53 protein-coding genes (2 of these 53 running past the window's edge) are annotated in these 57,083 nt (G+C 62.7%); 29 read left to right on the plus strand and 24 right to left on the minus strand.

Going from position 1 to position 57,083, the window contains the following annotated elements:
• Window positions 1-354 carry the 5' end (the start) of an HAD family hydrolase gene (locus AC1DVN_RS19175; RefSeq protein WP_135000461.1) on the minus strand. 363 nt of this gene lie to the left of the window's left edge, so 354 of the gene's 717 nt are visible here — the first part of the coding sequence; the start codon lies at window positions 352-354; its stop codon lies beyond the left edge, outside the window.
• Between the two features lie 142 nt (window positions 355-496).
• Between AC1DVN_RS19175 and cycA the strand changes: the two genes are divergently transcribed.
• From cycA to AC1DVN_RS19210, 7 genes are all read left to right on the plus strand, one after another.
• A complete protein-coding gene (gene cycA, locus AC1DVN_RS19180) occupies window positions 497-1,960 on the plus strand; it encodes a D-serine/D-alanine/glycine transporter (RefSeq protein ID WP_019744791.1) in 1,464 nt (487 codons plus the stop codon).
• Between the two features lie 122 nt (window positions 1,961-2,082).
• Entirely contained in the window at window positions 2,083-2,853 is a 771-nt protein-coding gene (locus AC1DVN_RS19185) for a M23 family metallopeptidase (protein WP_477994126.1), read from the plus strand.
• Between the two features lie 125 nt (window positions 2,854-2,978).
• Entirely contained in the window at window positions 2,979-4,484 is a 1,506-nt protein-coding gene (locus tag AC1DVN_RS19190; RefSeq protein ID WP_378667592.1) for a glutamate-cysteine ligase family protein, read from the plus strand.
• A gap of 141 nt (window positions 4,485-4,625) precedes the next feature.
• Entirely contained in the window at window positions 4,626-5,519 is an 894-nt protein-coding gene (locus AC1DVN_RS19195; RefSeq protein WP_019744789.1) for a universal stress protein, read from the plus strand.
• A gap of 175 nt (window positions 5,520-5,694) precedes the next feature.
• Window positions 5,695-6,735 carry an LLM class F420-dependent oxidoreductase gene (locus AC1DVN_RS19200; protein WP_007727670.1) on the plus strand — a complete coding sequence of 347 codons (1,041 nt, stop codon included), beginning with the start codon at window positions 5,695-5,697 and terminating at the stop codon, window positions 6,733-6,735.
• 255 nt (window positions 6,736-6,990) lie between these two features.
• On the plus strand, window positions 6,991-7,884 hold the full coding sequence (locus AC1DVN_RS19205; RefSeq protein ID WP_003946389.1) for a universal stress protein: 894 nt from the start codon (window positions 6,991-6,993) through the stop codon (window positions 7,882-7,884).
• Between the two features lie 76 nt (window positions 7,885-7,960).
• Complete coding sequence (locus AC1DVN_RS19210; RefSeq protein WP_019744786.1) at window positions 7,961-8,599, plus strand: response regulator; 639 nt, start codon at window positions 7,961-7,963, stop codon at window positions 8,597-8,599.
• A 2-nt stretch (window positions 8,600-8,601) separates the two neighbouring features.
• Here AC1DVN_RS19210 and AC1DVN_RS19215 read toward each other — a convergent pair whose 3' ends face one another.
• The 5 genes from AC1DVN_RS19215 to AC1DVN_RS19235 all read right to left on the minus strand — a co-directional run bounded on the left by AC1DVN_RS19215 (window position 8,602) and on the right by AC1DVN_RS19235 (window position 12,747).
• Window positions 8,602-10,293, minus strand: a complete 1,692-nt coding sequence (locus AC1DVN_RS19215) for a sensor histidine kinase (protein WP_021332279.1) — start codon at window positions 10,291-10,293, stop codon at window positions 8,602-8,604.
• 27 nt (window positions 10,294-10,320) lie between these two features.
• Complete coding sequence (locus AC1DVN_RS19220; protein WP_070795877.1) at window positions 10,321-11,016, minus strand: hypothetical protein; 696 nt, start codon at window positions 11,014-11,016, stop codon at window positions 10,321-10,323.
• 19 nt (window positions 11,017-11,035) lie between these two features.
• Window positions 11,036-11,368 (minus strand): cupin domain-containing protein, encoded by a 333-nt coding sequence (locus AC1DVN_RS19225; protein ID WP_003946336.1) that lies wholly within the window; start codon window positions 11,366-11,368, stop codon window positions 11,036-11,038.
• Window positions 11,369-11,452: 84 nt separating this feature from the next.
• Window positions 11,453-11,944 (minus strand): dihydrofolate reductase, encoded by a 492-nt coding sequence (locus AC1DVN_RS19230; protein WP_477994127.1) that lies wholly within the window; start codon window positions 11,942-11,944, stop codon window positions 11,453-11,455.
• A gap of 2 nt (window positions 11,945-11,946) precedes the next feature.
• On the minus strand, window positions 11,947-12,747 hold the full coding sequence (locus AC1DVN_RS19235; protein ID WP_003946427.1) for a thymidylate synthase: 801 nt from the start codon (window positions 12,745-12,747) through the stop codon (window positions 11,947-11,949).
• 79 nt (window positions 12,748-12,826) lie between these two features.
• On the opposite strand from AC1DVN_RS19235, the gene cobF reads away from it, so the two are divergent.
• From cobF to AC1DVN_RS19255, 4 genes are all read left to right on the plus strand, one after another.
• Window positions 12,827-13,567 carry a precorrin-6A synthase (deacetylating) gene (gene cobF, locus AC1DVN_RS19240; protein WP_021332282.1) on the plus strand — a complete coding sequence of 247 codons (741 nt, stop codon included), beginning with the start codon at window positions 12,827-12,829 and terminating at the stop codon, window positions 13,565-13,567.
• Between the two features lie 75 nt (window positions 13,568-13,642).
• A complete protein-coding gene (locus AC1DVN_RS19245) occupies window positions 13,643-14,809 on the plus strand; it encodes a GGDEF domain-containing protein (RefSeq protein WP_477994128.1) in 1,167 nt (388 codons plus the stop codon).
• Between the two features lie 43 nt (window positions 14,810-14,852).
• Window positions 14,853-16,028 (plus strand): GGDEF domain-containing protein, encoded by a 1,176-nt coding sequence (locus AC1DVN_RS19250; RefSeq protein WP_020908671.1) that lies wholly within the window; start codon window positions 14,853-14,855, stop codon window positions 16,026-16,028.
• A 40-nt stretch (window positions 16,029-16,068) separates the two neighbouring features.
• On the plus strand, window positions 16,069-16,935 hold the full coding sequence (locus AC1DVN_RS19255; RefSeq protein WP_019744780.1) for an Fpg/Nei family DNA glycosylase: 867 nt from the start codon (window positions 16,069-16,071) through the stop codon (window positions 16,933-16,935).
• Here the strand turns inward: AC1DVN_RS19255 and AC1DVN_RS19260 are convergent.
• On the minus strand, window positions 16,928-17,803 hold the full coding sequence (locus AC1DVN_RS19260; RefSeq protein WP_317558752.1) for a LysR family transcriptional regulator: 876 nt from the start codon (window positions 17,801-17,803) through the stop codon (window positions 16,928-16,930). The two genes, AC1DVN_RS19255 and AC1DVN_RS19260, sit on opposite strands and share 8 nt — an antisense overlap.
• Window positions 17,804-17,875: 72 nt before the next feature.
• On the opposite strand from AC1DVN_RS19260, the gene AC1DVN_RS19265 reads away from it, so the two are divergent.
• Entirely contained in the window at window positions 17,876-19,108 is a 1,233-nt protein-coding gene (locus AC1DVN_RS19265; RefSeq protein ID WP_092763097.1) for an MFS transporter, read from the plus strand.
• A 47-nt stretch (window positions 19,109-19,155) separates the two neighbouring features.
• Here AC1DVN_RS19265 and AC1DVN_RS19270 read toward each other — a convergent pair whose 3' ends face one another.
• From AC1DVN_RS19270 to AC1DVN_RS19295, 6 genes are all read right to left on the minus strand, one after another.
• A complete protein-coding gene (locus AC1DVN_RS19270) occupies window positions 19,156-19,935 on the minus strand; it encodes a DUF427 domain-containing protein (RefSeq protein ID WP_029255945.1) in 780 nt (259 codons plus the stop codon).
• Between the two features lie 57 nt (window positions 19,936-19,992).
• Entirely contained in the window at window positions 19,993-20,469 is a 477-nt protein-coding gene (locus AC1DVN_RS19275) for a nitroreductase/quinone reductase family protein (RefSeq protein ID WP_019744776.1), read from the minus strand.
• 254 nt (window positions 20,470-20,723) lie between these two features.
• Window positions 20,724-22,517, minus strand: a complete 1,794-nt coding sequence (locus tag AC1DVN_RS19280) for a DEAD/DEAH box helicase family protein (protein WP_477994129.1) — start codon at window positions 22,515-22,517, stop codon at window positions 20,724-20,726.
• Entirely contained in the window at window positions 22,517-23,377 is an 861-nt protein-coding gene (locus tag AC1DVN_RS19285; protein WP_019744774.1) for an SDR family oxidoreductase, read from the minus strand. Before AC1DVN_RS19285 ends, AC1DVN_RS19280 begins: the two co-directional genes overlap by 1 nt.
• Before the next feature lie 59 nt (window positions 23,378-23,436).
• A complete protein-coding gene (locus AC1DVN_RS19290) occupies window positions 23,437-24,339 on the minus strand; it encodes a dihydrodipicolinate synthase family protein (protein WP_019744773.1) in 903 nt (300 codons plus the stop codon).
• A 33-nt stretch (window positions 24,340-24,372) separates the two neighbouring features.
• Complete coding sequence (locus tag AC1DVN_RS19295; RefSeq protein ID WP_019744772.1) at window positions 24,373-25,158, minus strand: aldolase; 786 nt, start codon at window positions 25,156-25,158, stop codon at window positions 24,373-24,375.
• Window positions 25,159-25,323: 165 nt separating this feature from the next.
• Between AC1DVN_RS19295 and AC1DVN_RS19300 the strand changes: the two genes are divergently transcribed.
• Together AC1DVN_RS19300 and AC1DVN_RS19305 are read left to right on the plus strand one after the other, a co-directional pair.
• Window positions 25,324-25,914 carry a helix-turn-helix domain-containing protein gene (locus AC1DVN_RS19300; RefSeq protein ID WP_019744771.1) on the plus strand — a complete coding sequence of 197 codons (591 nt, stop codon included), beginning with the start codon at window positions 25,324-25,326 and terminating at the stop codon, window positions 25,912-25,914.
• Window positions 25,911-26,336 (plus strand): hypothetical protein, encoded by a 426-nt coding sequence (locus AC1DVN_RS19305; RefSeq protein WP_003946354.1) that lies wholly within the window; start codon window positions 25,911-25,913, stop codon window positions 26,334-26,336. Before AC1DVN_RS19300 ends, AC1DVN_RS19305 begins: the two co-directional genes overlap by 4 nt.
• Before the next feature lie 7 nt (window positions 26,337-26,343).
• Here the strand turns inward: AC1DVN_RS19305 and AC1DVN_RS19310 are convergent, their stop codons facing one another.
• The 3 genes from AC1DVN_RS19310 to AC1DVN_RS19320 are packed head-to-tail and all read right to left on the minus strand — an operon-like array spanning window position 26,344 to window position 30,781.
• Window positions 26,344-27,816, minus strand: a complete 1,473-nt coding sequence (locus tag AC1DVN_RS19310; protein WP_477994130.1) for a carboxylesterase/lipase family protein — start codon at window positions 27,814-27,816, stop codon at window positions 26,344-26,346.
• A complete protein-coding gene (locus tag AC1DVN_RS19315; RefSeq protein WP_019744769.1) occupies window positions 27,813-29,342 on the minus strand; it encodes a carboxylesterase/lipase family protein in 1,530 nt (509 codons plus the stop codon). Before AC1DVN_RS19315 ends, AC1DVN_RS19310 begins: the two co-directional genes overlap by 4 nt.
• Before the next feature lie 29 nt (window positions 29,343-29,371).
• Window positions 29,372-30,781, minus strand: coding sequence for a dihydrolipoyl dehydrogenase family protein (locus AC1DVN_RS19320; protein ID WP_029536867.1), 1,410 nt, complete (start codon window positions 30,779-30,781; stop codon window positions 29,372-29,374).
• Between the two features lie 82 nt (window positions 30,782-30,863).
• Here AC1DVN_RS19320 and AC1DVN_RS19325 point away from each other — a divergent pair, with 82 nt between their 5' ends.
• Window positions 30,864-31,616, plus strand: coding sequence for an SDR family oxidoreductase (locus AC1DVN_RS19325; protein ID WP_019744767.1), 753 nt, complete (start codon window positions 30,864-30,866; stop codon window positions 31,614-31,616).
• A complete protein-coding gene (locus AC1DVN_RS19330) occupies window positions 31,616-32,938 on the plus strand; it encodes an NAD(P)/FAD-dependent oxidoreductase (RefSeq protein ID WP_019744766.1) in 1,323 nt (440 codons plus the stop codon). Before AC1DVN_RS19325 ends, AC1DVN_RS19330 begins: the two co-directional genes overlap by 1 nt.
• A gap of 3 nt (window positions 32,939-32,941) precedes the next feature.
• On the opposite strand, the gene AC1DVN_RS19335 is transcribed toward AC1DVN_RS19330, so the two are convergent.
• Entirely contained in the window at window positions 32,942-33,445 is a 504-nt protein-coding gene (locus tag AC1DVN_RS19335; RefSeq protein WP_477994131.1) for a COG4315 family predicted lipoprotein, read from the minus strand.
• Window positions 33,446-33,569: 124 nt separating this feature from the next.
• Between AC1DVN_RS19335 and AC1DVN_RS19340 the strand changes: the two genes are divergently transcribed.
• Genes AC1DVN_RS19340 through AC1DVN_RS19350 form a run of 3 tightly spaced genes read left to right on the plus strand, consistent with a single transcriptional unit; the run spans window position 33,570 to window position 35,677 of the window.
• Window positions 33,570-34,046: a MarR family winged helix-turn-helix transcriptional regulator gene (locus AC1DVN_RS19340; protein ID WP_408989328.1), complete on the plus strand. Its 477-nt coding sequence runs from the start codon at window positions 33,570-33,572 to the stop codon at window positions 34,044-34,046.
• A 1-nt stretch (window position 34,047) separates the two neighbouring features.
• Window positions 34,048-34,899, plus strand: a complete 852-nt coding sequence (locus AC1DVN_RS19345) for an ABC transporter ATP-binding protein (RefSeq protein WP_477994132.1) — start codon at window positions 34,048-34,050, stop codon at window positions 34,897-34,899.
• A complete protein-coding gene (locus tag AC1DVN_RS19350) occupies window positions 34,859-35,677 on the plus strand; it encodes an ABC transporter permease (RefSeq protein ID WP_019744762.1) in 819 nt (272 codons plus the stop codon). The genes AC1DVN_RS19345 and AC1DVN_RS19350 overlap by 41 nt, the downstream gene beginning before the upstream one ends.
• 13 nt (window positions 35,678-35,690) lie before the next feature.
• Here the strand turns inward: AC1DVN_RS19350 and AC1DVN_RS19355 are convergent, their stop codons facing one another.
• A complete protein-coding gene (locus AC1DVN_RS19355; protein WP_019744761.1) occupies window positions 35,691-36,134 on the minus strand; it encodes a helix-turn-helix domain-containing protein in 444 nt (147 codons plus the stop codon).
• A gap of 891 nt (window positions 36,135-37,025) precedes the next feature.
• On the opposite strand from AC1DVN_RS19355, the gene AC1DVN_RS19360 reads away from it, so the two are divergent.
• The gene (locus tag AC1DVN_RS19360) at window positions 37,026-37,838 is read left to right on the plus strand and encodes an FAD:protein FMN transferase (RefSeq protein WP_020970361.1); all 813 of its coding nucleotides are present in this window, start codon (window positions 37,026-37,028) and stop codon (window positions 37,836-37,838) included.
• A 1-nt stretch (window position 37,839) separates the two neighbouring features.
• Here the strand turns inward: AC1DVN_RS19360 and pgi are convergent, their stop codons facing one another.
• Window positions 37,840-39,495: a glucose-6-phosphate isomerase gene (gene pgi / locus AC1DVN_RS19365; RefSeq protein ID WP_477994133.1), complete on the minus strand. Its 1,656-nt coding sequence runs from the start codon at window positions 39,493-39,495 to the stop codon at window positions 37,840-37,842.
• A gap of 92 nt (window positions 39,496-39,587) precedes the next feature.
• Here pgi and AC1DVN_RS19370 point away from each other — a divergent pair, with 92 nt between their 5' ends.
• The gene (locus AC1DVN_RS19370; RefSeq protein ID WP_024487185.1) at window positions 39,588-41,042 is read left to right on the plus strand and encodes an NAD-dependent succinate-semialdehyde dehydrogenase; all 1,455 of its coding nucleotides are present in this window, start codon (window positions 39,588-39,590) and stop codon (window positions 41,040-41,042) included.
• A 74-nt stretch (window positions 41,043-41,116) separates the two neighbouring features.
• Here the strand turns inward: AC1DVN_RS19370 and AC1DVN_RS19375 are convergent, their stop codons facing one another.
• The gene (locus AC1DVN_RS19375; protein WP_019744757.1) at window positions 41,117-41,443 is read right to left on the minus strand and encodes a chorismate mutase; all 327 of its coding nucleotides are present in this window, start codon (window positions 41,441-41,443) and stop codon (window positions 41,117-41,119) included.
• A gap of 316 nt (window positions 41,444-41,759) precedes the next feature.
• Here AC1DVN_RS19375 and pcrA point away from each other — a divergent pair, with 316 nt between their 5' ends.
• Window positions 41,760-44,252, plus strand: a complete 2,493-nt coding sequence (gene pcrA, locus AC1DVN_RS19380) for a DNA helicase PcrA (protein ID WP_477994134.1) — start codon at window positions 41,760-41,762, stop codon at window positions 44,250-44,252.
• A 78-nt stretch (window positions 44,253-44,330) separates the two neighbouring features.
• Here pcrA and AC1DVN_RS19385 read toward each other — a convergent pair whose 3' ends face one another.
• Window positions 44,331-45,353 (minus strand): M23 family metallopeptidase, encoded by a 1,023-nt coding sequence (locus AC1DVN_RS19385; protein WP_020970357.1) that lies wholly within the window; start codon window positions 45,351-45,353, stop codon window positions 44,331-44,333.
• Between the two features lie 232 nt (window positions 45,354-45,585).
• Here AC1DVN_RS19385 and AC1DVN_RS19390 point away from each other — a divergent pair, with 232 nt between their 5' ends.
• From AC1DVN_RS19390 to sucD, 3 genes are all read left to right on the plus strand, one after another.
• Entirely contained in the window at window positions 45,586-47,427 is a 1,842-nt protein-coding gene (locus AC1DVN_RS19390) for a hypothetical protein (RefSeq protein WP_257207222.1), read from the plus strand.
• A 179-nt stretch (window positions 47,428-47,606) separates the two neighbouring features.
• Window positions 47,607-48,776: an ADP-forming succinate--CoA ligase subunit beta gene (sucC, locus tag AC1DVN_RS19395; protein WP_019744753.1), complete on the plus strand. Its 1,170-nt coding sequence runs from the start codon at window positions 47,607-47,609 to the stop codon at window positions 48,774-48,776.
• Between the two features lie 15 nt (window positions 48,777-48,791).
• Window positions 48,792-49,694, plus strand: a complete 903-nt coding sequence (sucD, locus tag AC1DVN_RS19400; protein WP_003946432.1) for a succinate--CoA ligase subunit alpha — start codon at window positions 48,792-48,794, stop codon at window positions 49,692-49,694.
• 42 nt (window positions 49,695-49,736) lie between these two features.
• Here the strand turns inward: sucD and AC1DVN_RS19405 are convergent, their stop codons facing one another.
• Window positions 49,737-50,372 carry an IMPACT family protein gene (locus AC1DVN_RS19405; protein ID WP_019744752.1) on the minus strand — a complete coding sequence of 212 codons (636 nt, stop codon included), beginning with the start codon at window positions 50,370-50,372 and terminating at the stop codon, window positions 49,737-49,739.
• A gap of 86 nt (window positions 50,373-50,458) precedes the next feature.
• On the opposite strand from AC1DVN_RS19405, the gene AC1DVN_RS19410 reads away from it, so the two are divergent.
• From AC1DVN_RS19410 to purH, 4 genes are all read left to right on the plus strand, one after another.
• A complete protein-coding gene (locus AC1DVN_RS19410) occupies window positions 50,459-51,511 on the plus strand; it encodes a DUF5336 domain-containing protein (protein ID WP_019744751.1) in 1,053 nt (350 codons plus the stop codon).
• A gap of 121 nt (window positions 51,512-51,632) precedes the next feature.
• Entirely contained in the window at window positions 51,633-53,177 is a 1,545-nt protein-coding gene (locus AC1DVN_RS19415; RefSeq protein WP_019744750.1) for a cell division protein PerM, read from the plus strand.
• A 6-nt stretch (window positions 53,178-53,183) separates the two neighbouring features.
• Window positions 53,184-53,903, plus strand: a complete 720-nt coding sequence (purN, locus tag AC1DVN_RS19420; protein ID WP_019744749.1) for a phosphoribosylglycinamide formyltransferase — start codon at window positions 53,184-53,186, stop codon at window positions 53,901-53,903.
• Window positions 53,896-55,455, plus strand: coding sequence for a bifunctional phosphoribosylaminoimidazolecarboxamide formyltransferase/IMP cyclohydrolase (purH, locus tag AC1DVN_RS19425; RefSeq protein WP_003946407.1), 1,560 nt, complete (start codon window positions 53,896-53,898; stop codon window positions 55,453-55,455). Before purN ends, purH begins: the two co-directional genes overlap by 8 nt.
• Window positions 55,456-55,533: 78 nt before the next feature.
• On the opposite strand, the gene AC1DVN_RS19430 is transcribed toward purH, so the two are convergent.
• Window positions 55,534-55,755, minus strand: a complete 222-nt coding sequence (locus tag AC1DVN_RS19430) for a hypothetical protein (protein WP_003946391.1) — start codon at window positions 55,753-55,755, stop codon at window positions 55,534-55,536.
• 451 nt (window positions 55,756-56,206) lie between these two features.
• Window positions 56,207-57,083 carry the 3' portion of an alpha/beta hydrolase family protein gene (locus AC1DVN_RS19435; protein WP_113683227.1) on the minus strand. Its footprint extends 92 nt past the window's final position, so the window shows 877 of its 969 coding nt (coding positions 93-969); the start codon falls outside the window, past its right edge; its stop codon occupies window positions 56,207-56,209.

Consider the following 57,083-nt stretch of genomic DNA (forward strand, 5'->3'; position numbering starts at 1 on the left):
CGACCACTGGTCCGGATCGACCAGCAGCGCGTAGAAGGCTTCGGCCCGAACCGGATCGGGCACTCCGGACTTGCTCAACACGTCGAGGTACGCCTGACGATGCAACTTCGGATCCCGGTCGCGGTTCTCCCACGCGTAGATCCCGGCTTCGTCCATCTCGACGGTTCTGCCCACCGGCGCGGTCATCCGACGCATCAACTCGGCTTGAGCGTGCACGTCGAGCGGATCGCCTTGGTGATCGACGAGGTGCTCGGTCCAATCGTCGCTCTCCTCCAAACGGAAGAGGGTTCCGGAGAAATCGAACAGCGTCGCGGCGATATGTCCGTCTTGATGGGCCGTGCTGTCAGTGTTCACCTCGACAGGTTATCGGCGTCCGCTTTCCGATGCTTGATGTGAGCCAGTGCACGCGTACTTTGAGAGAGCACATTTTCCGAGGTTCCCCCGACGGGCACGATTTCGATGCCCCGGATGAACCGTATGACGAGGGGGATCCTCCGTGTCCGACCACGCGAATACACCAGACCTGACGAAGCCGTCCGGCGAAGACCCCCACCTCTCACGTCAGCTGTCCAACCGGCATATCCAGCTGATCGCCATTGGTGGTGCCATCGGCACCGGACTGTTCATGGGATCGGGCAAGACGATCTCGCTTGCCGGGCCTTCCGTGATCTTCGTGTACATGATCATCGGCTTCATGCTCTTCTTCGTCATGCGGGCGATGGGGGAGTTGCTGCTCTCGAACATGGCGTACAAGTCGTTCTCCGACTTCGCCGCGGATCTGCTGGGCCCCTGGGCGGGATTCTTCACCGGCTGGACCTACTGGTTCTGCTGGATCGTCACCGGCATCGCGGACGTCATCGCGATTTCCGGGTATTTCAAATACTGGTGGCCAGGTCTTGCAGCATGGATACCTGCTTTGCTGACGATCGCGGCGCTGCTTCTCCTCAATCTCCCGACCGTTCGCGCTTTCGGTGAAACCGAGTTCTGGTTCGCGCTGATCAAGATCGTCGCCATCGTCAGCCTGATCATCGTCGGCATCGTCATGGTCGTCTCCGGGTTCACGGCGCCGAATGGTGCCACCTCGGGTATCGACAACCTCTGGAACGACGGCGGCATGTTCCCGACCGGATTCATGGGCTTCGTGGCCGGCTTCCAGATCGCCGTGTTCGCCTTCGTGGGAATCGAGCTCGTCGGCACGACAGCAGCCGAGGCGAAGGACCCGGAGAAGAACCTGCCGAAGGCCATCAACTCCATCCCCATTCGTGTCCTGCTGTTCTACGTCGTTGCACTGACCGTGATCATCGCGGTGACTCCGTGGCGCGAAATCAGCGCTGACAAGAGTCCGTTCGTCGCCATGTTCACACTCGCCGGCCTCGGCATCGCTGCATCTGTCATCAACTTCGTCGTGCTGACCTCCGCTGCATCTTCGGCCAACTCGGGTATCTACTCCACCTCGCGCATGGTGTTCGGCCTTGCACAGGAGGGCGACGCACCGCGGGCACTCGGCAAGCTGAACTCGCGCAAGGTCCCCGCGAACGCCCTGATGTTCTCCTGCATCTTCTTGCTGGCGTCGTTGATCCTGCTGTTCTCGGGCGATTCCGTGATCGAGGCCTTCACCGTCGTCACGACCATCTCGGCGCTGCTGTTCATGTTCGTGTGGACGATCATCCTGGCGAGTTACATGGTGTACCGGAAGCGTCGTCCGCACCTGCACGAGGCGTCGAAGTTCAAGATGCCCGGCGGCATCGTGATGTGCTGGGTCGTGCTCGCGTTCTTCGTCTTCATCCTCTGGGCGCTGACAACCAAGGACGACACCCTGCAGGCACTTGTCGTCACACCGATCTGGTTCGTGGTTCTGGGTATCGCGTGGGCGATCATTCGTCGCCGACCCGCTCACCGGGCACGATACGACGCATTCAAGTCAGAACTGGACGCCAGCCGACAGAACGGCGAGAAATAGTTTTGGTCAAGATCGGGTAACGGTGGCGGCCGCCTTGATCAAACTGTTACATTCTTCGGCAGACAGAGGAGCGGGCTTCATCAGAAGGACGCTGCACGCCGACGACTGACGGAGTACACACTGTGGGAAACCACCACCGCACGGGCAATGACGATGTTGTCTTCGAGATCGATTCCGAGGCAGCAAGCGGCCGCCACCGCACCCCGTCGGCTGGCCCTGGTGCCGGTGTCAAGGCGGGTGTCGTAGCTGCGGCTACCGGTGCACTCCTCGTCGGTGCAGGCCAGATGGGTGCAGGAACCGCCGCTGCGGCGCCGGCAACACAGACCATCGCCGGCATCGAAATCCCGCAGGGTCTGCTCCCCGAGGGCGTTGTCGTTCCGGCTGAATTGGCGGCACTTCCCGCTCTCGACATTCCCGAGCTTCCCGATTTTGCTGCCGATCTCAACACGCAGGCACAGCAGTTCCTCGCGGGGATCAACCCCGGCACCTCTGCTCGCACCGTGCAGCCGGTGTCCGGAACGCTGACCTCCACCTTCGGTTCGCGCTGGGGAGCACACCACGGCGGTCTCGACATCGCGGCTCCGATCGGTACGCCGATTCTGGCTGCAGCAGACGGCCAGGTCATCGACGCCGGCCCGGCGTCAGGTTTCGGCCTCTGGGTTCGCGTCCAGCACGACGACGGCACGGTCACCACCTACGGCCACGTCAACGACTACCAGGTCAACGTCGGCCAGCGCGTCAATGCGGGCCAGCAGATCGCCACAGTGGGTAACCGTGGACAGTCCACCGGCCCGCACCTGCACTTCGAAGTTGCCGAGAACGGCGCAAAGGTCGATCCCGCAGCGTGGCTGCAGGCTCGCGGCGTGGCTGTCACCTGGGTAGACAACTCGTAAGAGAAACTTTCGGAGAACTGCGGTGGCGTCGGGAAATTCTTCCCGGTGCCACCGCAGTTCTCGTTTGTCGGTGACACCGGCCGGATAGCCTTCAGTGACGTTGATCGTCGAAGGGGGAATGCGCGATGGGTGCAGAAGTCACGGCGCGAGAATTCACGCGGGCGGACCGTAGGCTCTTTCGCAAGAAAGTGCGGTCATGCGTCGACGCCATGAAGCAGATGCTCGATGGTGGTGACTTCCGAGACGCCGTCGACAAGCCGGCGCCGCTGCTGGGCATGGAGATCGAATTCAACCTGGTGAACGGGGACATGGCTCCTGCGATGTCCAACCGTGAAGTGCTCGAATCCATCGACGACGCTGCGGTTTTCCAAACCGAGCTCGGACAGTTCAACGTCGAGATGAACGTTGAACCCGGCCCACTCACCGGTGATGCAACTTTCGAATTGGAAAAGAAACTGCGCGCCTCCCTCGACGTCGCAGACGCGCGAATTCATGCGCACGACGCCGAGATGGTGATGATCGGGATGCTGCCGACTCTGCAACTCGAGCATCTCGATCGAGAGTGGATCACCGCGAACCCGCGCTACGAATTGCTCAACGAGCAAATTTTCACCGCTCGCGGCGAGGACATCGAACTCGACGTCGAAGGTGTCGCGCTACCTGGCAGCGACGTGGAAATTCTTCGGGCCGATACCAATTCGGTAGTCCCGGAGGCGGCATGTACGTCCATGCAGTTGCATCTCCGCGTTGCGCCGGAAGAGTTTGCCGCGCATTGGAATGCAGCGCAGTGTCTGGCCGGCGTACAGGTGGCGTTGGCGGCCAATTCTCCTTTCCTGGCAGGCAAGGCGCTCTGGCACGAATCGCGCATCCCGATCTTCGAGCAGGCCACGGACACAAGAACTTTCGAGCTGAAGAACCAAGGTGTGCGGCCGCGGGTGTGGTTCGGTGAGCGGTGGATCCACTCAGTGCTCGACTTGTTCGAAGAGAATTCACGGTACTTCCCGGCCCTGCTGCCTGACGTGTCGGACACCGATCCACTGGAAGTGCTCGCGGCGGGCGGGGTTCCGGAGTTGAGCGAGCTTCAGATGCACAACGGCACGGTCTATCGCTGGAATCGTCCGGTGTACGACTGCTCGGATGGCAAGCCGCACTTGCGTATCGAGAATCGAGTGCTGCCGGCCGGACCGACTGTCGTCGACATCATGGCCAATGCGGCCTTCTACTACGGCACAGTTCGGGCGCTGGTGAACGCGGAGCGGCCACTGTGGTCGCACATGTCGTTCCATGCGGCAGAAGAGAACCTGCACATCGGCGCCAAGTACGGACTCGACGCAACTTTGTACTGGCCGGAGATCGGTTGGGTCGGTGCCGACGAGTTGGTCCTGCGAAGGCTGCTGCCGTTGGCGGACGAGGGTTTGGCGGATTTCGGATTGTCCGCCGCGGCCCGCGATCGGTATCTCGGCGTCATCGAGGGGCGGTGCCTGAATCGGCAAACCGGTGCCGCCTGGCAACGAGAGCAAGTGGCGCGCGCGGAGGCCTCGGGCGCGGACCGCTCGACTGCGCTCACCGGAATGCTCCGCGGTTACGTCGAGAACATGCGGGCGGGAGATCCCGTTCACACCTGGTCCTGATTGCTCTGCTAATTCTCCTATCCGTCAACAGTTTCGGGGACCTAAGTCCCCGAAATGAAGAGGGGGCGACCCCAAAAAAGCCGGACAAGTGGGATGGTTAGAGTGAAAGTGGCTCGGTTACTTCTTCAGGAAGGTGGGCACATGAGTTCACGCGAACATAACAGTGTTGTTGTCGGAGTCGAGGGTTCGGACACTGCGTCCACTGCGCTCCGCGAGGCCGCGAAAATCGCCGCCCAGCGCGAATTACGACTCGACATCATCCACGCTCTCGACTTCGCGCCTTACGGTTTCGGCGGACCGTACGTCGACGCGGGTGGGGTGTACGAATGGGTCGAAGAGGCGGGAAAAGCGATCTTGGCAGAGGCGGAACAATTCGCCCATGAGATCGATCCGAAACTCGAAGTTCACACCGAAATCGCCATCGGCAGCGCAACTCAGTGGTTGATCGAGAGTTCGGCGCAGGCCAGGCGGGTCGTTGTCGGAGCGTCCGCTTCAGGCAAGGCGGCGACGGCAGTTCTCGGCAATACAGCGGTCGGTGTTGCCAGTCACGGCAAGTGCCCGGTCATCGTCGTGCGGGACCGCGACGGCGCAGTGCCTTCGGAGGGACCCGTCGTGGTCGGCGTCGACGGCAGTGCGCTCAGCGCGCAAGCAGTGGGCGCGGCATTCGAGGAAGCAGCGTTCCGCGGCGCCGAGTTGGTGGCGCTGCACGTGTGGAGTGACCTCGGCAGCGCGGCATTCGAAGACCCGAGGGCAGCTGCGCTTGCCCCGCAGTCTCTCGAAGAGGAAGAGCACGCAGTACTCAGCGAGAGCTTGGCCGGTTGGTCCGAGCAGTACCCGGACGTGAAGGTCCGGCGCGAGGTATACCTCGACAACCCGCGAGGACGGCTGCTGGACTGGTCGGCAAAGGCGCAGCTTGTTGTAGTCGGCAGCCGTGGCCGTGGTGGATTCCGTGGCATGCTCCTCGGCTCGACCAGCAATACCCTGATCGCTTCGGCCAAGTGCCCCGTCATGGTGGTTCGCCCCGAAGAATCCTGACCTCTCCAGGTTCTCCCGCTACCCCGTTCGTTTCGGTCATCGAATACGAACGGGGTAGTCACATGAATGCGGACTCATGTTCCGTAGTGTTCGATGTGAGTTAAGTGTTCGATGGGAGTACCAAGGCTGTGTGCGCGTCGCACACAGCGGCAATCGTCTGGATTGGGGTTACAACGTGCGTATCGGTATGGGTTTGAACTACAGCGGCGGGTTCGCCGAAACCGTCGAAGAGGTCGGTGACCTGGAGAAGGCGGGCCTGGACATCGCCTTCGTTCCGGAAGCGTATTCCTTCGACGCGGTCAGCCAGCTCGGTTACCTGGCGGCCAAGACGTCGACCATCGAACTCGCTTCGGGAATCTTCCAGATCTACACCCGTACGCCCTCGTTGACCGCCATGACGGCAGCGGGCCTGGACTTCGTCTCCAACGGTCGCTTCGTTATGGGCCTGGGTGCTTCCGGACCGCAGGTGATCGAGGGATTCCACGGCGTCAAGTACGACGCTCCGTTGGGACGCACGCGTGAGGTCGTCGAGATCTGCCGTCAGGTGTGGCGCCGCGAGAAGGTCGAATACCAGGGCAAGTACTACCAGGTTCCGCTCCCTGCCGAGAAGGGCACCGGACTGGGCAAGCCGCTCAAGCTGATCAATCATCCTGTGCGTGAGCGCATCCCGATCCTGATCGCTTCGCTCGGACCCAAGAACGTCGAACTGACGGCTGAGATCGCCGAAGGCTGGGAACCCATCTTCTTCCATCCGGAGAAGGCAGCAAGCGTATGGGGCGAGCCGATTGCGAAGGGCAAGGCCAAGCGCGATCCGAGCCTCGGCGAGCTTCAGGTGTACGCGTCGCCGGCCCTGGCCATCGGTGACGACGTCGACCACATGCTCGACTGGGTACGCCCGAGCCTTGCGCTCTACATCGGCGGCATGGGCGCCAAGGGCAAGAACTTCTACAACGACCTCGCGGTGCGATACGGCTACGAAGAGGCCGCCGAGAAGATTCAGGATCTCTACCTCGCGGGCAAGAAGGACGAGGCCGCAGCAGCCGTCCCGGACGAGCTGGTTCGCGCCGTGTCGTTGATCGGTCCCGAGAGCTACGTCAAGGAACGCGTCGCAGCCTTCGCCGAAGCCGGCGTCACGACGCTCAACGTCACGCCGTTGGCGGCCGATCGCAACGGCCGTGTTCAGCTGATCGAGAAGTTCCGCAAGATTTGTGACTGACCCTGCCGTGCGACCCTGCCGTGGGGGGGGGGGGGGGGGGGGGGGGGGGGGGGGGGGGGGGGGGGGGGGGGGGCGAATCCGGCACCGGTGGCCTCGTTGACGCCCGAAAGGGATGTTGGCGGGGCCGTTGCCGCAGTCCACCCGAACTCGGAATGTCCGATTCGGGACTCGCGTCGGCTGATGAATCCTTTTTGCCGTCATTGGGCAATAGTGTGAGGGCGAAGAGATTCTTTGGTCGATCGTGGAGGGACGAACATGAGTGCAACCAAACCCGTAGTCGTGGCAGTGGACGGCTCGGAATCGGCGTCGTCGGCTGTCGTCTGGGCCGCTCGAACGGCGGTGGCGCTCGGTCGTCCGCTGCACATCGCGACGGTGGTGCACATCCCCGCTTTCTACTACTCCGAGCCGTACCTCGCCGAGAGCTTCAAGGACGAACTTCGCCGCACTGCCACCGCTCGTCTGGACAGCGCGCAGATCCTCGCGCGACAAAGCATCGACGACGACCTCGAGATCGTCACCGAACTACTCGACGGCAGCGTCTCCGATCGCCTGATCGAATTGTCCAAGGGCGCGTACATCATTGCGCTCGGGCCCCGCGGGCATGGTGAATTCACCGGATTGGTCGTCGGTTCCGCGACGGTGTCGGTCGTCTCGCACGGCGAATCTCCGGTGGCGGTAGTCCGGGGCCGGACGCTTGATGGTCGACCGCCGACCGAAGGTCCTGTCGTCGTCGGCGTCGATGGATCCGAAAGCAGCATCGAGGCAGTCGAGCATGCTTTCGAACAGGCATCCGCTCGGGGTGCAACATTGATCGCCGTCAACGTGTGGAGCGATGTGAGCGTGCAGCCCTCCCTGGGCGCCACTCCTGACGATCCACTGTGGAGCAGCATCCAGACAGGTGAGGAAGTTGTCCTTGCCGAGCAATTGGCTGGTTTCACCGAGCGCTACCCGGACGTCGTCGTCGAGAGAGTCGTCGCGCGTGACCGTCCGGTCCGAGTGCTGAGCGAATACGCGGAGACGGCGCAATTGATCGTCGTCGGCAGCCGTGGGCGCGGCGGATTCGCGGGAATGCTCCTCGGATCGACCAGTCGGGCACTGCTCCATACTGCGGATTGCCCGGTTCTCATCGTCCGGCACGTCAACAAGTGAAGAGAATGCATTCAATGACTTTTGAGTCCACCGTCTCCGGTACCGTTCGACGTGAGATGTCTTTTGGAGGGGTTCGATGACAACGCGGATATTCCTGGTCGACGATCACGAGATCGTCAGACGCGGATTGTTCGACCTACTCGGTGGGGTCGAAGACTTCGTGGTGGTGGGTGAGGCCGCATCCGTGGGAGAAGCATTGGCTGCGGTACCGCAGAGCAATGCCGACGTCGCGGTTCTGGACGTACGGCTGCCGGACGGCAACGGCGTCGAACTGTGCCGCGAACTGCGCTCGATGCTGCCCAACCTGCGCTGCCTGATGCTCACGTCGTACGCGGACGACGAGGCACTACTCGACGCGATCATGGCGGGCGCCTCGGGATTTGTCCTCAAACAGATTCTCGGAACCGATCTGGTCGCTGCGGTCCGCACAGTCGGGCGCGGCGGTTCACTGCTCGACAGTCGGGCGACGGAGGCGCTGATGCAGCGGATCCGTAGCGACCGCACCGCTGATCCGTTGGCCGAACTTTCCGATCAGGAGCGAGCAGTCTTCGACCTCATCGGAGAGGGACTCACCAACCGGGAGATCGGCGCGCGATTGTTCCTCGCGGAGAAGACAGTCAAGAACTACGTGACGCGTCTGCTCTCGAAGCTGGGCATGCAGCGTCGTACTCAGGCTGCGGTGCTGGCCACCGAAATCCGCAGCGGCAGTCGATAGGTCTACCGACCGGACTTCGGTCGATTCGAGTTGGTGCGCCCGAGCGGTACTCGCCAGAGCAGGCGTGCACCGCTCGGATCGTGGTTGACGATCGTGCACGTACCGCCGCAATGTTCGGCACGGCGCTCGAGATTGTGAAGTCCACTCTTGTGGAAGTCGGAGGGGAGTCCGACGCCGTCGTCCTCGATCGTGATCGCAAATTCGACGTCCGCGGTGACTGCGATGGTGATGTGGTGTGCGTGTGCATGCCGAAGGACGTTGCTCAGCCCCTCACGCAGCACAGCTTCGGCGTGCTGGTGGATCCCGGGATTCACCAGAGTGTCGATGGCGCCGGAGAATTGGACGCTGGGGGTCACGGCGGACTGTGCGGTGGCGTCGCCGATGACATCGAGGAGGCGTCGGCGCAGGCTCGACGAATCGGTGGCTGTGGGAGTCTGCAGATCGAAGATGGTTGTCCGAATCTCGCGGACTGTCTTGTCGAGCTGTTCGAGGGATCGTTTGACAATCGCGCGCGCCGACTCCGGGAGGGTCTCGTCTGGAAGCGTGCTCTGCAGGCTCATTCCGCTCGCGAACAGTCGCTGGATGACGTTGTCGTGCAGATCTCGTGCGATGCGGTCGCGGTCCGCGAGAACCGATAACAGGCGTTGCGCCTTTTGTTTCTCGTCGAACTCGATTGCAACGGAGCCGAGTTCGGCCATCGACTCGATTCGGGTCAGTTCGTCGTGATCCCAGTGCGTGTTGGTCGAGTTCGACGCCACGATGACCGCGCCGACTACACCCGAGGCGACGCACATCGGTGCCACGACCGCACTTCCGGCCGACGGCACCAGTTCGGTGAGTGCACCTAAAGTGGTGAGTACCTGTAGCTTTCGAGTGCTCCGCACCACGTCGAACGGATAGGTCGTCGCTGGAATTCTGACTCCACGTGACGTGGTTCGGGCGCTGGCTGCAGCGTGAACCTGTGCGTATCCGTTCTCGCAGATCACCACGATCACGTCGTCGACGCCGGTCAGGTCCCGAACGCGACTGGCAAGAAGTTGCAGGCCGTCCTCGAGCGAGTCACCGGCCAGCAATCGCGAGCGAATGGCAGATGTTGCGGTGAGCCATCTTTCACGAGTTCGTGACTGCTCGAACAGTCGAGCATTTTCCACAGCGATGCCGGCTGCGATGGCGAGGGCCTCGAGAATGACCTCGTCTTCTTGGGTGAACTCGGCTTTTCCGCGCTTCTCAGTCAGGTAGATGCTTCCGAACACCTTTCCTCGCATCATGATCGGCGCCCCGAGGAAACTCTCCATCGGCGGATGATTTGCGGGGAATCCCACCGATTCGGGATGGTCGCCGAGATGCGCCACACGCAAAGTCTGCGGGTGATTCATCAGAACACCCAGAACGCCATGACCTTCGGGGAAATGTCCCATGGTCGCGCGTTGGGACCCGGAGATTCCCTCGTACACGAATTCCGAGAGTCCGCCCCCCGGCGCCGCAACCCCCAGGGCGCCGTAGCGGCAATCCAGAACCGTTGTCGCAGAGGTGATGATCCGTTGGAGAGTCAGGTCGAGATCCAGACCGGAACCGACCACCAGGACCGCCTCGAGCAGACGGTGGAGTGTCGGTATGTCTGCATTGGAATCGCCCAGGCGGTCGAGCAACTCGCCGAACGTGCGTGCCGGACTGTGACCCGATGCTTCGACCATGGTCGAAGCATATCGCCTCGCGGAACGTCAGCCCTCCTGACGGCGACCTTCCCACCACGACGACCAGTGATGCTTGATTTCGTCGAACTCGTCATCGCTCAGGTCGTAGGTGGTCAGCAGGATGGACATGCCTCCGTCTGGCCGCTGCGGAGTCACCGACTGGGTCGCGACAGAGAGTAGACCAGGACCGAGATCTTCGACTGTCAACCCGAATTGGTGATCGGTGACGTAGTCGACGACGCCTTCGAAATAGTCGCCGGGAGCGATTGTCGCCGCGTATCGACTTCCCGCTTCCAAACCGATTTCGGTGAGCCCGAGGACGGTTGCCGCATTCTCGCCAGGGAGCAGCAGGCCGTCGAGATAGATGGTTCTTCGCTCAGCGAGTCCGTGGTGCTCCACTGCGAATCTGAGCAACTGGAGGAACGTCGTCCATCCCTCGGTGATGTCGTCGTACCAGTCGTCGTCGGCAGATTTGGCCGGCCGATCGATGCGGACGACCGTCTTGCCGTCTTGTTCGAGAAGTGAGAAGCGGTCACCGTTTCCGAGTTTCAGCGTCAGTGCTTCGGGATCGGCCTCAGCGGTGGAGTAGATCTGGGTGATTTCGTCGTCGAGACCGTCGTACTCCCAGCCGAACCAACGACGAATCAGCGACGGGTCGCGCAGGGCGGGCCACAGAACGGACGGGGCTGCGACGATGGACACTTCGATCACGGTTTCGCTCACCCGGAAGACGGTACCGACTTCAACCCTTCATGGCGACGGTGAGCAGAAATGCAACGTCTTCGAGCGCTTCGACGCTGTGGCGGTCGGCCGGCACGGTGAGGAAATCACCGGTGGATCCTTTCCACTGGTCGCTCCCACACACAAGATTCAGCTTCCCGCTCAGGACCAACAGTGTGGCTTCGCCCGGACTGTCGTGTTCGGCGAGGCTCTTGCCGGCGCTCAGCGCGATCACCGTCTGTCGCAGGCTGCGCTGGTGGCCGCCGTAGACGGTTTGTGAACTGCGACCGCTGGTCGCCGAGCCCGCCAGTTTCAACTGTTGGCGAGCGAGAGCGGTCAGTGACTTCTTGTCCATCGAAGACCTCTCGGAAGCGGTGAATGTCGTTCTTGGAGTATGACCGACTCACTCGCGAGGTGCCTCGTTATCGGCGGAAGTCGGTCAGCGCGTGTATTCCAGCCAGCGGAAGCGCAGCCCGCTCTTCTCCGAGGTCTGCCAGGGCTCGTCGGACTTCAGGTTCCATTCGGGGCCGATCTCGGGAGCAAAGGCATCACCGGCGATGTCGAGGTCGACCTCGGTCACCAGGAGATGCGTCGCGAATGGCATTGCAGCCGAATAAATTTGCCCGCCTCCGACGACAAATACGTCACCGTCCGGCAACGCCAAGGCGTCGTCCAGCCTGTGGACTACCTCGGCGCCTTCGGCTTGCCATTGCGGATCGCGCGTGACGACGATGTTCCGACGCCCGCTGAACGGCCGGAACTTCAGCGGAATGGAGTCCCAGGTGCGCCGTCCCATGATCACCGGATGTCCCATGGTGACGCGTTTGAAGTAAGCCATGTCCTCGGACACGCGCCACGGGATCGTGTTGTCGACGCCGATGACGCCGTCGTGGGCCTGCGCCCAGATGAGGGTGACTGTGCGATCGGTCATCGTCAGACCGCTACCGGCGCTTTGATCGCGGGGTGGTGCTGATAATCGACGATCTCGACGTCCTCGAAGGTGTAGTCGAAAATGGAGTCGCGTTTGTTCAGCTTCAAGGTCGGCAACGGAAGGGGCTCGCGACCGAGCTGCTCGGTGACCTGGTCGACGTGGTTGTCGTAGATGTGGCAGTCACCGCCGGTCCAGACGAACTCGCCGACGTCGAGTCCGGCCTGCTGGGCCATCATGTGGGTGAGCAGCGCGTAGCTGGCGATGTTGAACGGAACGCCGAGGAACATGTCGGCGCTGCGCTGGTACAGCTGGCAGGAGAGCTTGCCGTCGGCGACGTAGAACTGGAAGAACGCGTGGCATGGAGCCAGCGCCATCTGCGGAATGTCGGCGACGTTCCACGCCGAGACGATGATTCGCCGCGAATCGGGGTTGGAGCGCAGGGTCTCGACGGTCTGCGTGATCTGGTCGATGTGCTCGCCCGAAGGGGTGGGCCAGCTACGCCACTGGACGCCGTAGACGGGGCCGAGTTCGCCGTTCTCGTCGGCCCACTCGTCCCAGATGGAGACGCCGTGCTCGTGCAGCCACGCCACATTGGAGTCGCCGCGCAGGAACCACAGGAGCTCGTTGACGATCGACTTGAGGTGGACCTTCTTGGTGGTGACGAGCGGAAAGCCGTCGGCAAGATCGAAACGCATCTGGTGACCGAAGATGCTGCGGGTGCCGGTTCCGGTTCGATCGGATTTGGCGGTACCCGTCTCCATGACGAGCCGGAGGAGGTCTTCGTAAGCAGTGGAGACAGTCACGGGAATCAGTCTAGGGCCTGCCTTGCCGTGCGCCTTTATTAACCTCCCGCGGTTAATAAAGGCAATATAGCCTCGGCACATGCGCGAACTCTTGGTGATCGGTATCGGTGCGGGTGATCCCGACCAGGTGACGGTTCAGGCGATCAAGGCTATGAACAGGGCCGATACGTTCTTCATCATCGGAAAGGGTGACGAGAAGCAGGCTCTGGTCGACTTGCGAACCGGCATCCTCGACGAGCACGTTCACCTCGACTACAAGGTGGTCGAGATCACGGACCCGCCGCGGGACCGAACCCCGACCGATTACGAGGGGGTTGTCGAGGACTGGCACGAGCGTCGGGCCGCGAAATTCGAAGCGGAATTCGCGGCCGAACCTGGCGTCGGAGCGATTCTCGTCTGGGGTGATCCCTCCCTCTACGACAGCACTCTGCGGATCGTCGAGCGCGTGCTCGCTCGCGGGAGAGTGACGTTCGACTACTCCGTCATCCCGGGAATCACCAGCGTGCAGTCGTTGGCTGCACAACACCGAATCGTCCTCAACCGAATCGGCGAACCCATCCACATCACGACCGGCCGCAAACTGGCCGAGGGATTGCCCGACGGTGTGGACAACGCCGTCGTCATGCTCGACGCGCATTGCACCTTCACTCAGGTGGCCGAAGACCATGCCGAAATCTGGTGGGGGGCATACCTCGGAACCGCGGACGAGGAGTTGATTTCCGGCAACCTGCGCGACGTCGAAGACCGGATCGTCGCGCGCCGGGCGGAGCTGCGCGAGAAGCACGGTTGGATCATGGACACGTACCTCGTTCGGCGCTGACACCGACCGCGGATTTGCGGCCTCGATCCTGCGCTCTTGATCCCGAACGACGGTCTGCGCACCTATGATCTGCGCATGACATCGTTCGGGCAGGACCGACTGCAGTCGATTCTGCCCGCTCCGCGTGGCCGTGAAAAATCAGCTGTGAAGTCGGCTTTCGACCTTCTCGTTCAGTGGTATCGGCGTCCTGATCAGTTCGACAGTTTCAATCGATACCTCGCCACGAAGGGCCTGGAGCTAGCCGTCCGATTGCTGGTCATCGGTTCACTGACGACGGTCATCGTTGCGATGACTCTGCTGCGCTTCAGCGACGCGGGCGTGCACAACCACGTCACCAGCGTCGTCAACGCCGTCATCATCGGAGTCACGGTCGCGGTGATCGTGCTCTTCTGCCTTCTGCCCGAAATCACGCGTCGGTGGTCGTACTTTTTTGTCGCCTACTGCGAGGTCGGCGTATTTGTCGGTGTGTTCTTGAACAGCGACCCCTTCATCGGGTTGATCCAGTGCGTGCTCTTGATACTGATCGGTGGTTACATCGCGTATTTTCACAACGCGAGACTCCAGGCGATTCACATCGCCCTGTCCATCGTGGTTCTGGCAGTGGTCGGCCGAAAGGTCGCGGTCTACGCGGATCCTGCGTTGGCCACCGCACTGTGTCTGATCATCGCCACCGGGATCGTGGTCATCCCGTTCGCCTGCCAGTTCGTCCTCTCACTTCTCGGCTCCGACGCGGACAGTTCGGATGTGGATCCGTTGACCGGCCTTCTGAATCGGCGCGGGCTGCAGCGAGCTGTTGTCGAAATGGGGGCAACGGGGCATGCGTCGAGCAAGTCGTCGTATGTCGTCGCGATCGTCGATGTCGATTCGTTCAAGAGCGTCAACGACTCGCGGGGGCACGAAGAAGGCGATCTCGTACTTCGTCAGATTGCTGATCGACTGCGGTGGTGCGGCGGGGAGAAGGCGCTCTTCGCCAGATTCGGTGGGGACGAGTTCGTCTTGGTGGACACGATCGACGTCGGTGCAGCGCCCGCATTCGAGGACAATCTGCGAAGGCACCTGCGAATCGACGATCGTGATCCGGCGGTGACGACCAGCGTCGGAGTCGCGATCACCTCTGCCGAATGGTCTTCGATCATTTCCGACGAGGAGTTGAAGGAACTGTTTCGAGTAGCAGACGCCTCGATGTACCGCGCGAAGGCCGCCGGCGGCGATCGGGTTGTGATGTGGGACGGCAAAGAGTGAGAATTGTCTGATTGCGGGGAGTTGACTGGATTACCCTGACCTTATGGAATCTGCCGAGAGTGTGGAGCGTTCGGACGCCGTCGCGTCTCAACGGCCGCTCTCGGGTCCCGCATTCCGGCTGATCTCTTCTCAACTTGTCGATTGGTATCGGCGTCCGGACCAATTCGACACCTTCAATCGCTATCTCGCGGACAAAGGGTTGACCGTCGCCTCGCGGTTTCTTGTCGTCTGCTCGTTGGTGCTGGTCACCGTGATCATGTTCTTGACTCGCTTCAGTCCACAGGGGCCGACCACTCCGCACGCGCGCACCGCGAACGCAGTCATCATCGTCATAACCGTGATGATGGCTGTCGCCCTCTCGACGAGGCGCAACCTCTCCCGTTCCTGGTCATACGCCTTTGTGCTCTATTCGGAAGTGGGAATAGCGGCCGCAATGCTGTTGTATTCCAATCCACTTGCGGCACTGGCACATGCCGTGATGTTCTCGGTGATCGGCGGATACATCGCGTTCTTCCACAATGCTCGAATACAGAGCCTGCACATGTTGTGGGTATTCGTCGTAGTCATCGGCATTGTGACGCGCATTTCCGTTGTCGAGAACTATTCGGATGTTCCGGTTCTGGTCGCTTTGACAGTTCTCGTCGGCGCGGCGATCTACGTGATCCCCTTTGCCTGTCAGTTCATCTTCTCCATTCTCGGCACCGATGCGTTGAATTCGCAGTTGGACCCACTGACCGGACTTCTCAACAGGAGGGGACTGGCCGACGAGGTGCGACTGTTACTGGAGCGGTCGTACGCCAATTCGGCGCTTGTCGTTGTCGCCGCTGTCGACATCGATCGATTCAAGACCATCAACGACGAGTACGGGCACACAGTCGGGGACGCTGTGATCGAGAAGGTCGGATCGAGACTGGTCGAATGCGCCGGCCCGGCGGCCTTGATCGCACGGATCGGCGGTGACGAGTTCATCATCGTCGATTCGGGCGATCAACGCTCGGTCGATCGACTCGAACAAGAACTTCAGCGATCAACGGTCACTGCTCCCGGCCATTCCGAGGTGGCCCTGAGCGTCGGAATCGCGAAGGTCGCAGGTCCTTTCGAATCGCCGGACGATGCACTCATCGCCTATCCCACTTTGCTGCGACGTGCAGATCGCGCGATGTACGCAGCGAAGGCGCGCGGTGGACACTCGGTGGTTCTGCTGACCGAAACGGACTGAGCACACGGTGAGTGTCCGTGGTCGGCGTTAGTCTGATGCCATGCCTGAACTACCCGAGGTGGAAGCGCTGGCAGGGTTCCTTCGTCAGCACGCGGTCGGCGCAGTGGTGGGACGCGTCGATATCGCTGCATTGAGTGTGCTCAAGACCTTCGATCCGCCGATCACGGCTTTGCAAGGGCGTGACGTCACGGGCGCCGCCCGCTTCGGGAAACATCTGGCTCTGGATTGCGACGGGTTGTGGTTGGTCACGCATCTCTCCCGCGCCGGTTGGATGCGGTGGCTCGATAATCCGTCGCCAACGCCGCCRAAGCCGGGGAAGGGGCCGTTGGCGCTGCGCGTTCATTTCTTCACACCTGAAGGGTTGACGCCGGCATTCGATCTCACCGAAGCCGGCACCAAGAAACGTCTCGCCGTGTGGGTGGTGAACGATCCGCAGGAGGTTCCGGGCATCGCCCGGTTGGGGCCGGACGCGATGGCTGTGACAGAAGCTGAGTTCGCAGAGATTCTGGGCGGGACGTCGGCGCGGATCAAGAACTCGATAGTCGATCAGTCGCTGATCGCCGGCATCGGGAACGCCTACTCGGACGAGATCCTCCATACCGCGAAACTATCGCCCTTCGCGACCTCGTCGAGGCTGACGCCGGAGCAGATTTCGACGCTGTATGCCGTGATGCGGTCCACGCTGGCCGACGCGATCGAGCGTTCGGAAGGTCAAGACGCGGCGCGGCTCAAAGGTGAGAAACGCTCGGGGATGCGAGTACATGCTCGCACCGGACTTCCCTGTCCGGTGTGCGGTGACGTCGTACGCGAGGTGTCGTTCGCGGAGCGTTCTTTTCAATACTGTGCGACGTGCCAGACAGGCGGTAAGCCGTTGGCGGACAGGCGAATGTCGAAACTGCTCAAGTAGCGAACTGCGCCGCGAGTAGTTCGACGAATTCGCGGGCCAGCGCCGACGAATGGGTGGGTTCGGTAATTGCGTGGACGATCCGATGCGGGGCATCGGTGATCGGAATACAGACCAGTTCGGGATGTTGGGCGCTCATGGACTGGGGGAGCAAACCGACACCCAGGCCGTTGGCGGTCAGTGAACAGATCAGGTCCACCGAGTTGGCTTCGAGCGTTTTTCCGCGTGGGACCTGTGATTCGGCGAAGGCTTGGTCGGTTTGGACACGGGCCTCGCTGCCGGAGGCGAAGTCCACGAGAGTGTGATCCCGTAGGTCTTCGAGTCTGATCGACGAGGCCTGGGCAAAGGGATGGTCGGGAGCAACAAACGCTGCGGTGGGTTCACTCCACAACGGTGCGGCGGCAAAGCTCTTGGGTAAGCGGCCTGCGGCCAATCCGACGATGCCGACGTCGATTGCGCCGGACCGGACTCCTTCGATAACTACTTCACTGCCGTACGGTCGCGCGGTGATGTTGATTGCAGGGTGGCGGCGTGTCAGATCTGCCAGCGCACGGCCGACGTCGACGCGCCCCGCCGAGGTGATGGTGCCGACCGTCAGCCGCACTTGCTCGTTGCTCCGTGCCGAGACATCACTGACCAGTCTCGACACGGCGCCGAGCACCTCACGGGAGCGGGCGACAAAAACCTCCCCGGCAGCAGTCAGGCCGACGTTTCGACTGTTGCGGTTGAACAATTCGACTCCCAGTTCCTTTTCGAGGTCTCTGATCTGGGCACTCAACGCGGACTGTGAAACGTGCAACCGCGCGGCTGCACGGCTGAAGTGTCTGTCTTCCGCGACTGCCAGGGCGTAGCGGATGTGACGTAGTTCCATTGCACAAATCTATCGCTTCTGGAGATAGATCATGCATATCTATCTATTGGACGCGCGTCGGTGTGGGCGGTCATGCTTGACGACATGATTTCAAGCGACGCGCGTCCGAGGCTCGGACTACCGATAGTGCTGCTGATGGCTGCAGCGACGGGTCTGTGCGCGGGCGGTAACTACTTCAATCAGCCACTCCTCGATTCCATCTCGGACCACTTGAACGTCTCGGCCTCCGCAGCGGCCGCGACGGTGACCATCGCACAGGTCGCGTATGCACTCGGATTGATACTTCTGGTTCCGGTAGGCGACATGGTCGACCGACGCAAGCTGACGGTAGGGCTCATGCTGCTGGCGGCGACCGGTCAAGCGGTCAGCGGATTTGCGCCCAACTTTGCCACCCTGGCAGTGGGAATCGCAGTGGCAGGGGTCTTTTCGGTTGCTGCCCAGGTGCTGATTCCGTTTGCCGCCTCACTGGCCGAACCTGAGAGGTCCGGTCAGGTAGTCGGAACGATCATGAGCGGACTGCTGATCGGAATCCTGTTGGCGCGCAGTGTTGCCGGCGTGCTCTCCGGACTGGGAGGGTGGTCGACGGTCTACAAGGTTGCGGCGGTTCTGATGGTGGTGATGGCCGTGGCACTGTGGCGATCTCTGCCTTCCGATTCCGCCGATCGACCGAAGGCAAGCTACGGCGCAACGCTCGTGTCGGTAGGGAAGTTGGCTGCGACCTTGCCTCGCCTGAGAACTCGATCGGCCATGGGCGGGCTGGCTTTTGCTGCCGTCAGCACAGTCTTCACGACAATGGCCTTTCTTCTCTCCGGCGAATTCGGCTACAGCGATACTCAAATCGGCCTGGTCGGACTACTCGGCGTGGCGGGAGCGTTGATGGCGACCGTGGCGGGCAGACTGGCCGATCGGGGATTGGGTCAGGTGGCGACGGGCGGAGCTATCGCGATTCTGTTGGTGTCGTGGCTTCCCTTTGCCTCCGGTGCCACGCATATAGTGTGGTTTCTTGTTGCCATCGTTCTTGCCGACCTCGCGCTGCAGGGAGTGCACGTCAGCAACCAGAACGTGATCTACGCCCTTGTCCCCGAAGCGCGTTCGCGTGTGAACTCGGTGTACATGACCACCTACTTCGTGGGTGCCGCCGTGGGCTCGGCTGTGGGGTCGATGGTGTGGAAGTCGTACGGCTGGAACGGAGTATGTATCGCCGGGTTGGTCTTCTCCGTTGCAACGGCGTTGGTGTGGATGCACGATCGCCGGCTGGAAAAGGCTGAACTGCGAATCCCGGAATCCCTTGTCTCGGTGGGATAGGCACCCGCACCTTCTCGGATCCCGCACCTGTCAGATTTCGGCGCCTGTCAGATTTCGGTACCGTCCACCAAGATCTTGCCGACGCGTTCGGGATAGAACGACACGTGGTTGTCGATCCCGGACGCTTCGGCGGTGGTGAACGGATAGAACCACGCCAGATCCTCGATCGGTGCGAGTTCGGTTGTGCCGGTGAAGGACAGATACGACGCAGTGCCCTTGTACGGGCAGGCCGTGGTGGTCGGGGACGGCACAAAGTACTCGCTGCGAACGTCGATTCTCGGAATGTAGTACCGCGTGGGCAGTCCGGTTTCGAACAGCAGTCTGGGTCGTGTCGTCTCGGCGACCAGTACGTCGCCGACAAAAACCTGGACGTGTCGGGACGAGGGGAGTGCGTCGATACGTACGTATGGATCGCGGGCGTGGACAAAGACCTGTTGATCCTCCTCGTACCAGGCGTCCATGCGATCCCAATAGAACGCGACGTACTCACTCAGGTCCAGGGAACCGTCGAACTGTTCGGGGTAGGACCAGACGGCGTCCTCGGCCCGGCGATCCCCGATCTCGATCGTCCAATAGGTGGCGTCACCTTTCCATGGGCAATGGGTGGTCGTCGACGTCGGGACGAGAAATTCGGTGCGAACGTCCGCACGAGGGATGTAGTACATCGGCAGGCGGCCGCGTTCGAAAAGGTACACCGAACGAGTGGTGTCCGCGACGGCGTGACCAGCGAAGAATGCTCGAATGCGGCGGGGGTTCGGCTCCAGTGCGATCCGCCCGTTGGAAGCTGTGATCTGTGTGTCTTCTGCGTGAGTCAGTGCTGTGGACATTCGCGAATGCTCCTGAGATCGGCAGGGTGGTCCTTCCCATCCTGCGCCCGGCAGCAGCTATTTGACAGGTTGGAGTCGAAATACGCGGATCTGGCGCCCGAATGCTCGATCGGCGTAGGTTTCGTACGGTGGCCACGTGGTGGTCGCGAGCTTCCACAGCTTCTTACGCGTGGCGCCCTCCGCCAGACTCGCACCGACCGGTATTTCGACGCCCTTCACTGTCACGATTGCGGTGGGGTTTGCCATCAAATTGAGTGTCCACGCTGGATGCGTATCCTGCCCCCAGTTGGATCCGACGACGACAAACGCATCGCCGTCGGGTGCATACAGAAGTGGCGTGGTGCGAGAACGGCCGGTCTTGCGGCCAGTGGTGGTGAGCAGTAGCTGGGTCACGGTGTTTTCGCCGACGAGTGAGAGCTTGCCGCCCGACACTCTCTGCACTGCTCGATCGAGCGGAACCAGATCCTTGCCGAGATCCGAGAACCATTGTGTATGGCCGACATTGCGCATCAATGACCGGTAGATATTGCGCATAGGACCCCTCGGTTTCTCGGCACTGTTTCGAGGCTGGTGCACCTCGACTCGAAAGAGTCTGCCACGTCAGGTCACAGATACCTGAGTCCCAAGGTCCCGAAAGGAATGAAGCGGTCAGCCGAATTCGGTTTTGGTGGAGTGGAATTGGGGCATACCTCCGAAACCGTTCGTGTGCGCGCGTTGGACGGCCATTGGAAGGTCAAGCCCCGTGGTCAAGCCCCCGTGGTCAAGCCTCCGAGGTCAAGACTCCGAGGTCAAGACTCCGTGGTCAAGACATCGGGCTCTAGCCACTCGACGCCGAGCAGTTCGGACAGCGACCGCAGACCGGATCGATCACCACCTTTCAGACCTGTGACCGAATTGAGATTGCGCAACATGACCGTGGCGACGTCCTCTTCCTTGGTGCCCACGCCGAAGGGTATGACCCATGGACACGTCTGGTAGTCGCGGTGTGACCGACCGAATGTCTGTTCTGCCGCGATCCCTGAGTATCGCGGTTGATGAAAGATTCCCGTCCGTGGCAACGAGGACGCGTGAGTGCCGTCGGGGAGTGCTTCGTTGGCGTGGAGCGAGATCGAGGTCGTGACATTGAAGACGATGACCGGTGCATCCCCGCGTTGAAACCGCAGACGTTGACCCTCCTTGTCCGGCACCGCGCCGAACAGTTTTGCCACCGAGATCCCGGCGTCTTCGATCATCTCGACCAGTGGATCGCCTGCCGTGGAGACGAATTCGACGGCCACCAACACCTGTTTGCCTGCCTTGACCTGCGCCTGCGCCCACTGGGCCGTCGATTCGGCGCGGATCATGCCCGCCTTCTGTCGATAGCGCAGAACAAGCGCACGGCCCCGCGCGATGTTGCGGCTCTTGCGGGCCAATCCCATTTCGTAGGCGTACTCGGCCCACTCGGTCTCGTACTCGGCGCGCTGGGCATGCGTGAGGTCGATCGGCATACCGTCGAGCGGAACGGGTCCCCACGGAGTCGGTCGATGAATCATCAAGGGCGGTTTGCTGTTCGACATCCATCCACGCACGGTCTCGAGCGCCTGGGATTGCAGGGTCGCTGATTCCTTCGCCTCTGCGCTCCACGTCCACTTCCCGTAGGACTTGTCCAGCGGAAGGCCGGACTCGACAAGCCTGGCACCCAGGTCGGACCAGTACTCCGAAGGTTCTGAATGCAGCTGCGCAAAAAGCGGCGCCAGGTAACGCTGATCTGCCGGCGTATGTCCCGGTGTTGCTGTCACGGACAGGACGAACGGCGCTTGCTCGTGTGAATTGGAAAAGCGCGCAACCTTCTCGAAGGCAGCTGTGCGCTGTGTGTCGTTGCTGTACAGCTGGGCCTCGTCCGCGATCACAACACCGAAGGTGTACTTGGGACGGCCGTTTCGCGCGATCAGCTTCTTCAATTGGTCAGGCGACATGATCAGCCAGCGGAATCCGCCGTCGCCCACCGAGGCGATGGAATAGCGCCAATGCGGAATGGTGATCTGTGCGGGTCGATCGACGAGGACGAGGATGTTGGTTTCGCCGCGTTCCTCGGCAATCGTCTTGGCCGACATCACTGCGATCAGCGTCTTACCCAGGCCGGCATTGTCTGCCAACAGAAATCCGCGTTTGCCGGCCCGAGCAGCGTCGACGACGGCCGCAGCCCCCGAAACCTGCTCGGGCCGAGGAATTTTGGGTGCAGCAACCGGGCGTTCGCCGGTGCTGTCATTGATGTCGTCCTCGACCCACTGCTGATACGAGAAGGGGAGTGCCTTGAACGGAGCGAGTTCTACGGGCAACTCCGTGCCCACCCACGCGTAGCTCTTCCATTTCTTGACGAACTGCGCACCAGGCGCCGGCGTCCGAAAGGGTACGTCGAGAAGCCAGACTCGTTCGCCCGGAGCAGCTGTCGGAACGTCGGGCATCACAGCGCGTGATCGTTTCTTTGCGACAGTCTTCTTTGCGGCGGTCTTTTTGGTTGCACTCTTCTTGGGAGCAGCCTTCTTCGGTGCAGCTTTCTTTGCGGCAGCCTTGCGTGCCGTGGTTGCTTTGCGTGGTGGCATCAGGCGGTTTCTGCTGTGAGGAATTCACGCAGCGTGAGCGCAGGCCGGCCGACAAGGTCCTCCACGGTGCTCGTGATCATCGCCAATTCACCCTGCGCGATTGCGGTGTACGTCGACACCCAAGCATCGAGCTCCCAATCGGGTGCGTTGTACGACGCCCGCGACTTGTAGGCTTCCTCGAGCGTTTCCTCGACGTACGTGGTCCGCTTGCCGGTGACCTCGGTGATGATGCTCGCGGCCTCGGAGAGCGTCAGTGCCTCGCGTCCGGTCAGGTTGTACGTCTGTCCGACATGAGAATCCAGATCCTGCAGAACCGACACGGCGACGGCAGCAATGTCGGACCGCGCTACCGCGCCGACAAGACCGTCACCTGCGGGTCCGCGGATCACACCGTCTTCACCGGCGAGAGCGGGTAGGAAATCGAGGTAGAAGCTGTCGCGCAGGAAGGTGAATGCGAGTCCGGAAGCGCGGATATGTTCCTCGGTGACCCAGTGATCGCGAGCGAGCGTGAACGTCGCGTCCGGAGCGGCACCGAGGAAAGACGTGTAGACGATGTGCCTGACCCCGGCCTCCGCTGCGGCGTCGATGAAGGTGCGGTGCTGATCCAGACGATCTGCGCTTTCGGCCGCCGAGACCATGAAGAGGGTGTCGATTCCGGCCAGAGCCGCGAGAGCGCTCTCCTGATCCCCGTACGTAGTCTCGGCCGAATCGGCACCGGGGAGCTGCGGCAATCGGTTGACCGAACGCGCGATCAGCCGCTGTGGGACACCGGCGTCGGCCAACGACCGGGCCACCAGTCCGCCGATATGGCCGGTAGCGCCGGTGACGGCGATCCTCGCAGACCGTGAATCTACGGACATGGTGCCCCTCCTTCGGTCGGTGTGCATCCCATCTTGCCGGAACCCACTCCCACGTCAGGTCACGACGCGACGATTACACCGCGAGCCACCGACAGAGCGTCGGACAAAGCTGTCCTGGTGTTGTCGTCGAGGGGCAGCAGGGGCCGGCGGGGGAGGCCGGCGTCGACGCCGAGAAATTCCAACCCGGCTTTGACCGTCGACGGCAGTCCGCGACTGACGAGGACCTTCAGTAGTGGCTCGATCTGTTCGAACACAGCGGCGGCACCCGACCGATCACCGGATTCGAGTAGACGCCAGAAGTGCACCACCTGTTCGGGGGCCAGACACGGTGCTGCCGTGCACCATCCGCTTGCGCCTGCAGAGAAAGATTGCAGTGCAAGAGGATTGCTGCCGTTGAAGAAGGGAATCGTGCCACCACTCAGTTCGTTGATGCGGTTCATGCGGGTGATGTCGCCGGTGGATTCCTTGATCATCGTGATGCCGTCGACGGTGGAGACGAGGTCGACGAGAAACTCCGGCGACATGTCGATCCCTGTGGTCGCGGGATTGTTGTAGATCATCGTGGGAATGTCGACGGAATCGGCGACCGCACTGACGTGTTCACGAATCTCCTGCTCACCCAGATGCCAGTACGACGTGGGGAGGATCATCATTGCGTCGGCACCGGCGTCTGCCGCGATCGATGCTCGGCGGAGTGCTCCCGCCGTCGTCAGATCCGACACTCCGACGACGGTGGGGACTCGTCGGTCGACGTAGTCGACAGTTTCCCGGGCGACCGACTCCCATTCGGCGTCGTCGAGATAGGCGCTCTCGCCGGTGCTGCCGAGTGGGGCTATCGCGTCGACACCACTGCTGATCATGCTGTCGAGGAGCGTGTGTAGCGGCTTGGGATCGAATGCTCCGGTGTCCCTGTCGAACGGGGTGATGGGGTAGGCGACGATTCCCTTGATTGTGCTGCTCATGGGGTTCTCTGTTCTGTTGGTGGGAAACGAAATTCAGTTGGTCAGTGCGTCGGGATGATTGCGGAGAGCCCGACGGGCGTAGTACGCGAAGTTCGCCTCGCTGCGCCGAGGGGTCAGTGTCCAATCGTGAGCCTCCTTCGCCAGGCGAGGCGGTAGCGGCTTGATGTCGCCGGCAGCCATTGCCAGCAACTGCAGCCGCGCGGCCCGCTCGATCAGATGCCCGAGGGAGCATGCTTCTTCGACCGTGTTGCCGACGACGAGTTGGCCGTGGTGGGCGAGCAGAATTGCCCGCTTGTCGCCGAGCGCAGCCGAAATGATCTCGCCCTCTTCGTTTCCCACGGGAACTCCGGGCCAGTCGGCGAGAAATGCGCAGTCGTCGTAGAGGGGCGCGATGTCCATTTGGGAGACGACGAGGGGAATCTCCAGCATCGACAACGCCGTCGCGTGCAGTGGGTGTGTGTGGACGATGCAGTTGACGTCGGGTCGGGCGCGGTAGATCCAACTGTGGAACCTGTTGGCGGGGTTCGGCATGCCCTCCCCGTCGAGGACTTCGAGGTCCTCGTTGACGAGCAGGAGGTTGTCCTCGGTGATCTCGTCGAACCCGAGGCCGAGTCGCTGGGTGACAAACGTGCCAGGCTGCTCACCGCGGGCGGAGATCTGGCCGGCGAGACCGGAATCGTGGCCGGCGTCCGACAGTGCGCGGCAGGTCAGTGCGATCTTCTGGCGAAGTGTCCAACTGCCTGTGGTTACTTCGGTGAGCATCTTCGTCTCGGCGGTGGCCATGAGTTCTTGCTTGCTCGCATGCATCGTGTCGGTCATGGGGTGTGCCTTTCTCGGGGCCCGGAATCAATGACATTCAGTCACCTATAGGACACAAAGTGTCATATAGGACGGAAATGTGCAACCCTCAGTGCGAGCGTCGCTGATCGTCGCAGGTCAATGTGTTGGTAGGGTGATGACACAAAGTCTCGTGAGGGGAACCGAATGGCAGCGTTTTTGCGAACACATCGGCGTCGCGCCGGTCTGACGCTCGAGGGCCTGGCCGAGCAGACCGGTCTGACGAAGAGCTATCTCTCGAAGGTCGAGCGGGGTATCAGTACCCCGTCGATCGCGGTGGCGCTCAAAATTGCACGGGTGCTCGATGCCGATGTGGGACAACTGTTCTCGGACAGTATGGAGGGCAATGCCATGACGATCGTGCGCGCCAAGGACCGCGTGATCGACCCGGCTTCCTCCGTGCAGTCTTCCGTCTACGATCCGATCGCGCCCTCCATGGTCGGAAAGGCCATGCAGCCGTTCGTGGTTCATCCGGCGTCGGTGATGGGTCCCAAGTTCATGGACCACACGGGAGAGGAGTTCGTGTTCGTGCACTCCGGATCCGTAGAATTCGAAATCCCCGGACAGACGATGCACCTCGACGCCGGCGACAGCCTGTATTTCGACGCGAATACGCCACACCGGATGCGATCGGTGTCGGCAGATCGTGCGGTGGTGCTGGTTGTCGTCTACGACAAGCCTTCGACTGGATCACCCAGCGGTGACTCACTGGAAGCGCACTGCGGGGTGAGCAGATGACCCTGGGGATCGACACGACACTGACGCTGCTCGCGGCCGGTCTGATCTTCCTTCTCTCCCTGTGCCTGGGAATCTGGAAGTACCGACAGATGGCCACCTCGGATAATCACCTCGCCCATCCGTATGTCGACATCGCCCACCGCGCAGCCCTGATGTACTCGTTTGCGACGCTGCTGATCGCGGTGTTCGTCGAACTCAGTGCGTGGCCGACGTGGATCAACCTGACCAGTGCCGCAGTGGTCGTGTTCTTCTTTCTCGCAGCGATTTTCAGCTACATCGCTCACGGTGCGATGAAGGACACCGACAATCAGTTCGAGTCCGCCGGTCCGCCCCTGCACCTCGGAATGTTCCTGCTGATTCTCGGTGAGGTTGGCGGATTCGCGGTCCTGCTCGCAGGTTTCGTGAAAGGTCAGTTCTTCTGACCGGGCTTCAGCGTCGGTGCTCGTAGCCGATCCAGGCGCGTCGACGCTCACCCATCGGGTCGTTCTCCACTCTGGACGTCTCGTCGAAGATCATCGTTTGCCGCTCCGGGACGGAGTAGGCGGGCCAATCCTGGTCCGGCACTCCGTGTCGGGCGAAATGGATCCAGTGGCGCTGCACGGTGGAGGTCACCGCGGCCAGTCCGCGACGTCCACCGACCGCGGTCAAGGCCGCGGTGAGTGCATCCGAACGGCCGAAGACCGCAAGCAATTCGGTGGCATGGGTAGCGCCCATGCCGATGAGTCTGAGCAGGCGAGGCGCAAAATCGTAGCGGTAACTGTAGGTAGGAGCTACCTGGCAATGGCCCTGTGCGCACAGTATTGCCGGTTCCCAGAAGGTGATGTCGCCGCCGAGATCGGCGGCAGCGAAACGATGCGGATACGTGGGATACGCCGCGAGCGCACGTGCTTTCACTTCAGGGGTGGTGTGGGAGAACATCTTCTCGATCCGAACCGGGTTGGTAGGCAAGATGTCGAGAACGCGCGGAAAGATCCGCCCCTCATGGAGATTCGAACCGACGAGCAGCGGAACGGGGTGGGCCCGTCCGGCGGCGAACACGTCGAGCGGGTGTTCGGGAAGAATGTCGTCACCCACTACAGGGGCGAATGCCCGTGTTCCGGGTTCTTCGTCCGCGCCGCGTCGCGCAAGTTCTTCGCCGGCGTCGACCAGTTCCTTCACCGAAGCGGAGCGCAGCCACGAGGCAGGATCGGTTTCCGGTGCGTCTGCGATCTCGAGGAACTCGCGCGCCCATCGCTGCGCTCGATCCTTTCCGTATGCCGAAGCAGCCGACGGACTTTGAGCAAGGGCCCGAGCAAACAACCCTCGGGCCGCGGGCGTTGCCATCAGAGTGGTGACAGCGTTGGCGCCGGACGATTCACCGAAGACGGTGACGGCGTTCGGGTCGCCACCGAAAGAGGCGATGTTGCGCTGGACCCACGTCAGTGCGGCGATCTGATCGCGCAATCCGAGGTTCGTGTCGAATGATTGTTCAGCAGTGGAATACTCACTGAAATCGAGGTAGCCCAACGCGCCGAGACGATATTGGATCGAGACGTAGACGATGTCGCCACGTTCGACCAGGCTCGTTCCGCGGTACATGGGCGTCGACGGATTCCCGCCGTTGTACGCGCCGCCGTGAATGAAGACCATGACCGGTCGCAACGAATCCGACGGTACCTGCGGGGCCACGACATTGACGAAGAGTGAGTTCTCGTCGAAGTTGCTCTTGCGCTGCGGAGACGGAGAGCCGAATGCTTCCGCCGGGCGGACACCATTCCAAGCCTCGACCGGCTGTGGTGTGCGAAATCTCGAGCGGCCGGTCGGGGCCGCTGCGTAGGGGATTGCTCGCCAGGTGCGCAGTCCTCGATCGAGGCGCCCGCGTACGACCCCGGAATCGAGAGTGATCTCGAGGGGGCTCGTCACGGTAGGGAGATGTCGGTGCCGTGGCTACGGTAACCGCTGTATCCCGACCAGGCCAAGCGTTGTTCACGTCTGGGATCGTTCTCGACGCGGACGATCTCGTCGAAGATCATGGTCCTACGCTCCTGCGCGTCGTAACGCGGCCACGACCCACGCGGCGAGCCGTGCTTGGCGAAGTGAAGCCAGTGTCCCTGAACGGATTCGGTGACTGCGCGCAGTCCGCGCCGACCGCCGGGAAGGGTGAGGCCGCGCCCGACAAGGGTGTCGCCGATACCGAAGACCGCGAACATCTCGAAACCGTGAGTGGCGTCGAGGCCGAGCCAACGCATCATGGTCGGCGCAAAGTCGAATCGGTAGGCGTACGTCGGCGCCGATTGTGCGTGAGCCTGCATCAACTCCACTGAAGGGTGCCAGAACGTGACGTCTCCACCGACATCGATCGCGGACTGCTCGTCGGGATAGCCGGGATAGGTTGCGAGGATGCGCTTTCCGGCCTCGGGATCGGTGAGAGCGAACATGGTGTCGATGCGCGACGGGTTGGTCGGGAGTGCGTCGAGCACCTTCGGGAACAGCGTTCCCTCCCGTCTGTTGGTGCCGATGATCATCGGAACCTGGTGTGCCGATCCTTCATTGACTGCGTCCAAGGGGGAGCGCGGCAGGAAGTCGCCGTCGACGACCGGACCGAAGGGATGTAGTCCAGGCGTGTTCGCCAGTACCTCGGCACCGAGTCTGCTGCCTGCTCGGCCCAATTCGACGGCAGTCGCCGAGGTCAAAGCCTTCGCGGGCGGTAGACCGGAATTGAGGATCTCGACGAAACGCGCGCCCCAGGCGTGCGATCGCTGCGTGCTCGAGACCAGATCAGGAGCCGAACTCTCGGCGATCGCACCAGCGAACAGTCCTTTGGCAGCCGGAGTAGCCATCAAGGTGGTGACGGCAGTGGCTCCGGCGGATTCACCGAAGATCGTGACTTTTTCAGGATCCCCACCGAAGGCAGCGATATTGCGCTGCACCCATTGCAGGGCCGCGACCTGATCGCGCAGTCCGAGGTTGGAATCGAATGCCCGCTCGGCCGTGGAGAAGGGTGTGAAATCGAGGTACCCCAGAGCACCGAGGCGGTAGTTGATCGAGACGTAGACGATGTCGCCGCGTTCGACGAGGGACACACCGGAGTACAAGCCGGTAGCCGAGGTCCCGATGGTGTTTGCCCCACCGTGGATGAAGACCATGACCGGAAGCGGGGTGTTACCGGCGTTCGCTGGAGCGAGCACGTTGAGTGTCAGACAGTCCTCGCTGCTCGGCTGGTACTTCCCGGGCGAAAGCAGCAGCCCCTTCTTGTGCTGGACCGAGGCGTCGCCGAACCTGGTCGCGTCGCGTTCTCCGGTCCATGGTGTGACCGGCTGTGGCCGCGTCAGACGCAGTGTTCCGACCGGCGGCCGGGCGTAGGGAATTCCGCGCCAGGCTCGAAGTTTTCCCACCCGGCGGCCGCGTAGGGTGCCGTCGGCTGTGGTCACAAGTATGTCGGACGCCATGTCGCGACTATACGTACTTCGGGATCGCGTCAGCGGCGAGCCTCCAGCAATCGAAGCCAGACCTCACTGACCGTCGGATACGAGGGCACCGCATGCCAGAGAGTTTCGAGTGGGACGGCGCCGACGACCGCGATTGTCGCCGCGTGCACCAGTTCGGATACTTCGGGCCCGGCAAAAGTAGCGCCGAGGATCACGTCGGTGGCCTTGTCGATGACCAACTTCGCGCGCCCGGAGTAGTCGTCGCGCAACAGCGAGGATCCTGCGACGGCCAGTTCGATCTCCACGACTTCGACGTCGTAGCCGTCGTCGCGAGCTTTCTTCTCGGTGCGTCCCACCCAGGCGATTTCGGGTGAGGTGAACACCACCTGGGGGACCTGTCCGTTGTCCGCCGACGCCGTGTAGCGAGGTCCCCTGAGTCCGCGGCTCTCGGCCCGCGCGGCGATGACGTCTCCGCAGACTCTCGCCTGATACTTGCCCATGTGGGTGAGGGGAGAGCGGCCGTTGATGTCGCCGACGGCGTAGAGCCACTCACCTTGGGCACAGAGGTGATCGTCAGTGGTGACGTACTTGCCGTCCTCGAGGCCGATGACGGACAAGCCGAGATCGGCCGATGTCGGCCCGCGGCCCGCCGCGACGATGACCTCGTCGACCTCGATCACACCGGAAGAGGTCTCGATGCTGACGGGTCCACCGTGGATGTGGCCCTCACCGGTGTCCTTGGCGTCGGGTCGCGACACCGAGTTGACGGCGGTGCTCAGTCGAACGTCGACGCCGCGGGCGCCGAGTGCTTCGGCAACCATCGTTCCGGCAAACGGTTCTGCCGATTTCAACAGAGCATCGCCTCTCACGAGCAGTGTCACGTGAGCGCCGAACGACGACAACCACGTTGCGCACTCCGTTGCGACGACTCCGCCGCCGATGACCGCCACCCGCGACGGAACCTCGTGGAGATTGGTCGCATCGCGGGACGTCCACGGGAGTGCTTCACGCAACCCCGGCGTCTTCGGGACAGTGGCAGTTGTGCCCGTGGCGAGTACAACGGCTTGGCGGGCGCGGAGCTTACGGGTCCCGTCGACGGTCACAGCGCGCTCGCCGTCGATCACCCCGTGGCCTTTGATCACGGTGATTCCCACGGAGGTGGCCCAGTCGACCTGCGACGAATCGTCGTGGTTGTGGGTGAACGAGTCGCGCCGTTTCAGGACGGCCTCGACGTCCAGCGGTCCGGCCGGGATCCCGGGCAAAGCGTCGGCCGCCTCGAGGACCTGCCCCGGGCGCAGTAGCGCCTTGCTGGGCATACAGGCCCAATACGAGCATTCACCGCCGACCAGTTCGTGTTCCACGATTGCGGCGGTGCGATTACTTCCGGCGATGGCGTACGCGGCGGCGTTCTCGCCGGCGGGCCCACCGCCGATCACGATGACATCGAATTCGTCGGTCATGGCTCCACGGTATGTCGGATCGGTCCGAGTTCGCTCGGTTACCGCCGGGTACGAGAACTCGAAGATGGTTACAGTTGCACCCATGACGCGGCAGAAGATTTTGATCACCGGTGCCAGTTCGGGTCTGGGTGAGGAGATGGCCAGGAGATTCGCCGCGGCCGGTCGCGACCTCGCGTTGTGTGCCCGGCGGACGGATCGTCTCGACACGCTGCGTGGGGAGCTGGTGGCGCAGTACCCGTCGATCAGCGTCGCAGTGCGCGAACTCGATGTGACCGAACACGATTCCGTCGTCCGGGTTTTCGGTGAGCTGCGCGACGAGTTGGGTGGCCTGGACCGGGTGATCGTGAACGCCGGGCTTGGCAAGGGCGCCAAGATCGGAACCGGAAAAGCGCACGCGAATCTTGCAACAGCGCAGACGAATTTTGTCGGCGCGCTGTCGCAGTGTGAAGCTGCGCTCGAGATATTCCGCGCGCAGGACGCCGGACACCTCGTTCTCGTGTCCTCGATCAGCGCGGATCGGGGGCTACCCGGGCCAAAAGCGGCCTATTCGGCAAGCAAGGCCGGGGTAGCGGCTCTGGGTGAGGCGCTCAGTATCGAGTTGGCGCGCACACCTATTCGCGTCACCACCCTGCTGCCGGGCTTCATCAAGACCGACATGTCCGCCGGCGCCGGCGACGACGCAGCGCTCATGGCCAGTTTGGACGAAGGCGTCAGTGCCATGGTCGACGCCATCGAGAAGGAAACCACCCGAGCGGCGCTACCCGGCCTCAAGTGGCAAGGGATAGATGCGGCCCTACGATTCCTGCCCAACTCCGTGACAGCGAGGTTTGTCTGATGAGCATCCACATCTCGAACGGTAAGCCCCGCGTAGTGATCGTCGGTGGCGGCTTCGGTGGACTGTACGCAGCGAGACGACTCAAGAAGGCCGACGTCGAGGTGGTTCTGATCGACCGAGGGACCAGCCACGTCTTCCAGCCCCTGCTCTACCAGTGCGCCACGGGTCTGCTCTCCGAAGGGCAGATCGCAAGTCCGCTGCGACATCTGCTCGAGGACAACAAGAACACGAACGTCGTTCTGGGCGAGGCCAAGTCGGTGGACGCGGACGCCGGAACACTGACTGCCAGTCGCTTCGACGGGTCGACCTTCGAATTGCCGTACGACTACCTGATCGTGGCGGCTGGAATGCGCCAGTCGTACCACGGTCAGGACGAGTTCATCAAATGGGCGCCCGGCATGAAAACCCTCGACGACGCTTTGGCGATCAGACGCAGTCTCATTGCTGCGTTCGAGATGGCCGAATCGCTCCCGACAGCGGAAGAACGTCGACCGTGGCTGACATTCGCCGTGGCGGGCGGCGGACCCACCGGCGTCGAATTAGCCGGACAGATCCGCGAATTGGCAATGCACGCGCTCACAAACGAGTTCAGGTCCATCGACCCGGACGAGGCAAGGGTACTGCTCTTCCACGGCGACGATCGGGTGCTCCCTTCGTTCAGTCGCAAGCTCTCGGCCGCCGCCAAACGTACTCTCGACGGGATCGGCGTCGAGACTCACCTCGGCGTGCACGTCACCGACGTGTGCGAGACCAGCATCGAGACGACGGACAAGAAGACAAAAGAGAAGCGGCAGTACGAGACTCGCACGATTCTATGGACCGCGGGCGTCGAAGCAGTGCCGTTCGCCGAGGCACTGGCCACGGCGCTGGGTGTGAAGCAGGTCGGCGGAGGCCGCATCGAGGTGGAAGCCGATCTGACCGTTCCCGGCCACCCGAACGTCTACGTGGTGGGCGACCTCATGTCGCGGGACAAACTTGCCGGGGTGGCCGAGGTCGCGATGCAGGGTGGTCGGCACGTCGGTGCCCGGATCGCTGCAACGGTGGAAAACGGCGTGCCCAGCCGAAAACCGTTCAAGTACCGCGATCTTGGAACCGCGGCCTACATTTCGCGACGCCACGCGTTGCTTCAGGCAGGGCCGGTCCAGTTGTCCGGGTTCATCGGATGGGTGTCATGGGGAATCATCCACATCGCGTTCCTCGCGGGGTTCCGCAATCGCGCCAGCACGGTGCTGAACTGGGGCGCAACCCTGGCGTCGAAAACGCGTCGGGAACGGGCAATCACGTACGGCGACCCCGAAACCGCGCGGCAGCCGTACAACTGAGGGTTACTCAGTCTTGAACACGGGGTTTCCGGCGGCGTCGATCATCCACCACAGGCTGCCGACGCTCTGTCCGAGCATGTCTCCGGGAACCTTGTCGTCGAGGTACCGATAGACGGGCTTGCCGTTGACGGTGATCTGGAAAGATCCTTCAGGCCCGTCGACAGTGTCGATGACGGCGTCGATTCCTTCGACGATCGGCGAATCCGTGACCGAGGTGACCGCCGGCCAGTAACGCAGGCACGCTTCGTCGCACGACCCGGCTTGTGAGTTCTCCTCGTCCGGGTTGTAGACGTAGACGGTCATGTTTTCGCCGTCGACGGCGATCGTCCCGAGTGGGGAGTCGGCGGTCTTCAGCAGGGGTGCATCAGCGGCGGCGGGTGGCGACAGCGACGTCGCAATGGCAGTGACGTTGTCTGCGCTGTCCCCGGAATCGAGGGCGTCGGGCGAGCAACCGGTGAGGATCAGGGCGCTACTCGCAACCGTCGCGAACAACCACTGTCTGCGCATGACGTCTCCGTTCTGGGCGGGAGTGCTCGGGACAAGCAATCGGGGATACCCGTTGCGGACGAGCTGAAAACGCCGGGCGTCCGGATTCCTCGACAATAGCTCTGTTACAGAGCTATTGTGAGGTGTGGATGAAATCGGAGCAGATCACAGGCTTTCGGATGATGTCCTGGAGACGCTCGGGCAATTGCGCCGGGGTACGAGGAAGGCATCGGGGCGACCGTTTGCGGAACGACCGCTCGCCGGCGCCCAAATCGAACTCGTCAGGCTGCTACGGCGCAACCCGGGTCTGTCGGTGGCTGAGGCTGCCGGGCGATTGGGTGTCGCGGCAAACACGGTGTCCACCCTGGTTCGGCAGCTCGTCGACGATGGAGTGATCGAACGGGTTGCCGACGAGGCTGATCGACGCGTCGCGCGATTGGTCCTCTCGGACGAGGCGCGCGCCCGCGTCGAAGTGTGGCGTGATCGCCGGAGTGTGATTGTCGGTCAGGCATTGTCGAGTCTGACCGGAGAAGACAGGGCGAGGATCGAGGCTGCGCTACCAGCCCTGTCGCGATTGGCGAGCGCTCTGGCAGCAGCCGGATCAGAAGGTGAGGGGCAGTGAGATGCTGACACAGTGGTGGAAGAGCCGAGCGGCAGGTTCACCCGACCCCGGCGCACACGCGGTCGAGATCGACTCGGTTACATACAAGTTCGGCGACCACCGCGCGGTGGACAACCTGAGTCTGGTCATCAATGCGGGGGAGTGTTTCGGCCTGCTCGGTCCCAACGGCGCAGGAAAGACTACGACGATCAGGTTGCTCAACACGTTACTTCCTCTGCAAGACGGTGACATTCGGATTCTCGGTCGCTCAGTTCGTACCGAGGCGATGACCATTCGGCGCTACCTCGGATACGTGCCACAACAGCTCTCGATCGAAAGCGCATTGACCGCGCGCGAGAACGTGACCTGGTTCGCGCGACTGTACGACGTTCCGCGGTCCGAACTACGCGAGCGCGTCGACCAGGCGCTCGAGATGGTGGACCTGCTCGATTCAGGCGATCGCCTGGCGTCGAGTTTCTCCGGCGGTATGGTGCGACGGCTCGAACTTGCACAGGCGCTGGTGAACCGACCGTCGCTGCTGGTACTCGACGAACCGACGGTGGGGCTGGATCCCATTGCCCGCGAATCCGTCTGGCAGCGAGTGGCGGAGATGCAGAAGCAGTACGGCATGACTGTGCTGCTGACGACGCACTACATGGAAGAAGCCGAGGAGCTGTGTGATCGTGTTGCGTTGATGCATCACGGTGAACTTCGGGTGGTGGGCGAGCCGAGCGAGTTGGCCGCCGAACTGGGGCCGGAGGCCACTCTCGAAGACGTGTTCCGTCACTACACCGGCGACGATCTCACCGGCGACAAGTCAGGAGGTCTCCGCGATGTCCGCAGTGCCCGTCGCACAGCGCGCCGCTTGGGCTGATCCCACTACCAACGGTTTCGCTCGATTGCTCTCGAGAATTTACACATTCTGCCTCGTGGAAGTTCAGAAGTTGCGGCACGACCGATCTGAATTGGTCACGCGCGCAATCCAGCCGATCCTCTGGTTGGTGATCTTCGGCCAGACGTTCAGTCATATCCGAGCGATCCCGACTGGCGACGTACCGTATCTCGACTTTCTCGCGCCGGGCATCATCGCGCAGTCCGCTCTTTTTGTTGCGATCTTCTACGGAATCCAGATCATCTGGGAGCGTGACGCGGGAGTCCTCACCAAATTGATGGTCACGCCGACGCCGCGCGCAGCATTGGTGACAGGTAAGGCATTCGCCGCCGGGATCCGCGCAGTCGCCCAGGCAATGGTGGTCGTCATCGTGGCGGCGCTGTTGGGCGTGAGTATGACGTGGAACCCGCTCAAACTGCTCGGGGTCGTATTGGTCGTTGTCCTGGGTTCCGCGTTCTTTGCCTGCTTGTCGGTTGCGATCGCGGGAATCGTGCTCAAACGAGATCGATTGATGGGCATCGGGCAGGCAATCACCATGCCATTGTTCTTTGCGTCCAACGCGCTGTACCCGGTCGAACTCATGCCGACGTGGGTTCAGTGGCTCAGCCGCATCAACCCGCTGAGCTACGAGGTGTCAGCACTGCGCGGTCTACTCATCGGAATGCCGACCAACTATGTCGTCGACTTCGGCGTGCTGATCGGGGCAGCGCTGCTCGGAATCGTCACCGCCTCGGCACTATTGGGCCGCTTGACTCGCTGATCTTCGCGCTGGATCAGTCACGAGTGAACGGTGGGGCGTACGTGCTGCAATCCGGAGGTACGGCCGGGAGTCCTTCGGACGAGCGAAGTTTCTCCGCAATCGACGAGAGTAGGTCCTGCGATTCAGGGGAGAGATCGACCGCTTTCATAGCCAGAGAACGCAATTCGCTGTCGTGGAACTCTTCGACAACCGAACGGTCTTCTTCCGGAATCAGTTCGGGATCTTGGCGAGGCGTCGGGCCGAAGAAGTACTCTGCTGCTACGCCGAAGTAATCGGCCAATGCCAAAACGACTTGCTCTGACGGATTTGTGCGCACACCGCTCCGGAGCTGAGAGAGGTACGGTGTCGAAATCTTGCATCCGCGTTGTGAAAGGGCTTCCACAACTTGTGCGTTGGTGAGTCTCGGGGCTGTGGCCGGGTACAAGGCGTTCAAGCGGTCCTTGAATGAATCGGTCACAATTCCTCCCTCGAGCGTGACCCAGCGTCACAGCTACTTCGCAGTTTTCACATAGTAGACGACACGGTTATTCTGGACTCCGGTCGAAAGTCCTTTCACCTGCGGATATTTGGCGCGGAGAGATTCCAAAGACTTTGTAAAGTATGTGATTTACGCCGCGTACTGACCGTTCGTTTTGCCAACGGGCGTGCGGGTGGCGTATAAGCAAAATGTCGGTGGTTACGCCGTTGTGCTGCAGGTTCTTTCGGCCGGTCCTATGTAGCTGCGTCGATGCATTGTGGCCCTGTCTGTAACGTGCGAGCGCTGTCGCCGGGCGCCGGGCGTCACTCTCTCCGGCGGTTGGCGCGCCGCGTGTTCGGAACTCTTTCTCGGTGCTCTGCTCGACGCTCGCACGTAGTGATGGGCGCGTATTTTCTCGGCAGTCGAGAGTGAGCGGGCAGGTGTGTCGACCTGTCGAAAGTGGCGCGCGTCGAAAGCGGCCGATTGGTATGTCATCGACGTTGGAACACAGTGCTTCTCGTCAGTCGCCGCTATCTCCTGCGGTGATATCAGCGTCGCCCGGACGTGTTTTGCGGCAGACCGAGCTCGAGGCGCAGCGTCCCGGCACGACATGTCGAGCGTCGCCTCTGCGTCTTTCGGATCGGAATAGCCCGCTGCGCCGGTAGTAGTCGACGTCCGTCGACATCGGGTGCGTGTCAGGACCCTTCGAAGGACTTCGCGGCTTGCACAGGGAGGGCGGCAATTCTGTCGCACAGATCTACCATCAGCCCCTGCCGTGCGCTGCTCCTCCTGCAGGATGCGTGCCTCGGCCTCGGAAGCGGCTTATGGCACGGGGCTTGCTGACCGGCGCATACTGGTTACAACGCGGTGTGTTCGAAGGGCAGGACTGACATGGTCAGTGTCGAGAAGTGGGCGATGTGGGATTCCGCCGTGGAGGTGGATGTCACCGAAGGCGCTGCGCTGCCCACTGCGCACGCGTTGATCGCAGCTGCCATCGACGAGACCGAGGCGGTGTGCGACCTTCGCCGGGGTGACGCCGAGATTCACGCCGTCAACCTCGCTCAGGGAACTCCGGTCAAAGTGACTCGGCGTATGTCTGCTCTCTTGCGGTCGGCGCTGTGGGCGGCCCGTATGACCGGCGGGGCAGTCAATCCGCTTGCCGACAACTACTCCGAGGACGAGTCCATCCCTCCGGTCCACCCGACCCCGACGTTCGAGGACGTACAGCTCGACGGCGACGTGGTGTACGCGCCCTGGGGTGCGTCGTTCGACATCACCGGAGTTGCCAAGGCAGACACCGTCGATCGCGCCGCGCAGATCGTGGCTGCCGAACTGCAATGTGGTGTTGCCGTACGGATCGGCGACGTGATCGCCACGGCCGGCCATGCACCGGCCGGTGGCTGGCAGATTCCGGTGCCGGGCAGCGAGGAAGTCGAACTGATCAACGGAACCGCGATGGCGACGGCGCGGGCGGTAGAGCTGCCCTCCTGGGAGCCGAACCAGGAGCGTCCCTCCACGGAATGGGCGCAAGTCTCGGTGATAGCGGACGACGCGGTGTGGGCGTACGCCGCGAGCGAAGCAGCGTTGATCCGGGGTATCAGCGCCATCAAATGGGTTGAACAGCAAGAGCTTCGCGCTCGGCTCGTCGACCGATCCGGACGTGTGTACGCGACGGAGAGTTGGTTCGGCCCTGCTGCCGCGTGAATCAGGCCCGTCCGCGCTCCTTGCGGTACCAGTGCACGAGTGCGTCGGTGGACGTGTCGCCGAGGTCGCGGGGTGCCTCTTCGGAGGAGAGTGCAGGTCCCAGTTCCAGTGCCTGCGTCTTGCCGAGTTCGACGCCCCACTGATCGAACGGATTGACACCCCACACAGCACCTTCGACAAATACCTGGTGCTCGTAGAGTGCGATCAACTGACCGACGACCGAGGGCGTCAATTCCTTGGCCAGGATGGTGCTCGAAGGCCGGTTGCCTGGCATCACCTTGTGCGGCACCAACTCCGGGGCCGTGCCCTCTGAAGCGATTTCTTCGGCAGTCTTGCCGAAGGCGAGAACCTTTGTCTGAGCGAAGAAGTTACTCATGAGCAGATCGTGCATGGATCCGGTGCCGTCCGCCGTCGGCAGATCGTCGGTGGATTCCGCGAAGCCGATGAAATCGGCGGGCACGAGCCACGTGCCCTGATGCAGGAGCTGATAGAACGCGTGTTGGCCGTTGGTTCCCGGCTCGCCCCAGAAGATTTCACCGGTGGACGTGGTCACCGGTGAGCCGTCGGCGCGCACCGACTTGCCGTTGGACTCCATGGTCAGCTGCTGCAGGTACGCGGGAAAGCGCAACAGGTCGTTCGAGTAGGGCAGCACTGCGCGGGACTGAGCGCCGAAGAAGTTGGAGTACCAGAGCCCGATGAGCCCGAGGAGAACCGGCGCGTTCTGCTCGAGCGGTTGGTTTCGGAAGTGCGTGTCGATCTGGTGGAAACCGTCGAGGAATTCGGCAAAACGAACGGGTCCGACGGCGCACATGACCGACAGTCCGATCGCCGAGTCGACGGAGTAGCGCCCGCCGACCCAATCCCAGAATCCGAACATGTTCGCGGTGTCGATGCCGAACTCCGCCACGCGATCACCATGGGTGGAGACTGCGACGAAATGCTTGGCTACGGCCGAGACGTCTTCGCTGCCCAGACCGGCGAACAGCCAACGCTTTGCCGCCGTCGCGTTGGTGAGCGTCTCGAGGGTGGAAAACGTCTTGGACGCGACGATGAAGAGCGTCGTCTCCGGATCGAGGTCGTCGAGCTGCCCGACCAGGTCGGCCGGGTCGATGTTGGAGACGAACCGAACGCTGATCCCGGCGTCCGCGTAGTGCCGTAGCGCGCGATAGACCATCACGGGCCCGAGGTCGGAACCGCCGATGCCGATGTTGACGATGGTGCGGATGCGCTTGCCGGTGGCGCCCGTCCACTCGCCACTGCGCACCCGATCCGCGAAAGCGCCCATCGCGTCCAGAACTTCGTGAACGTCCGCGACGACGTCCTGACCGTCGACGGTCAGAGCAGAATCCTTCGGCAGACGCAGTGCTGTGTGCAGCACGGCTCGGTCTTCCGAGCTGTTGATGTGATCGCCCGCGAACATCGCGTCGCGTCGTGCCTCGACGCCGGCCTCGCGGGCCAGCTCGACGAGTAGCGCGAGAGTCTCGCGGCTGACGCGATGCTTGCTGTAGTCGATGTGAAGATCACCGGCGTCGATCGTCAGCTCTCGCCCGCGGGCTGGATCGTCCTGGAAGAGTTCTCGCAGGTGAACGCCTTCGATGTCGGCGTAATGAGCGCGCAGTTTCTGCCAGGCTGAGGTTCCGGTGATGTCAGTGCTCACGATCATCGACTTTAGTGGCACAAGCTGGAAACTTCCGCGTGAGTCTCGCTGGCGGGCAGACGGACGCGGCTCCGACGAGCATCATGGAACCCATGGACACATTCGAATTCATTCGATCAGTTCCCACCCAGTTGTTCGTCGGCGGCCGGTTCGTGCCCGCGGAGAACAACGCGACCTTCCCGGTGGCGGATCCGGCGACCGGAAAATCGTTGACCGACGTCGCCGATGCGAGCCCCGCGGACGCGCTGCGCGCTCTCGACGAAGCCGTGGCCGTCTCGTCGAAGTGGGCGAGCACACCTGCGCGCGAGCGTGGTGAAATTCTGCGAGCCGTCTTCGAGAAGATCACCGAGCGCGCCGAGGACGTGGCGCTGCTGATGACCCTCGAAATGGGCAAGGCACTCGCCGAGAGCCGTGCCGAGGTCAAATACGGCGCCGAGTTCTTCCGGTGGTTCAGCGAGGAGGCCGTTCGCATCGGCGGGCGCTACACGCCGGCGCCGGCGGGCAACGGCCGGATCCTTGTCACCAAGGCGCCGGTCGGACCGTGTCTGGCCATCACTCCCTGGAATTTTCCGTTGGCGATGGGCACCCGCAAGATCGGACCGGCGTTGGCCGCCGGCTGCACGATCATCGTCAAGCCCGCCTCGGAGACCCCGTTGACGATGCTGCTGCTCGCTCAGCTCATGGCCGAAGCAGGGCTGCCCGACGGAGTCCTCTCGGTGTTGCCGACATCGAAATCCGGTGAAGTGACCGGCCCTCTCATCGACGACCCTCGACTGCGCAAGCTCACCTTCACCGGGTCCACCGGCGTCGGCAAGATGCTGGTGGAGAAGTCCGCGAAGCGATTGCTCCGCACGTCGATGGAATTGGGTGGCAATGCGCCCTTCGTCGTGTTCGACGACGCGGACGTAGACAAGGCAGTCGAGGGTGCGGTACTGGCCAAGCTTCGCAACGGAGGCGAAGCCTGCACCGCCGCCAACCGGTTCCATGTCGCCAACGCCGTGCGTGAGGAGTTCACGACCAAGCTGACCGAGAAGATGGCGGCGTTCACGATGGGACCGGGTACCGACCCGGAGACGAAGCTCGGCCCGCTGATCAACCAGAACCAGCTCGACACGGTCGCAGAGTTGGTTGCAGATGCGGTGGATGCCGGGGCGAAGGTTCGACTGGGCGGTAAAGCGCCAGGTGGTGAGGGTTACTTCTATCCGGCCACGGTGTTGGCCGACGTTCCGGCGAGCGCGCGGATACTGAAGGAAGAGGTGTTCGGACCCGTTGCCGCGATCACCGGCTTCGACACCGAAGCCGAAGGCATCGCGGCCGCCAACGACACCGAGTTCGGATTGGCTGCGTACATCTTCACGAGGGATCTCGACCGTGCGCTTCGGGTCTCCGACGCACTGGAATCAGGAATGATCGGCGTCAACCGAGGAGTGATCTCGGACGCGGCAGCGCCGTTCGGCGGTGTGAAGGAATCCGGATTCGGCCGCGAGGGCGGGACCGAGGGGATCGAGGAATACCTGAACACGAAGTACATCGCGCTCGAGAACTGATACACACACGAACGGCTACATCGGGACTGCCAGAGGCATCCGATGTAGCCGTTCGCAAGTGATCTGGGTGTGCGCTAGTGGCCCAGGCGTCCGCGGCCCAGGCGCAGGAGCAGCATCGCGAGGGTGTGGCCTTCCTGGCCCAGCTCGTTGAACCGTTCGAGGACCTTCATCTCTCGGCTGTGCACCAGACGCGGACCACCCGATGCCATCCGGGTACGGCCGATGATCTGGGAGACCTCGGAGCGGCGTTTGATGGCCGCGAGGATCTCGGCGTCGAGACGGTCGATTTCTTTCCGTAGTTCGTCGATCTCCGCCTCACTCTGGGGGATCTCGACGTCTGTCGGAGCAGTGTTTACAGTATTTACAGTATTTCCATTGGGGGCTGCAGCCTGGGTGCTCATTGCTATTCGTCTCCTCTTCCTACTGCGTGGATCGTGGTCTCGGCTCGGGTCGTTACCGATCCAGGCACACTGACGAAAATGCCCCGGATCCGATTCGGACCAGGGGCGGGTGAGCTGTTCAGATCACGTGCACCGAGGTCCGGGGCACGTAAAGTAACGCCACAGCGGGCCGACGGGGTCGGCCGTGTTGTCGCGAACGGAAATGCTGAACATAGCGTCCAGTTTGCCATGCTCGACACAGGTAATCCAAGTGCCTCTACCAGCAGGTGGACGCACTGACGACCGTGTCGGTGGACGCCGGTAGCGTGGACAGGCGATGAACACGTACCCAGCACTCGGTGAGCACGACGGACATTCCCAGCACGACGGGGGCGGCGCGCGAGGACATGGCGCGGGTTCGGACGCCCTCCTCGAGGGTCTCAACCCGCAACAGCGCGAGGCCGTGGTCCATGCCGGTTCGCCGTTGCTGATCGTCGCGGGCGCCGGCTCGGGCAAGACGGCAGTACTGACGCGTCGCATCGCCTATCTGCTGGCCGAACGGGGTGTCACCCCCGGTCAGATCCTGGCCATCACGTTCACCAACAAGGCTGCGGCCGAGATGCGCGAGCGTGTGGCAGCCCTTGTCGGACCGCGTGCCAACGCCATGTGGGTATCGACGTTCCACTCCAGTTGCGTGCGCATCCTGCGAGCACAGGCGGCGCTCCTGCCCGGTTTGAGCTCGAATTTCTCGATCTACGATTCCGACGATTCGCGTCGACTGCTGACGATGATCTCGAAGGACCTCGAGCTCGACACCAAACGATTCTCCGCGCGGCTTCTCGCCACTCACATCTCCAACCTGAAGAACGAACTCGTCGGACCGGAAGAGGCGGTTGTCGCAGCCGATCAGGATCCGGCCGAACTGCCGCGACTGATCGCCAAGGTCTACGGCCATTACCAACAGCGGTTGCGTGCGGCGAACGCACTCGACTTCGACGATCTCATCGGTGAGACCGTTGCGCTTCTCCAGGCGTTTCCCCAGATTGCCGAGTACTACCGCCGCCGCTTCCGTCACGTGCTCGTCGACGAGTACCAGGACACCAACCACGCGCAGTACATGCTGGTGCGTGAACTGGTCGGCGGTGCCGGAGAGTCCGACCATGCCGTTGCCCCGGCCGAATTGTGCGTCGTCGGTGACGCCGATCAGTCGATCTATGCATTCCGCGGAGCCACTATCCGCAACATCGAAGAGTTCGAACGCGACTACCCGGACGCTCGGACCATCCTTCTCGAACAGAACTACCGTTCGACGCAGAACATTCTGTCTGCGGCCAATTCCGTGATTTCCAAGAACACCGGCCGACGTGAAAAGCGTCTGTGGACCGATTCGGGTGAAGGTGAACTGATCGTCGGCTACGTTGCAGACAACGAGCACGACGAAGCATCTTTTGTCGCCTCGGAGATCGATCGGCTGGTGGACCAGGGCGAGACCAAGTTCGCCGACATCGCGGTGTTCTACCGGACCAACAACTCCTCACGCGCGCTCGAGGAGATCTTCATTCGACTCGGAGTGCCGTACAAGGTGGTCGGCGGCGTTCGCTTCTACGAGCGCAAGGAAGTTCGGGACATCGTCGCGTATCTGCGCGTCCTCGCCAACGAAGACGACACCGTGAGCCTGCGACGCATTCTCAACACGCCACGACGCGCTATCGGTGATCGAGCCGAAGCCTGCGTCGCTGTGCACTCCGAGCATCGCAACATCAGCTTCGCCGCCGCACTGCGCGACGGCGCGGAAGGCAAAGTGGCGCTGCTCAATACGCGGTCACAGAAGGCCATCGCGTCGTTCCTCGAGATGATGGACGGGCTGCGGGCCCTGCTGCCGACACCGGCCGCCGACGAGGACGAACCCTTCGAACTCGGTGACATCGGTGAGGTCGCCGAGGCAGTGCTCGAGCGAACCGGCTACCGCGCCGAGCTTGCGGCCAGCAGCGATCCACAGGACGGCGCGCGACTCGACAACTTGAACGAACTCGTCAGCGTGGCAAGAGAATTCAGCTCCGACGCACGAAACGCGGCCGGACTGATCGATCCGGACGACGAGGAAACCGCAGCAATGCGTGAAGGCGAACCCGATCCGGGTTCGCTTGCCGCCTTCCTCGAACGGGTATCGCTTGTCGCCGACGCCGATCAACTGCCGGACTCCGACGACGGCGTCGTCACGATGATGACGCTTCACACCGCCAAGGGCCTCGAGTTCCCGGTCGTCTTCGTCACCGGTTGGGAGGACGGGCAGTTCCCGCACATGCGCGCCCTCGGTGATCCGGCAGAGCTGTCCGAAGAGCGTCGACTCGCTTACGTCGGCATCACCCGTGCCAGGCAGCGCCTGTACCTGACGCGCGCGATCATGCGTTCGGCTTGGGGACAACCGATCCAGAACCCGGCGTCGCGGTTCATCCAGGAGATCCCGGAGGACCTGATCAATTGGCGCCGTGAGGATCCGGGCACCGGTGGTGGATTCGGAAGCGGCAGGCCGGGTTACGGCAGCGGAAGCCGATACGGCAGCCAGGGCGGCCAGGGATACGGTGGCGGGCAGAACTACGGGGGAGGGTCCGGCAAGGCTGCGTCGACTCCCAGTTTCGGTGCCGCGCGTGGCCGCAACAACGTTCTGGTCCTTGCCACGGGTGACCGCGTCAGTCACGACAAGTACGGTCTGGGCACCGTGTTGGAAACCAAGGGCACCGGACCCACCGCGACGGTCACCATCGACTTCGGTAGCGCGGGCAAGGTGCGGTTGATGCTCATCGGCGGTGTGCCGATGGTCAAGCTGTAGAAGACAGACAAAAAATTTCCGGCCCGTACCTGGAAAGGTGCGGGCCGGAAATTTTTGTCAGAAGCGTTGGGCTTGCGGTCAGTCCTGCTCGATACCGAGGCTGATGCCGCGTGATGCGAGCCAAGGGAGGGGGTCGATCTTGTTCTCGCCGGCGAGGTGAACCTCGAAGTGAAGGTGGGGGCCGGTGGAGAAGCCGCGGTTGCCGACAGTGGCGATCTGGTCGCCGGCCATGACCTGCTGACCGACGGTGACGGTGGACGTGTCGATGTGGCCGTAGACGGTGATCGTTCCGTCTGCGTGCTGTAGGCGTACCCACATGCCGAATCCGGAAGCCGGACCTGAATCGATGACCTTGCCGTCGGCGACTGCGACGATGGGCGTCCCGATCGGGGCGGCGATGTCGACGCCGGCGTGCAGGGTGCCCCAGCGGGTGCCGAAGTTGGACGTGAACGTGCCGACTGCCGGCAGGACGAACAGCGGGCGACGGGCAGCTGCTTCGCGTGCTGCGCGCTCGTCACTGAAACGCTGGCCCTTGGCAAGCAGGTTGCTGAACTGGGAGAGGTCGGTCGGTGCTGCGACGTTGAGGACCTGGGGAGCGTCGGCCTCGGTGGTGGCTGCCGTGGAGGTGGCCGGAGCGAACTGAGCGGCCTGCGGTTCTGCGGTGGTGCCGATCGCGGAGGACTCGTTGGCGAGTGCAACTTCCGAGTGGTCGGCGGCGGAAGAGGAACCGTCGTTGACAACTGCCTGGCCCGCGGCGACAACTGCGCCGGCTGCAACTGCCAGAACGGCGGCGCGGCCCTTGAGAGCAGAGGGAGGGGTGGGGAGTCGGTGAGCACCGCTGCGGCGAACCGGAGATTCGACATCGACTGTCGGTGCGGAGGAGGCGTAAGTGGGGGTGCTGATCACGTCGGACTCGACGAACTCGTGAGAGTCGGAATCTGACGACGTGGAGGATGAATTTCGAGTGAACATATCGGTAGAGATCTCAGAACTTTTGGTCTCGGTGTAACGCCTGGCCGAGTGCGTTGGATAAGTGGTCGTGACCTCGTCTGGAGCTGAGTTCGAGAACCTACTAGCGGTGAACTGGCTGCGGTGATGCATATGCCGGTTCTCTCCTCGAGTTCGTGATCAGCCCGTGACTTAGACCGACTGACGGTAACGAAATGATTGCGATGGGCGCAAGCCGTAGCGGAAACCTGTCCGATTATGTGACGTGCCTCACAGCTTGACCTGGGAATATGTCGATACGGGCAAAACGGACGAATCATCTCGTTTCGTGATCACGCGTGTCACAACCGGATCACCGGTCCATTCAGGCACTACCGTCGATCGAGTGTCCACAACACCTGGAACTACGTCGCAGGCGCGTTTCGACGACCCCGGAGTGAAGTCCGGGGCGCCACTCGCGGCGGTAATCGGACTGCTCGGTGCCGTCGGAGTGGCGGCCAGTCCCGTCGTCGGAGTCGGGAGTGGCCGCGGGGTCGACACGACGGGGGCTCTTGCTTCTGCCGCTCTCTTCGCGGCCGTCTGCACGATCATCGTGCCGTTGGTTGCAGTGCTCACCTCGGGCCGCAGGCCTGCCTTGGCCGGTGGACTCCTGGCCGGTATCGGAGCGGTGTCGCTCGGAGCGGCAATTCTCGACGTCCAGTTGTTCGTCGACGCAATCGATGCAAACCGCTTGGACCTTTTCCGTCCGATTTCGGCGGGTTCGATCGATGCGGGTCCGGGCGCTTATCTCGCGCTCGCGGGACACTGCCTTCTTGTCCTGTCCGGGGTGCTCGGACTTGTCGCTGTCCATCGTGAATCGGAACGGGACGGATACGGCAGCGCTCGCGCCGCAGAATTCGACGGGCGATCGGTTGGCGGACGGATCGGCGCGTGGCCGACAGCGCTGCTGATTCTGGCCGCAGTGGTGTTCGTGCTCTCCCTGTTCGGTCCTTCCTTCAGTTCGCAGGATCCGATCTTTCTGGTCAAACCGCTCGTCGACTCGGTGTCGGCCACCGCCGTCGGTACAGGATTGGTGGGCGTCGCGGTGCTCGTTGCGGTCGCGGCGGCGTTGACGTCCATCTCGCTGCCGGTGGGCTGCGGCGCCCTGATCGGTGTCGGCCTCGGCGCACTCGCAGTCAGTGGAACCAGGGTGGTGGCTGGGTTCGCGGCCGGCGATCGGATCGGCGTCGGTTCGGGATCCGTGGTCGGGGCACTGGCCGCCGTGGTCATCGTCGTGATCGGAGTTTCAGCGCCTTACCTCGCATCCAGGCGTGAAGCAGATGCGATTCCCGCTGAAAGTGTGGTCCGCGCACCTGCGAAGACAACAAAGGGTGCGCTCAAAGCAGCGATGGTGGCTCAGTCCCGGGCGGCGCAAGCGCGGGTCGACAGACTTCACCGCGTCGCCGGTACCGCCGCAATCATCACTGCGGCTGTTGCGGGCGTCGGCTCGGCTTTGCCTGTCCTGTCGTTGCCGGACGGAATCCCGGAGCCGTCGATGCTGTCGTCTCGAGTTGTCCTGCTCGCCGCTGCCGTATTGCTCCTCGCCGCGCTGGGCCTGTTTGCCCCGGGCCGCGCCGCCGTGGTGCGTCCGGCCGTCGGAGTGCTGTGGACCACCGTCGTGATGGGCGTCGCGGCTGTGATGCAGTCGGCGGTCATCGCGACGGACGTACCAGGCGTCGGGTTAGGTGCCGGCGCCTTCGTGCTTTGTGGCGCGGCTCTCCTCGCTGCGGCGACGGGACTGCTCGTCTGGCTGGCGGGAAGCGCAGAACGTGAAGACGTCGACACGTCGGTAGACGGCGGTTCGAGAGGGCTGGTGCTTCTCGTCGGTGGGATCGGCGCAGTCGCAGTCCTGATCGGGACCGCGCTTCCCCTCTATCGGGGTGACGCCTACACAGCGGCGTCAGTTCTGGAGTGGCCGTGGGGAATTGACGTCTGGGGGCAACTGCTCGTCGGCGTCACCGTCGTGATCGCCGCTGTGATCGCAGCGTCTGCGCGGCCGGCTCGAGGCGCGGCATTGCTGATCGGATCTGCCGTGGCAGCTCTGGTGTACGTCAGTGAGTGGCCGCTCACGTCATCGCGCATATCGGACGCAACCGTGGGGGTGGGTGCGATCACAGCGGCCACGGGCATAGTGTTGCTTCTCGTTGCAGCGTTCTCGAGCGCAAGAATCAGTGAGACTGATGCTTGACAAATTCGGTGTGGCCACCTTGCTCGATCGGTGAGGCGTGCCTCATTGCGCATTTGCGCGTGACTTGGGCCACATAGCATCAGTGCGGGCGCAAACCGAACGCGGCAACTGGTTAAAGTCCAGAACAGACCCGCTCCTACCCCTCGAGCGGGTGACAACGCAGACGAGACGGTGAGCAGATGGATCTCTTCGAATACCAGGCGAAGGAACTCTTCGCCAAGCACGGAGTGCCGACTTCGGCTGGACGTGTTACAGACACAGTCGCCGGCGCACGCGAGATTGCCGAAGAAATCGGTAAGCCCGTGATGGTGAAGGCACAGGTCAAGGTAGGCGGCCGCGGCAAGGCCGGTGGCGTCAAGTACTCGCCCGACGTGGATGCCGCAGTGGCAAACGCCGAGGCAATCCTGGGCCTGGACATCAAGGGCCATGTCGTCAAGAAGCTGCTGGTCGCAGAGGCAAGTGACATTGCCGAGGAGTACTACATCTCCTTCCTGCTCGACCGCACCAACCGCACCTACCTGGCCATGTGCTCGGTAGAGGGTGGCGTCGAGATCGAGGTCACCGCCGAGGAGAACCCCGACGCTCTCGCCAAGATCCCCGTCGACGCAGTCAAGGGCGTCGACCTCGCGTTCGCGCGCAGCATCGCCGAGGCAGGAAAGCTGCCCGCAGAGGTGCTCGACGCAGCGGCCGTCACGATCCAGAAGCTGTGGGAGGTCTTCATCAACGAGGACGCGCTCCTCGTCGAGGTCAACCCCCTCGTTCGTACGCCTGACGATCAGATCCTCGCCCTCGACGGCAAGGTCACCCTCGACGAGAACGCAGCGTTCCGTCAGCCCGGCCACGAGGCATTCGAGGATCGCGACGCTACCGATCCCCTCGAGCTCAAGGCCAAGGAAAACGACCTCAACTACGTCAAGCTCGACGGTGAGGTCGGAATCATCGGCAACGGCGCAGGCCTGGTCATGTCCACCCTGGACGTCGTCGCATACGCCGGCGAGAACCACGGTGGCGTCAAGCCCGCCAACTTCCTCGACATCGGCGGCGGAGCTTCCGCTGCAGTCATGGCTGCCGGCCTCGACGTCATCCTGAACGACGCACAGGTCAAGAGCGTGTTCGTCAACGTCTTCGGCGGCATCACCGCGTGTGACGCAGTTGCCAACGGCATCGTCGGCGCACTGAAGACCCTGGGCGACGAGGCCAACAAGCCGCTCGTCGTTCGCCTGGACGGAAACAACGTCGAAGAGGGTCGTCGCATCCTCGCCGAGGCCAACCACCCGCTGGTCACGGTCGTCGCAACCATGGACGAGGCCGCCGACAAGGCCGCCGAACTCGCTCACGCAGCGAAGTAAGGGACTCACAGAACAATGGCAATCTTCCTCACCAAGGATTCAAAGGTCATCGTCCAGGGCATCACCGGCGGCGAGGGCACCAAGCACACCGCTCTGATGCTCAAGGCCGGCACCCAGGTCGTCGGCGGCGTCAACGCTCGCAAGGCCGGCACCACGGTCTCGCACGTTGCTGCTGACGGTTCCCCTGTCGAGCTCCCCGTCTTCGCGACGGTCGAAGAGGCAATCAAGGAGACCGGCGCAGACGTCTCCATCGCATTCGTTCCCCCGGCCTTCTCGAAGGACGCCATCGTCGAGGCCATCGACGCGGAGATCCCGCTCCTCGTGGTCATCACCGAGGGCATCCCGGTTCAGGACTCCGCTTACGCTTGGGCGTACAACGAGTCCAAGGGCAAGAAGACGCGCATCATCGGACCGAACTGCCCCGGCATCATCACCCCGGGTGAGGCCCTCGTCGGCATCACGCCCGCCAACATTGCAGGCACCGGCCCCATCGGCCTGGTCTCCAAGTCGGGCACCCTGACCTACCAGATGATGTACGAACTCCGTGACTTCGGCTTCTCCACCGCCATCGGCATCGGCGGCGACCCGGTCATCGGAACCACCCACATCGACGCCATCGAGGCGTTCGAGAAGGATCCCGAGACCAAGGTCATCGTGATGATCGGTGAAATCGGTGGCGACGCGGAAGAGCGTGCAGCCGATTACATCAAGGCCAACGTCACCAAGCCGGTCGTCGGCTACGTGGCTGGCTTCACCGCTCCCGAAGGTAAGACCATGGGCCACGCAGGCGCCATCGTCTCCGGTTCCTCGGGAACGGCTCAGGCAAAGCAGGAAGCTCTCGAAGCTGCAGGCGTGAAGGTCGGCAAGACGCCGTCCGCCACTGCTGCTCTCGCTCGCGAGATTCTTCAGTCCCTGTAAGGGGCTTCGCCCCCGTGCGTGGTTAGGGAGTCTCCGGACTCCTTAACCACGCACAGTGGTATCGACCCACATCGACCCGGCAGGTTCCAACTGCCCGGCACCGGATGTGATGGATGCGACGATCGAGTCGAGATCGTCGGCGTCACCGGCGGCGAGCGTCATCACCGCCTTCGATCCATACGCAGTTCCGAGCACCGAGACGCCCCGCGCTCTCAGCTCCGCTTCCACCCGACCGGCCTCTGAGTGCCGGATCGCCAAAGTGCGCAGGATCTTCCTCTCCCTGGCCACAAGCTCGGCCGAATCGAGAGCAACCGAGACGGCTCCCGAATACGCGCGGACCAATCCACCGGCGCCGAGCTTGATTCCGCCGAAGTAGCGCGTGACGACAACAATCACATCGACCAGATCTCGAGACTTGAGAACCTGAAGCATCGGCACCCCGGCAGTCCCGCCTGGTTCGCCGTCGTCGTGTGCACGCTCGACGCGTGAGTTCGCTTCGTATCCGATCACGAAAGCCGAACAATGATGGCGCGCATCGGGATACAGCGACTTCTGCTCCGCGACGAACTCCGTGGCGGCTTCGGCGTCGTCGATCCGGCGAAGCGCGGCGATGAATCGTGAGTGCTTCACCTCGGTTTCGACGACATGGTCGGCGCCGGGCGCGAGGGTGAAGGGCATCTGCCCATTGTCTCCTGTCGGTGTTAGCGTGCGAAGTCGAGACACATACGCTGGTAACCATCGAAGACCGTCTACGAGGAGAAGTCATGACGTTCACGCCGCAAGGGCCCAGCTTCGGGCCACCGAATCAGCCGGCAGCGGGCGGTGGAACCAAGAATCTCGGATTCATCCTGCTCATCGCCGTCGCGGCACTCGGCCTGATCAATTTCCTACTCGGTTTTGCGCCTTTCACGTCGATCAGTGGAAGCAGCAGCGGCATCGGTAGCGGTCTGGACACCAGTTCGAGCTTCTTCGAGTCGAGCATCTACGGCCTCGGATTCGTTTTCGCCGGCGGTGTGGTCGCAGGCGTATCGCTCCTCCCGAAGCAGTCGTATGCAGGTATTGCCGCAGCGCTCACCCTCACGGGTTTCTTCGCTTTGGTGTTCGCCGCGTTCTCCGTAGGTACCAGCGACTACGTCGACATCAGCCTCGGTTGGGGTCTGATCATCGTGCTGATCCTCTCGTTCGTGCAGACGGTCGTCGCAGTCGCCGCGTTGTTGTTCGAGATCGGAATCCTGAAGGCTCCCGCGCCGCGTCCGGTAGCTCAGCAGTACGGTCAGCCGCAGGGCTATGGCCAGCCCCAGGGCCAGGCGCCGGGGCAGGCGCCAGGTCAGCCACAGGGATACGGACAGGCTCAGTACGGCCAGCCGCAGCAGGCTCAGCAGCCGGGCCAGTACCAGCAGAATCCGCAGTACGGGCAGGCGCAGCAGCAGGGATACGGGGGAGCGCACGCCGCCCCCGCCGACCCGACTGCTTCGCAGCAGCCTTACGGCCAGACTGCGTCTCCCTACGGTCAGAACCCGGTGCAGAATCCCGCACAGACCGACTCGGCCGCGACGACGTCGTCTTACTATCCGCTGACCTCGCAGCCCGCGAGTCAGCCGAACCCGAGTTACTCGTCGGATCAGTTCACCGCCCCGCGCGGTTACGGCCAGCCGTACAACCAGCAGCAGACTGGCTCGACCGAGCAGCCGACGGGCTTCGAGCCGCCCACTTTCGAAGCGCCGACGCCGTCTGCTGAGCCTGACCAGGGCAGCAGCGATTCCGCGGCCGAGACCAAGGTCTTCGGGTCGCAGAACCCCGACGAGCGTCAGCAGTAGTACTACTTCGTTTCACGAACATGAATGTGGCCTCCGACCCGCTGCGGGTGGAGGCCACATTCCGTGAGCCCGACGGCGCGCCTGAGTGCGCGGCGCACTATCGAGTGAAACCCTCGAGGGGATGAGTTCTTTGATTGATGGCACCCGGTCCCGTCCCGCGTCCTCACGACCCGGACGTGGTCGTACTGGCGGCGGCCGCGTCGGCGGCGGTCGCCCGGCACCGAACCCGGACCTGGCGCGCAAGCTGCTGACGGTCGCCTTCCGGCCGTCGGGTCTGACGATGCTGCTGATCGCGGCTGTCGTTGTGGTCACCTTGGTATCGGCGAGCAGCGACCTGACCGGAACCTTCGGCGCCATTGCCACCACATGGTTGGTCATCCACCAGGTGCCGGCGACTATCAGCGGCGTCCAACTCGGTGTACTGCCATTGCTTCCGACGGCCGTCATGATGTGGGTGGTTGCACGCCGATGCGCGTCGACTGCGGTGCACACCGACTCCCGTGACGACACCCTCCGCCTGGTGGGGGCCGCGGTGGCCGGACCGTTGACTATCACGGCAATCGCTCTCGCCGTGGTCGCCGACGCCTCCGCAGCCATTCCGCTGTCTAGCCCCAACACGTTGGCCGCTTTCGGCTGGGTCGCCGGGATTCACCTGATCGCCGCGTCCGTCGGTGTTGCTGCTGCGCACTGGGATCGCGTCGTCGCCGAGATTCCGCCGTGGGCATCTGCCGCTCTTCGACCGGCAACGGCTGCGTCGGCAGCGCTGTTGGCTGCGGGCGCCGTGGCCGTCGTGGTGTCACTACTCGTGTCGTGGTCGACGGTCGGTGACCTACTCGCGCGCGGCAACGGGTTTGTCGGCGTACTGGGATTAACGGTGTTGTCGCTGCTCTACCTGCCGAACCTCGTGGTCGGCGCAGCCGCGGTGATGACGGGATCGACGGCCGATTTCGGCAATGTCTCCATCAGCGTGTTCGGCAACATCGGCGGTGACCTGCCACCCTTGCCCCTTCTCGGAGCGATTCCGGAAGGCGTCGCCGGTGGAATCTGGCCCGTGTTGTTGATCGTTCCGGCAGCGGTGGGCATGATGCTCGGCCGTGATTGCGCTCGACGCATCGCCGGGCAGGACAGCGTGCTCGCAGTGCTGACGGCAGCTGCCGGTGCCGGCGTCGTCATGGCGCTGCTCGCTCTTGCTGCCGGGGGAGACCTCGGGCAGTTCGGCACCGTGGAGGTCCTGTGGTGGGGCTTCGGTCTTCTGACTTTTGCGTGGCTGGGATTGTTCGGAACGGTCTCGGCGCTGTTCGCGATGTGGTTCTCACACCGCGGACACATGAAGGACGAGGTTGCGCCCCCGACGGCTGAACCGGCTCGAACAGTCGAGCCCGAACTTGCGATCACGGCTGCGGCCACACCGGAAGACGAGGACGACGAGAACACGGGCGAAGTGCTGGCCCAGGAATCTGCGGTCGTTGTCACCAAGGTCGTCGAAGCGGAAATCGTCGAGGAATCAGGCGAACCCGTGCAGGTAGTGACAGAGGAAACCGTCGAGATCGAAGTAGTCGACGCCGAGGTTGTCGCGGCACCCGAGGCGGACCCCACAGCCGACTCCGCAGCCGGGGCCGAGCCGGAGACCGACCTGCCCTCGAAGCCGCAGAAGTCCAGCGACTAGGCTGTCATGCGGCCGATACTCCGGCCGCATCATCTTCCAGTTCTCAGGAGTAGTGCGCTGACTGCCTCGGCCGACAATCCGCAGCCGACAATGCCCGACGGGGTCCAATTTCGCGACTCGATCGCGCGGGTAGTCGTACTCGCTTCCGGCGCGGGAACCCTGTTGACTTCGCTGATCGAGGCTTCGCACGCCGAGGGATACCCGGCCGAGATCGTTGCCGTCGGGGTAGATCGTGACTGCCTCGCCGCCGAGCACGCTGCGGATTCGAAGATCCCGTCCTTCAAGGTCTCGATCAAGACTTATGAAAATCGTGCCGCCTGGGACGAGGCGCTGACAGCAGCGGTGGCCGAGCACGAACCCGATCTCGTGGTCAGTGCAGGCTTCATGAAAATCCTCGGCCCCAGCTTTCTCGCGCGTTTCGGCGGCCGAATCATCAACACTCATCCCGCGTTGCTGCCTGCCTTTCCCGGCGCGCACGCGGTTCCCGACGCTCTGGCGTACGGCGTGAAGGTCACCGGTTCCACGGTGCATCTCGTCGACGGCGGAGTTGATACCGGGCCGATCTTGGCGCAGGAAGCTGTGCCGGTGCATGACGACGACACCGAGTCTTCGTTGCATGAACGCATCAAAATTGTGGAGCGACGGTTGTTGGCGGACGTCATCGCCGCTGTTGCTACGCGCGGAGTGGTTTCCGATGGACGAAAGGCCGTGATCCCCAGTGAGTGAACGCAAGGCTGTGCGCCGTGCACTTGTCAGCGTCTACGACAAGAGTGGTCTGATCGAGCTGGCCACGGGCCTGCACGAGGCCGGTGTCGAGTTGGTCTCGACCGGTTCGACCGCGTCGAAGATTGCCGACGCCGGAATCCCCGTGACGCCGGTCGAGGCTCTGACCGGATTCCCGGAATGCCTCGAAGGCCGCGTGAAGACGCTGCATCCGCGCGTCCATGCCGGCGTTCTCGCCGATACCCGCAAGCCGGATCACCTCGCTCAGCTCGAGGAACTCGGCATCGCGACCTTCGAATTGGTCGTCGTGAACCTGTACCCCTTCACCGAGACGGTTGCCTCGGGCGCTAGCCCGGACGAGTGCGTCGAGCAGATCGACATCGGCGGCCCGTCGATGGTGCGTGCTGCAGCCAAGAACCATCCGTCGGTTGCCGTCGTGGTCGATCCGGCTCGTTACGCCGATGTCCTGACTGCCGTTGCCGGTGGCGGATTCACCTTGCGTGAGCGCACTGTGCTTGCGGCGCAGGCGTTCCAGCACACTGCGTCGTACGACGTCGCTGTTGCAAGCTGGATGACGAGCACGATCGCAGCTGACGAGGACGGTTCGCTGTTCCCCGCCTGGGTCGGTGCTACCTGGAACCGCAGCGCTGTCCTTCGCTACGGCGAGAACCCGCACCAGGACGCCGCGCTGTACGAAAACCCGGCTGCGCCTGCAGGTTTGGCTCAGGCAGAGCAGTTGCACGGCAAGGAGATGTCGTACAACAACTACACGGACTCCGACGCAGCGTGGCGCGCAGCGTACGACTTCACTGATCCGGCCGTCGCAATCATCAAGCACGCCAACCCCTGTGGCATCGCCATCGGGACCGACATTGCCGACGCCCACCGCAAGGCGCATGCATGCGATCCGGTCAGTGCATTCGGTGGTGTCATCGCAGCCAACCGTGAGGTCACCGTCGAACTGGCAGAGCAGATCGCCGATATCTTCACCGAGGTTGTCATCGCGCCCTCGTACGAAGACGGGGCCGTCGAGGTTCTGCAGCGTAAGAAGAACATTCGTGTTCTGAAGGCTGCCGCTCCGACCGCTACCGGAATCGAACTGCGTCCGATCTCTGGCGGTACCTTGCTCCAGCAGCGCGACGTTCTGGACGCTGACGGCGACAACCCGGCCAACTGGACTCTCGCCAACGGTGAGGCTGCAGATGCCGAGACTCTCGCAGACCTCGAATTTGCTTGGCGCGCCAGCCGATCGGTGAAGTCAAACGCGATCCTGCTGGCCTCCGGCGGCGCGTCCGTCGGCGTCGGTATGGGCCAGGTCAACCGCGTCGATGCAGCGCATCTTGCTGTTCAGCGAGCCGGTGACCGCGTCGTAGGTTCGGTTGCGGCCTCGGACGCGTTCTTCCCGTTCCCTGACGGTCTGCAGGTTCTTCTCAACGCCGGCGTCAAGGCTGTTGTGCAGCCGGGTGGTTCGGTTCGCGACAACGAGGTGATTGCCGCGGCCAAGGAAGCCGGTGTCACTCTTTATCTGACCGGTGCGCGCCACTTCGCGCACTGATTCCCTGCCTCGGTAGCGGGCCTCGACTCCTCAACGGGAGTTCGGGGCCCGTTCTGCATTCAGGCCGGCCCGGTTCTTTCAGGCTGCGCTGCTGTGGGTGCCCTGGAGTTCGCGGGGTGAGCCGGTGATGACCACGCGTGAGGCTCCGCGACTGCGGATCTCGCTGATCAGTGCGCCGAGGGTGGCTTCGTGGGCAGCATCGGAGTGCGAAAGATCCAGGGTGACGGCGTATCCGGTGAGGTCACCGGGCAGATCGACATACGGCGGCGCGATGGACAGTTGGTTGACTCGAAGTTTCATATGGTGCTCCTGCGTGTGAAAGGTAAAAGAAAAGGCACCCGAGGCGTTTGCCCTGGGTGCCCGAGAACGAATCCGGTGAAACTGGGGATCATTCTCGGGGTACACCGCGCTTGTTGCCCATGTGCTTGGCCGACATTGCGGCCGAAAAAATGTGCTTGCCTGCGGTGCAGCTGCGCCACGAAGGTACGGATGCAAAGTTCGGGTGTAGCGACATGACGTCCGTTCCTTTCTGTGTGGCGTTGCTGGTTAATGGATGACCGTACAGCACGGATCGAGGGTTCGCACCAATAAAAAGCGCCGCGAACGTAAACTCCGGGTGACTTCTGTCCCCGGGTTCGCTGGATTGAGAGAGCCTTTGTTGCAGGTCAGGCGTAGAAAGCAGAAGTCCCTCCGCGATGGTTCGCGGAGGGAACTTTCTACCCGAAAAAGAGGACGTTCGGTCTGTACATGATCAGGAGAACGAGCGGACCCACGCTGTGAAGGGCTCCGCGAACTCTGCCGAGTACGGAAGCGGCGCGACGTAGTCGGCCCCGGTGGACTGTTCTTTGCCGATGTCCTTGAGTACGAAGTTGGCGTTGCGCATCCGCACTGAAGTCAGCGCGGTATGTGAGAGCGCGGCGTCGAGTGCCGCGACGTCGGAGGGAATTACTTGGATGTCCTTGTCCGAGCAGCTGGTGAGAACGGGCATGCCTGCCGGCAGCGCCGCTACGAGCGCAACCGGGTCCAGTGCGTCTTCCTCGGCGAGTGCCTTGGCATTGGCGTGAACGAGTCCCGCGTTCTGCAGCGGTTCGGGTAGATCATCCGGAACCGTGCCCTCGGTCCGAAGAGACTCGACGGCGTCGGCGAGCGCGACGCGCAGTTCGTCAGCCAGTTCGACCGGCAACTGTCCGGCGCCGACGACGGCGTCGAGCTGGCGGTGAATCTGCGTCGTGAGTAGATCGAGAAGCCTGACGCTCAGTGGCTCGAGCAGTGCGAGGGCGCTGACTCTTGTGCCCTCTTTCGCCGTGGCAAGTGCCAGCGCGACGACGGCGCCGTCGCTGTGTCCGACGACGAACAGTCGCTCGGGATCGACGCCGGGTTGTCCGGCGAGGTAGTCAAGTCCGTCGGAGGCGGCGTCGACGAATGTGTTGAAGCCGAGATCGGCGATGTCCTCGATCTCGTAGTCGCCGAGGGCGGTTTCGCCGCTGCCGAGCTTGTCGTAACGCAGGCTTGAAATGCCTTGATTTTCAAGAAGATCCGCGATGAACCGCAGAGTTCCGATGTCGCCTTCGAGGAGCGCGCTGTCGCCGTTTCGGTCGGTGGGGCCGCTGCCGGCCAGAATGAGCGCG

This window comes from Rhodococcus sp. P4_E4 (assembly GCF_056401575.1).

Bases quoted from the DNA above. Each gene is read 5' to 3' on its own strand.
- AC1DVN_RS19410 (WP_019744751.1), top strand. From the start codon at position 50,459: ATGACGTTCACGCCGCAAGGGCCCAGCTTCGGGCCACCGAATCAGCCG.
- AC1DVN_RS19205 (WP_003946389.1), top strand. From the start codon at position 6,991: ATGAGTGCAACCAAACCCGTAGTCGTGGCAGTGGACGGCTCGGAATCG.
- AC1DVN_RS19385 (WP_020970357.1), bottom strand. From the start codon at position 45,353: ATGCATCACCGCAGCCAGTTCACCGCTAGTAGGTTCTCGAACTCAGCT.
- AC1DVN_RS19285 (WP_019744774.1), bottom strand. From the start codon at position 23,377: ATGTCCGTAGATTCACGGTCTGCGAGGATCGCCGTCACCGGCGCTACC.
- AC1DVN_RS19315 (WP_019744769.1), bottom strand. From the start codon at position 29,342: ATGGCGTCCGACATACTTGTGACCACAGCCGACGGCACCCTACGCGGC.
- AC1DVN_RS19330 (WP_019744766.1), top strand. From the start codon at position 31,616: ATGAGCATCCACATCTCGAACGGTAAGCCCCGCGTAGTGATCGTCGGT.
- AC1DVN_RS19215 (WP_021332279.1), bottom strand. From the start codon at position 10,293: ATGGTCGAAGCATCGGGTCACAGTCCGGCACGCACGTTCGGCGAGTTG.
- AC1DVN_RS19250 (WP_020908671.1), top strand. From the start codon at position 14,853: ATGGAATCTGCCGAGAGTGTGGAGCGTTCGGACGCCGTCGCGTCTCAA.
- AC1DVN_RS19415 (WP_019744750.1), top strand. From the start codon at position 51,633: ATGAGTTCTTTGATTGATGGCACCCGGTCCCGTCCCGCGTCCTCACGA.
- AC1DVN_RS19245 (WP_477994128.1), top strand. From the start codon at position 13,643: ATGACATCGTTCGGGCAGGACCGACTGCAGTCGATTCTGCCCGCTCCG.
- AC1DVN_RS19375 (WP_019744757.1), bottom strand. From the start codon at position 41,443: ATGAGCACCCAGGCTGCAGCCCCCAATGGAAATACTGTAAATACTGTA.
- AC1DVN_RS19325 (WP_019744767.1), top strand. From the start codon at position 30,864: ATGACGCGGCAGAAGATTTTGATCACCGGTGCCAGTTCGGGTCTGGGT.
- AC1DVN_RS19405 (WP_019744752.1), bottom strand. From the start codon at position 50,372: ATGCCCTTCACCCTCGCGCCCGGCGCCGACCATGTCGTCGAAACCGAG.
- AC1DVN_RS19230 (WP_477994127.1), bottom strand. From the start codon at position 11,944: ATGACCGATCGCACAGTCACCCTCATCTGGGCGCAGGCCCACGACGGC.
- AC1DVN_RS19225 (WP_003946336.1), bottom strand. From the start codon at position 11,368: ATGGACAAGAAGTCACTGACCGCTCTCGCTCGCCAACAGTTGAAACTG.
- AC1DVN_RS19195 (WP_019744789.1), top strand. From the start codon at position 4,626: ATGAGTTCACGCGAACATAACAGTGTTGTTGTCGGAGTCGAGGGTTCG.
- AC1DVN_RS19370 (WP_024487185.1), top strand. From the start codon at position 39,588: ATGGACACATTCGAATTCATTCGATCAGTTCCCACCCAGTTGTTCGTC.
- AC1DVN_RS19275 (WP_019744776.1), bottom strand. From the start codon at position 20,469: ATGCGCAATATCTACCGGTCATTGATGCGCAATGTCGGCCATACACAA.
- AC1DVN_RS19320 (WP_029536867.1), bottom strand. From the start codon at position 30,781: ATGACCGACGAATTCGATGTCATCGTGATCGGCGGTGGGCCCGCCGGC.
- AC1DVN_RS19290 (WP_019744773.1), bottom strand. From the start codon at position 24,339: ATGAGCAGCACAATCAAGGGAATCGTCGCCTACCCCATCACCCCGTTC.
- AC1DVN_RS19345 (WP_477994132.1), top strand. From the start codon at position 34,048: ATGCTGACACAGTGGTGGAAGAGCCGAGCGGCAGGTTCACCCGACCCC.
- AC1DVN_RS19305 (WP_003946354.1), top strand. From the start codon at position 25,911: ATGACCCTGGGGATCGACACGACACTGACGCTGCTCGCGGCCGGTCTG.
- AC1DVN_RS19210 (WP_019744786.1), top strand. From the start codon at position 7,961: ATGACAACGCGGATATTCCTGGTCGACGATCACGAGATCGTCAGACGC.
- AC1DVN_RS19360 (WP_020970361.1), top strand. From the start codon at position 37,026: ATGGTCAGTGTCGAGAAGTGGGCGATGTGGGATTCCGCCGTGGAGGTG.
- sucC (WP_019744753.1), top strand. From the start codon at position 47,607: ATGGATCTCTTCGAATACCAGGCGAAGGAACTCTTCGCCAAGCACGGA.
- AC1DVN_RS19270 (WP_029255945.1), bottom strand. From the start codon at position 19,935: ATGTCCACAGCACTGACTCACGCAGAAGACACACAGATCACAGCTTCC.
- AC1DVN_RS19430 (WP_003946391.1), bottom strand. From the start codon at position 55,755: ATGAAACTTCGAGTCAACCAACTGTCCATCGCGCCGCCGTATGTCGAT.
- AC1DVN_RS19190 (WP_378667592.1), top strand. From the start codon at position 2,979: ATGGGTGCAGAAGTCACGGCGCGAGAATTCACGCGGGCGGACCGTAGG.
- purN (WP_019744749.1), top strand. From the start codon at position 53,184: ATGCGGCCGATACTCCGGCCGCATCATCTTCCAGTTCTCAGGAGTAGT.
- AC1DVN_RS19335 (WP_477994131.1), bottom strand. From the start codon at position 33,445: ATGCGCAGACAGTGGTTGTTCGCGACGGTTGCGAGTAGCGCCCTGATC.
- AC1DVN_RS19280 (WP_477994129.1), bottom strand. From the start codon at position 22,517: ATGCCACCACGCAAAGCAACCACGGCACGCAAGGCTGCCGCAAAGAAA.
- cobF (WP_021332282.1), top strand. From the start codon at position 12,827: ATGCGCGAACTCTTGGTGATCGGTATCGGTGCGGGTGATCCCGACCAG.
- AC1DVN_RS19295 (WP_019744772.1), bottom strand. From the start codon at position 25,158: ATGACCGACACGATGCATGCGAGCAAGCAAGAACTCATGGCCACCGCC.
- AC1DVN_RS19350 (WP_019744762.1), top strand. From the start codon at position 34,859: ATGTCCGCAGTGCCCGTCGCACAGCGCGCCGCTTGGGCTGATCCCACT.
- sucD (WP_003946432.1), top strand. From the start codon at position 48,792: ATGGCAATCTTCCTCACCAAGGATTCAAAGGTCATCGTCCAGGGCATC.
- AC1DVN_RS19265 (WP_092763097.1), top strand. From the start codon at position 17,876: ATGCTTGACGACATGATTTCAAGCGACGCGCGTCCGAGGCTCGGACTA.
- AC1DVN_RS19260 (WP_317558752.1), bottom strand. From the start codon at position 17,803: ATGGAACTACGTCACATCCGCTACGCCCTGGCAGTCGCGGAAGACAGA.
- AC1DVN_RS19300 (WP_019744771.1), top strand. From the start codon at position 25,324: ATGGCAGCGTTTTTGCGAACACATCGGCGTCGCGCCGGTCTGACGCTC.
- pcrA (WP_477994134.1), top strand. From the start codon at position 41,760: ATGAACACGTACCCAGCACTCGGTGAGCACGACGGACATTCCCAGCAC.